Source organism: Flavobacterium sp. K77, from assembly GCF_021608205.1.
In the GTDB taxonomy this organism is placed as follows: Bacteria; Bacteroidota; Bacteroidia; order Flavobacteriales; family Flavobacteriaceae; genus Flavobacterium; species Flavobacterium turcicum.
On the sequence record NZ_JAKIHO010000004.1, the window covers coordinates 115,344 to 173,014 of the forward strand.

General features: G+C 36.0%; 47 protein-coding genes and 1 tRNA gene (1 of these 48 only partly in view). 15 read left to right on the forward strand and 33 right to left on the reverse strand.

From position 1 onward, the window contains the following. The first annotated feature begins 53 nt into the window (after window positions 1–53). From L1S34_RS09325 to L1S34_RS09335, 3 genes are read left to right on the forward strand one after another with little or no spacing between them, the layout of a single operon-like run. Window positions 54–668 (forward strand): hypothetical protein, encoded by a 615-nt coding sequence (locus L1S34_RS09325; RefSeq protein WP_236363795.1) that lies wholly within the window; start codon window positions 54–56, stop codon window positions 666–668. 2 nt (window positions 669–670) lie between these two features. Further along, window positions 671–964 (forward strand): winged helix-turn-helix domain-containing protein, encoded by a 294-nt coding sequence (locus tag L1S34_RS09330; protein ID WP_236363796.1) that lies wholly within the window; start codon window positions 671–673, stop codon window positions 962–964. Window positions 965–1,016: 52 nt separating this feature from the next. Beyond that, complete coding sequence (locus L1S34_RS09335) at window positions 1,017–2,402, forward strand: DUF4153 domain-containing protein (protein WP_236363797.1); 1,386 nt, start codon at window positions 1,017–1,019, stop codon at window positions 2,400–2,402. Between the two features lie 119 nt (window positions 2,403–2,521). On the opposite strand, the gene rluF is transcribed toward L1S34_RS09335, so the two are convergent. The 4 genes from rluF to L1S34_RS09355 all read right to left on the reverse strand — a co-directional run bounded on the left by rluF (window position 2,522) and on the right by L1S34_RS09355 (window position 6,275). Then, a complete protein-coding gene (rluF, locus tag L1S34_RS09340; RefSeq protein ID WP_236363798.1) occupies window positions 2,522–3,334 on the reverse strand; it encodes a 23S rRNA pseudouridine(2604) synthase RluF in 813 nt (270 codons plus the stop codon). 180 nt (window positions 3,335–3,514) lie between these two features. Beyond that, window positions 3,515–4,360 (reverse strand): alpha/beta fold hydrolase, encoded by an 846-nt coding sequence (locus tag L1S34_RS09345; protein WP_236363799.1) that lies wholly within the window; start codon window positions 4,358–4,360, stop codon window positions 3,515–3,517. 37 nt (window positions 4,361–4,397) lie between these two features. Continuing rightward, complete coding sequence (locus tag L1S34_RS09350; protein ID WP_166136557.1) at window positions 4,398–5,177, reverse strand: zinc ribbon domain-containing protein; 780 nt, start codon at window positions 5,175–5,177, stop codon at window positions 4,398–4,400. Window positions 5,178–5,180: 3 nt separating this feature from the next. Further along, window positions 5,181–6,275: a Nif3-like dinuclear metal center hexameric protein gene (locus L1S34_RS09355; protein ID WP_236363800.1), complete on the reverse strand. Its 1,095-nt coding sequence runs from the start codon at window positions 6,273–6,275 to the stop codon at window positions 5,181–5,183. A 92-nt stretch (window positions 6,276–6,367) separates the two neighbouring features. Here L1S34_RS09355 and lpxK point away from each other — a divergent pair, with 92 nt between their 5' ends. Next, the gene (gene lpxK / locus L1S34_RS09360) at window positions 6,368–7,405 is read left to right on the forward strand and encodes a tetraacyldisaccharide 4'-kinase (RefSeq protein WP_236363801.1); all 1,038 of its coding nucleotides are present in this window, start codon (window positions 6,368–6,370) and stop codon (window positions 7,403–7,405) included. Further along, window positions 7,377–8,189 (forward strand): purine-nucleoside phosphorylase, encoded by an 813-nt coding sequence (locus L1S34_RS09365; RefSeq protein WP_236363802.1) that lies wholly within the window; start codon window positions 7,377–7,379, stop codon window positions 8,187–8,189. Before lpxK ends, L1S34_RS09365 begins: the two co-directional genes overlap by 29 nt. A gap of 99 nt (window positions 8,190–8,288) precedes the next feature. Here the strand turns inward: L1S34_RS09365 and L1S34_RS09370 are convergent, their stop codons facing one another. Genes L1S34_RS09370 through lipA form a run of 3 tightly spaced genes read right to left on the reverse strand, consistent with a single transcriptional unit; the run spans window position 8,289 to window position 12,393 of the window. Then, window positions 8,289–10,454, reverse strand: a complete 2,166-nt coding sequence (locus tag L1S34_RS09370) for a tetratricopeptide repeat-containing hybrid sensor histidine kinase/response regulator (protein WP_236363803.1) — start codon at window positions 10,452–10,454, stop codon at window positions 8,289–8,291. Window positions 10,455–10,478: 24 nt separating this feature from the next. Continuing rightward, entirely contained in the window at window positions 10,479–11,471 is a 993-nt protein-coding gene (gene gap / locus L1S34_RS09375; protein ID WP_236363804.1) for a type I glyceraldehyde-3-phosphate dehydrogenase, read from the reverse strand. Window positions 11,472–11,523: 52 nt separating this feature from the next. Then, a complete protein-coding gene (gene lipA / locus L1S34_RS09380) occupies window positions 11,524–12,393 on the reverse strand; it encodes a lipoyl synthase (protein WP_166136576.1) in 870 nt (289 codons plus the stop codon). A gap of 254 nt (window positions 12,394–12,647) precedes the next feature. On the opposite strand from lipA, the gene L1S34_RS09385 reads away from it, so the two are divergent. Next, complete coding sequence (locus tag L1S34_RS09385; protein WP_236363805.1) at window positions 12,648–13,496, forward strand: M48 family metalloprotease; 849 nt, start codon at window positions 12,648–12,650, stop codon at window positions 13,494–13,496. A gap of 72 nt (window positions 13,497–13,568) precedes the next feature. Here the strand turns inward: L1S34_RS09385 and L1S34_RS09390 are convergent, their stop codons facing one another. From L1S34_RS09390 to recF, 10 genes are all read right to left on the reverse strand, one after another. Next, a complete protein-coding gene (locus L1S34_RS09390; RefSeq protein WP_236363806.1) occupies window positions 13,569–14,387 on the reverse strand; it encodes an energy transducer TonB in 819 nt (272 codons plus the stop codon). A 227-nt stretch (window positions 14,388–14,614) separates the two neighbouring features. Further along, the gene (locus L1S34_RS09395; RefSeq protein WP_236363807.1) at window positions 14,615–15,172 is read right to left on the reverse strand and encodes an RNA polymerase sigma factor; all 558 of its coding nucleotides are present in this window, start codon (window positions 15,170–15,172) and stop codon (window positions 14,615–14,617) included. After that, window positions 15,163–16,269, reverse strand: coding sequence for a glycosyltransferase (locus L1S34_RS09400; protein WP_236363808.1), 1,107 nt, complete (start codon window positions 16,267–16,269; stop codon window positions 15,163–15,165). Before L1S34_RS09400 ends, L1S34_RS09395 begins: the two co-directional genes overlap by 10 nt. A gap of 97 nt (window positions 16,270–16,366) precedes the next feature. Next, window positions 16,367–16,981 carry an FMN-binding negative transcriptional regulator gene (locus tag L1S34_RS09405; protein WP_236363809.1) on the reverse strand — a complete coding sequence of 205 codons (615 nt, stop codon included), beginning with the start codon at window positions 16,979–16,981 and terminating at the stop codon, window positions 16,367–16,369. Between the two features lie 41 nt (window positions 16,982–17,022). Next, entirely contained in the window at window positions 17,023–18,075 is a 1,053-nt protein-coding gene (murB, locus tag L1S34_RS09410; protein WP_255710770.1) for a UDP-N-acetylmuramate dehydrogenase, read from the reverse strand. Window positions 18,076–18,084: 9 nt separating this feature from the next. Beyond that, the gene (asnB, locus tag L1S34_RS09415) at window positions 18,085–19,932 is read right to left on the reverse strand and encodes an asparagine synthase (glutamine-hydrolyzing) (protein WP_236363811.1); all 1,848 of its coding nucleotides are present in this window, start codon (window positions 19,930–19,932) and stop codon (window positions 18,085–18,087) included. A 1-nt stretch (window position 19,933) separates the two neighbouring features. Beyond that, the gene (locus L1S34_RS09420; RefSeq protein ID WP_236363812.1) at window positions 19,934–21,001 is read right to left on the reverse strand and encodes a glycosyltransferase family 4 protein; all 1,068 of its coding nucleotides are present in this window, start codon (window positions 20,999–21,001) and stop codon (window positions 19,934–19,936) included. 6 nt (window positions 21,002–21,007) lie between these two features. Beyond that, window positions 21,008–21,679 (reverse strand): DUF2461 domain-containing protein, encoded by a 672-nt coding sequence (locus L1S34_RS09425; protein WP_236363813.1) that lies wholly within the window; start codon window positions 21,677–21,679, stop codon window positions 21,008–21,010. Between the two features lie 4 nt (window positions 21,680–21,683). After that, window positions 21,684–22,376: a thioredoxin domain-containing protein gene (locus L1S34_RS09430; RefSeq protein WP_236363814.1), complete on the reverse strand. Its 693-nt coding sequence runs from the start codon at window positions 22,374–22,376 to the stop codon at window positions 21,684–21,686. A 75-nt stretch (window positions 22,377–22,451) separates the two neighbouring features. Further along, complete coding sequence (gene recF, locus L1S34_RS09435) at window positions 22,452–23,531, reverse strand: DNA replication/repair protein RecF (RefSeq protein ID WP_236363815.1); 1,080 nt, start codon at window positions 23,529–23,531, stop codon at window positions 22,452–22,454. Window positions 23,532–23,767: 236 nt separating this feature from the next. Here recF and L1S34_RS09440 point away from each other — a divergent pair, with 236 nt between their 5' ends. The 6 genes from L1S34_RS09440 to L1S34_RS09465 all read left to right on the forward strand — a co-directional run bounded on the left by L1S34_RS09440 (window position 23,768) and on the right by L1S34_RS09465 (window position 30,018). Continuing rightward, the gene (locus L1S34_RS09440) at window positions 23,768–24,544 is read left to right on the forward strand and encodes a tetratricopeptide repeat protein (RefSeq protein ID WP_166136615.1); all 777 of its coding nucleotides are present in this window, start codon (window positions 23,768–23,770) and stop codon (window positions 24,542–24,544) included. A 128-nt stretch (window positions 24,545–24,672) separates the two neighbouring features. Then, entirely contained in the window at window positions 24,673–25,245 is a 573-nt protein-coding gene (gene ribH / locus L1S34_RS09445; protein WP_236363816.1) for a 6,7-dimethyl-8-ribityllumazine synthase, read from the forward strand. Window positions 25,246–25,407: 162 nt separating this feature from the next. Then, entirely contained in the window at window positions 25,408–27,249 is a 1,842-nt protein-coding gene (mutL, locus tag L1S34_RS09450) for a DNA mismatch repair endonuclease MutL (RefSeq protein ID WP_236363817.1), read from the forward strand. After that, entirely contained in the window at window positions 27,246–27,995 is a 750-nt protein-coding gene (locus L1S34_RS09455) for a rhomboid family intramembrane serine protease (protein ID WP_236363818.1), read from the forward strand. The genes mutL and L1S34_RS09455 overlap by 4 nt, the downstream gene beginning before the upstream one ends. A 62-nt stretch (window positions 27,996–28,057) precedes the next feature. Then, the gene (locus L1S34_RS09460) at window positions 28,058–28,927 is read left to right on the forward strand and encodes a rhomboid family intramembrane serine protease (RefSeq protein ID WP_236363819.1); all 870 of its coding nucleotides are present in this window, start codon (window positions 28,058–28,060) and stop codon (window positions 28,925–28,927) included. Between the two features lie 44 nt (window positions 28,928–28,971). Further along, window positions 28,972–30,018 (forward strand): endonuclease/exonuclease/phosphatase family protein, encoded by a 1,047-nt coding sequence (locus L1S34_RS09465; RefSeq protein WP_236363820.1) that lies wholly within the window; start codon window positions 28,972–28,974, stop codon window positions 30,016–30,018. A gap of 6 nt (window positions 30,019–30,024) precedes the next feature. Here L1S34_RS09465 and L1S34_RS09470 read toward each other — a convergent pair whose 3' ends face one another. The 7 genes from L1S34_RS09470 to L1S34_RS09500 form a co-directional block, all read right to left on the reverse strand. Continuing rightward, entirely contained in the window at window positions 30,025–30,651 is a 627-nt protein-coding gene (locus tag L1S34_RS09470) for a WbqC family protein (protein ID WP_236363821.1), read from the reverse strand. Window positions 30,652–30,743: 92 nt separating this feature from the next. Then, window positions 30,744–32,312 (reverse strand): signal peptidase I, encoded by a 1,569-nt coding sequence (lepB, locus tag L1S34_RS09475; RefSeq protein ID WP_236363822.1) that lies wholly within the window; start codon window positions 32,310–32,312, stop codon window positions 30,744–30,746. A 66-nt stretch (window positions 32,313–32,378) separates the two neighbouring features. Continuing rightward, the gene (gene dapB, locus L1S34_RS09480) at window positions 32,379–33,077 is read right to left on the reverse strand and encodes a 4-hydroxy-tetrahydrodipicolinate reductase (RefSeq protein ID WP_236363823.1); all 699 of its coding nucleotides are present in this window, start codon (window positions 33,075–33,077) and stop codon (window positions 32,379–32,381) included. A gap of 3 nt (window positions 33,078–33,080) precedes the next feature. Then, window positions 33,081–33,278, reverse strand: coding sequence for a hypothetical protein (locus L1S34_RS09485; protein ID WP_236363824.1), 198 nt, complete (start codon window positions 33,276–33,278; stop codon window positions 33,081–33,083). A 13-nt stretch (window positions 33,279–33,291) separates the two neighbouring features. Then, a complete protein-coding gene (locus tag L1S34_RS09490; protein ID WP_236363825.1) occupies window positions 33,292–33,852 on the reverse strand; it encodes a DUF5683 domain-containing protein in 561 nt (186 codons plus the stop codon). Further along, window positions 33,852–34,751, reverse strand: coding sequence for a ParB/RepB/Spo0J family partition protein (locus tag L1S34_RS09495; protein WP_166136647.1), 900 nt, complete (start codon window positions 34,749–34,751; stop codon window positions 33,852–33,854). Before L1S34_RS09495 ends, L1S34_RS09490 begins: the two co-directional genes overlap by 1 nt. Before the next feature lie 4 nt (window positions 34,752–34,755). Then, the gene (locus tag L1S34_RS09500) at window positions 34,756–35,523 is read right to left on the reverse strand and encodes a ParA family protein (RefSeq protein ID WP_166136650.1); all 768 of its coding nucleotides are present in this window, start codon (window positions 35,521–35,523) and stop codon (window positions 34,756–34,758) included. A 403-nt stretch (window positions 35,524–35,926) separates the two neighbouring features. On the opposite strand from L1S34_RS09500, the gene L1S34_RS09505 reads away from it, so the two are divergent. Next, window positions 35,927–36,001: transfer RNA gene (locus L1S34_RS09505), tRNA-Pro, on the forward strand. Between the two features lie 133 nt (window positions 36,002–36,134). Beyond that, window positions 36,135–37,082 carry a thioredoxin-disulfide reductase gene (trxB, locus tag L1S34_RS09510; protein WP_166136653.1) on the forward strand — a complete coding sequence of 316 codons (948 nt, stop codon included), beginning with the start codon at window positions 36,135–36,137 and terminating at the stop codon, window positions 37,080–37,082. Between the two features lie 80 nt (window positions 37,083–37,162). Here trxB and L1S34_RS09515 read toward each other — a convergent pair whose 3' ends face one another. From L1S34_RS09515 to L1S34_RS09535, 5 genes are all read right to left on the reverse strand, one after another. Next, window positions 37,163–37,993, reverse strand: coding sequence for a GIN domain-containing protein (locus tag L1S34_RS09515; RefSeq protein ID WP_236363826.1), 831 nt, complete (start codon window positions 37,991–37,993; stop codon window positions 37,163–37,165). An 81-nt stretch (window positions 37,994–38,074) separates the two neighbouring features. After that, on the reverse strand, window positions 38,075–38,818 hold the full coding sequence (locus tag L1S34_RS09520) for a head GIN domain-containing protein (RefSeq protein WP_236363827.1): 744 nt from the start codon (window positions 38,816–38,818) through the stop codon (window positions 38,075–38,077). A 2-nt stretch (window positions 38,819–38,820) separates the two neighbouring features. Next, window positions 38,821–40,584 carry a PspC domain-containing protein gene (locus L1S34_RS09525; RefSeq protein WP_236363828.1) on the reverse strand — a complete coding sequence of 588 codons (1,764 nt, stop codon included), beginning with the start codon at window positions 40,582–40,584 and terminating at the stop codon, window positions 38,821–38,823. 2 nt (window positions 40,585–40,586) lie between these two features. Then, a complete protein-coding gene (locus L1S34_RS09530; protein ID WP_166136665.1) occupies window positions 40,587–40,919 on the reverse strand; it encodes a PadR family transcriptional regulator in 333 nt (110 codons plus the stop codon). A gap of 219 nt (window positions 40,920–41,138) precedes the next feature. Continuing rightward, the gene (locus L1S34_RS09535; RefSeq protein WP_236363829.1) at window positions 41,139–41,594 is read right to left on the reverse strand and encodes a DUF4870 domain-containing protein; all 456 of its coding nucleotides are present in this window, start codon (window positions 41,592–41,594) and stop codon (window positions 41,139–41,141) included. A gap of 286 nt (window positions 41,595–41,880) precedes the next feature. On the opposite strand from L1S34_RS09535, the gene L1S34_RS09540 reads away from it, so the two are divergent. Beyond that, window positions 41,881–42,333: a DUF4442 domain-containing protein gene (locus L1S34_RS09540; RefSeq protein WP_166136670.1), complete on the forward strand. Its 453-nt coding sequence runs from the start codon at window positions 41,881–41,883 to the stop codon at window positions 42,331–42,333. An 87-nt stretch (window positions 42,334–42,420) separates the two neighbouring features. On the opposite strand, the gene L1S34_RS09545 is transcribed toward L1S34_RS09540, so the two are convergent. From L1S34_RS09545 to L1S34_RS09560, 4 genes are all read right to left on the reverse strand, one after another. Beyond that, the gene (locus L1S34_RS09545) at window positions 42,421–48,084 is read right to left on the reverse strand and encodes a choice-of-anchor D domain-containing protein (protein WP_236363830.1); all 5,664 of its coding nucleotides are present in this window, start codon (window positions 48,082–48,084) and stop codon (window positions 42,421–42,423) included. A 299-nt stretch (window positions 48,085–48,383) separates the two neighbouring features. Continuing rightward, window positions 48,384–53,033, reverse strand: coding sequence for a LamG-like jellyroll fold domain-containing protein (locus tag L1S34_RS09550; RefSeq protein ID WP_236363831.1), 4,650 nt, complete (start codon window positions 53,031–53,033; stop codon window positions 48,384–48,386). A 455-nt stretch (window positions 53,034–53,488) separates the two neighbouring features. Further along, window positions 53,489–53,710 (reverse strand): hypothetical protein, encoded by a 222-nt coding sequence (locus tag L1S34_RS09555; protein WP_236363832.1) that lies wholly within the window; start codon window positions 53,708–53,710, stop codon window positions 53,489–53,491. Between the two features lie 49 nt (window positions 53,711–53,759). Then, on the reverse strand, window positions 53,760–57,671 hold the 3' portion of the coding sequence (locus L1S34_RS09560) for a reprolysin-like metallopeptidase (RefSeq protein WP_236363833.1). Its footprint extends 1,413 nt past the window's final position; the window shows 3,912 of its 5,325 coding nt (coding positions 1,414–5,325); the start codon falls outside the window, past its right edge; its stop codon occupies window positions 53,760–53,762.

Below are 57,671 nucleotides of genomic sequence, written 5' to 3' on the forward strand. Positions count from 1 at the left end.
TTCTTGGATTATTCATTAAATCTAATAACTTTGTATTTCAAAGTACTTTTATTATGAGTCAAAAAATACAAGAAGATTTAGTTCACATTCGTTCTATGATGGAACGTTCTTCAAGGTTTATTTCCTTAAGCGGATTGTCAGGTGTCTTTGCAGGAATCTTTGCGTTACTTGGTGCAAGTTTTGCAGCTTTTTTGTTTGAGTCAAATGAGATGTCTTATTTTGATGGATTCGAGAAAGTGTATAGTGATGAGTTTATTTACAATCTTATTGTGTTGGCGATTATAGTTTTAGTACTAGCCCTTTTTTCAGGATTTCTATTCACTTATAAAAAGAGTAAGAAAAACAATTTACCAATTTGGACTTCTACCACAAAAGTGATGCTTTTGCAATTGGCAATTCCTTTAGTAGTTGGAGGCGTGTTTTGTTTGGCATTAGTTTATCATGGTCTTTTTGTCTTTTTAGCGCCTGCTACTTTACTTTTTTACGGATTAGCATTGGTCAATGCTGGTAAGTATACGTATTCAGATATTCAGTATTTAGGTTACTTTCAACTTTTTCTGGGCAGTGTTTCTTTATTTTTTCTAGGATATGGATTGATTTTTTGGGCCCTTGGTTTTGGAATTCTACATATAGTTTACGGAACTATTATGTTTAAAAAGTACGACTAATCATGGGCATAATCGACCAGTTAAATAAAAATTTCGAAAGCAGAATCCGTTTGGGATTAATGTCTGTATTGATGGTAAACGATTGGATCGATTTTACAGAGATGAAAGCATTACTAAATACTACTGATGGAAATCTGGCCAGCCATTCTACAGCATTAGAAAAAGTAGGTTATATCGAAATCAAGAAAGAATTTGTGGGCAAAAAACCAAAAACGTCCTATAGAGTCACCAACATTGGGCGTGCTGCATTTACGGCGCACCTGAGTAGTTTAGAAAAATTATGGAATCCTAAATAAACTTTTTTTTAACCAAATACTTTGAAATACAAAGTACTTTATATTTATTACTATGAAAAAACACCATTTAATTTTTGTGAGTTCTGCCATTTTTACAATCTTTTTTTATGACCAAAATTTAGGTCTTAATTTGGCACTTTTTGGGCTCTTACTTATTTCTTTATTAGTGTACAATTATCTGGAGTCATTGAATTCATTGACTACTAAAGCTTTACTAATTACATCAATATTATCGTGTTTGGCATTTGCGTGGTATGGTGATTTTCCTTCTTTTTTGGCACTTTTACTTTCATTATTGTCTTTGCAGTATAAAACGCAACATGCAAAACTTAAAATCATTCAAGTTTTTGTGGTCATTATTGTCAATAGTTTTGCTTCGCTAGGACGTATTTTGATGTTTAGTCAATGGCTTCCTAAACAAGAGGTGCAAGGTGATTTTGCCAAGAAATTGGTAGCATTTGTTTTAATTCCACTTCTTTTTATCGGATTGTTTTTTGGAGTATATGCTTTTGGTAGTGATCTATTTTCTTCTGTTTTTAGTGACTATACGCTAGATGTTAATTTATTTCAATTGATTGTTATTGCTGTGCTCGGGCTTTATGTGTCATTTAGTTTTTGGAATTTTTGGGTTCCAGATTTTTGCATCAGTTTTAATTCCCAATTAGAAAATGAATTTGAAAGCAACTCGTACGATGAAAATGATAGTAAATTATCATGGCTTGATTTTGACTTTCAAAGGAAAAGCGGTGAAATTACTTTTGTTTTGTTGAATATTTTATTGCTGTTTTTTATCGTGACGTACAATTACGAACAGTTTTTTGAAATTCAAAATCGTGCACAATTAAGTGCTGCAACTCACGAACGTGTTAACGCCGTTATTGTTTCGGTTTTAATGGCTGTGGGACTTATTTTGCTCTATTTGCGAGCTAGGTTTACTTTTGATGAAACAACGAATAGACTGAAAATACTAGCTAAAATTTGGATGGTATTGAATGGAGTACTTGTTTTGTCTGCCGCTTTAAAAAATATGGAATATGTACAGCAGTTTGGTTTAACCTATAAGCGATTGGGCGTTTTTGCCTTTCTTATTTTAGTGTTTATCAGTTTATTATATACGTGGTTGAAAATTAGCTTGCAAAAAACCAATGCGTACTTGTTTAATCACATGGTTTGGTACGTGTATGGAGTACTTTTATTGTGCAGTTTTGTGAACTGGGGACAATTAATAACTAGTTATAATTTAGCCGTAAATAAAGGAGTAGATCCGGTTTTTATCACTACGTTAGAATTTAATGATGCTACAAGAAGGCAATACTTGTTACAGTATAATTTAGATGGTCAATATCCCGAACAATGCCGAGAGGAAGATATTAAAGAGTATCAAGATCAGTCATTTCTGTCGAAAGTGTTGTATTACGAAACATTGCAGTCTAAGTAACAAAAAAAGCCAAATCTTATTTAAACAAGATTTGGCTTTTTGGTTTTAAAAAAATGATCTGTTTAAAAAGCACTATTTTGTTACGGGTAATCAATTGAGGCTTTTTGAAAAAAAGTTATTTAATAATCCCCACGTTTCTTAAACTTAGGATCGTCTCTTTTTATAAACTCAGTTCTTTTTCTTGGTGTTTCTACTTTTGGTAAACTAGCTTCTTCTGTTTTGCTGGATGGCTCGATAAGGGCGCTGAGTTCTTTTATTTCGGCATCAGTCAAATCACGGTAGCGGCCTACAGGAACATCGAGTGAAATATTGATAATTCGAATGCGTTTTAAGGCAGTTACGTCATAGCCAAGATATTCGGTCATTCTTCGGATTTGACGGTTCAAACCTTGGGTAAGGATGATCTTAAATGTGAATTTACTGATTTGTTCTACCTTACATTTTCTGGTAACAGTGTCTAAAATAGGTACACCATTTCCCATTCTTTCTATAAAACGGTCGGTGATGGGTTTGTTGACAGTAACGGTATACTCTTTTTCGTGATTGTTGCGCGCACGCAATATTTTATTGACAATGTCGCCGTCATTTGTCATGAAAATTAATCCTTCACTGGCTTTGTCTAAACGCCCAATTGGAAAGATGCGCTTTGGATAATTGATGTAATCGACAATGTTATTGCGCACATCAAGATTTGTGGTACACTCGATTCCTACTGGTTTGTTGAAGGCGAGGTAAACAGGTTTTTCTGTTTTCTCACGAATTAATTTGCCGTCAATACGTACTTCGTCATGAGGGCCTACTTTGGTGCCTAATTCGGGTACAACACCATTGATTGTTACTCGTCCTTCTTCGATGATTTTATCCGCTTCGCGGCGGCTGCAAAAACCGGTTTCTCCTATGAATTTATTGAGGCGTTTTAATTGATCTTCCATGCTGCAAAAGTAATGAATTTGCAATTTATAATAGCTATCGATTTTGAGATTGGTTGTTGAACGAACTTATCAGCTTTAGGACGGATTTGCGTGAAGGATAGCAGCGGAAATCCTTTTTTAGGGCTTTTTTTTGCCCAAAAAAGATTGCAGCGAATAGCCTGGTCGCCGCGGCGGCACGCCCTAATTTTGAATGAAGTGACTAATTTTTTCGTATAAATTGTGGTCGTGCATACTGTGTCCGAGACCAGTTGTGGTAATAAAAGTAGCGTTTTTCCAAGACGTAGCGATTTTTTTTCCTTCGTGAATAAGCACTACTTGGTCTTGCTCATCGTGGGCTAGAAGTCCTTGGGTTAAAATATTTTTTGCAAAATGTTGTCCTGCAAACTCATCTGTATTGAGTTGAAAAACATCTTGGTAATATTTTTTTAGGCCGGTTAAAACTCTAAAATTGAGACTTAACAGTGCGATGTAATTGTCTAAAATTATCTTGAAATCGCTTGGTGCGCCAAGGATTACCATTTTTTTTAAGTTGTCGCTTTGGTAAACGGACTGGTAGTACAAGCAGGTTTTGCCACCTAGCGAGTGTCCGATTAAAGTTTGTGGTTGAAAATGCTGTACCACTTGGTGTAAAAATTCGGCGTAATGCGGAATATTGAAGGTTGTTCCGCTAGAGAGTCCGTGCGCAGGTCCGTCAAGAGCTACAACGGTGCTGCCGGTTTTAGTGAGGTAAGGCAAGAGTTTTTCCCAGCGCGAGGCGTTGCTCTCCCAACCGTGTACCAATAAAATCACATGACTGTTGCCTGGCCAGGTATAGGTTTGTATTTTTTGATCTTGAAACGAAAGTGTTTGCGTTTGGGCTTGTTGCAGTACGGTGGGTAATTGGTCAAACTGTAACTTTCCATCACGAGGTTTGCTAAACAAGTTGTAGGCGAGTTGCACGGCTTTTGTTGGAGCAAGGTAACTGAGTAGGTTAATGTAGGCACCTACTGACTTGGTAAATATTTTATAGACTATCTGCTTGATCATAAAAAAAAGTCCCGATATCATCGGGACTTTAAAGGTATTATATTTTAGCGAACATTTGTTCCATTTTTTCTTTTTCTTCTTCAGCAAGAACGCTGTCAACAAGAATTCTTCCAGAATGTTCATCAGTGATGATTTTTTTTCTTGAAGCAATTTCTACTTGAGTTTGCGGTGGAATGGTAAAGAAAGATCCTGCAGATGCGCCTCTTTCAATTGAAACTACTGCTAAACCGTTGCGAACGCTGCTTCTAATTCTTTTGTAAGCATTTAATAAACGCTCTTCAATTTGTCCTTGGAACTCAATTGATTTTTGAGATAAGAATTCTTCTTCCTTTGCAGTTTCGGCCATGATAGCGTCCAACTCTGATTTTTTGTGTTTTAAGTGGTTGCTTTTTGCTTCTAATTTTTCTTTAGAATTAGCAATCACTTCTTTTTTGTGCTCGATAGAAGCTTTCATTTCTTTAATTTGCTTTTCAGCCAATTGAATTTCAAGTTCTTGAAACTCTACTTCTTTAGTTAAAGAGTTGAATTCTCTATTGTTACGAACAGTTTCCTGTTGTTTTGTATATTTTTTGATGGACTCTTTGTGCTCCTCAATTGCAATTTTTTTAGCTTTAATAAGGTCTTCAATTACTTCAAGTTCCCCTTTTAATTTTTCTGAACGTGTGCTTAAACCGGCCACTTCATCTTCTAAATCTTCAACTTCTAAAGGCAATTCACCTCTTACGTTTCTGATTTCGTCAATTCTCGAGTCAATTAGCTGTAAATCGTAAATTGCTCTTAACTTGTCCTCAACACTTAATTCTTTCGTATTCGCCATATTCTATAAGTACTTAACTGGATTTGAATTTTCTTCTGATAAAATAACGGCAAAATTAAGGATTTTTTTTCGAAGATACTCTACAATATAATTTTTTGTATAGCGTTCGCTTTCAAAATGTCCAATATCGGCTAAAAGAAGTTGGTTTTCGGCTTCATAAAACTGATGGTACTTTAAATCAGCGGTTAAATACGCATCGGCTCCTGCTCGAATCGCGTTTGCAATCGCGAAACTTCCTGCACCTCCCAAAACAGCTACTTTTTTGATCGGTTTTCCTGTAAAGGCTGAATGTCTGATGCCACCGCATTGCATTTTGTCTTTTACAAAAAGTAAAAAATCGGTTTCGCTCATCGGTTCAGGTAATTCTCCTATTTGACCCAAACCTATATTTTGATGCTTGTTTTGTAGTGTGTATATTTCGTGAGCAACTTCTTCGTAAGGATGACTTTCTAGCAAAGCTTTTAAAATTTTGCCTTCAAGATGTTTTTCGTAGGTTACTTCGATTTTAATTTCGTTAGCTTTTACCAATTCAAAACGCTCGCCAAGAACCGGATTGCTTTTTGCATTTCCTCTAAATGTTCCGATGCCATTGGAACTAAAACTACAATTTTCATAATTGCCAATAGTTCCTGCGCCTGCGGCAAATAGTGCTTCGAGTACTACATTTGCATTTTCGGTTGGTACAAAACTGGTGAGTTTGCGAATGTATTGCTCTTTCGGAATTAGTATTTTGGTATTGATTAATTGCAAAGCATCACAAAATATTTTGTTTACCCCGTCTTGGTGGTTATCGAGAGCGGTGTGTACTGCATAAATAGCAATATCATTTTTTATGGCTTTGATGATGGCGCGCTCTACGTATGTTTTTCCGGTTATTTTTTTTAATCCTGCAAATAATATAGGATGAAAACACACAATCATGTTGCATTTTTTAGTGATGGCTTCCTCAATAATATGTTCTAGCGCATCATGACACACTAGTACGCCCGTGGCCTCAACATTTTGGTCGCCCACAAGTAAACCTACGTTGTCAAAATCTTCGGCATAGGCTAGTGGTGCCATTTCTTCGAGAACACGGATAATATCTTTGATTTTCATAAATGTTTCAATTGAAAGGTAGAGCGTTTTGTGAAGAACAAAATAACGAATAAAGAAAAGAACATTAAAATAAAATATTCTACTTTCGTAAAATGAATTTACTTCGAAAACTACTTTTTCCGTTAGCTGTTTTGTACGGCGCTGTTACGGGTATTCGGAATTTTCTTTTTGACAAAGGAATTTTACAATCGCATTCATTTAAGTTGCCAGTGATTGCTGTTGGGAACTTAAGCGTAGGCGGAACCGGTAAATCTCCGCAGATTGAATATTTAATACGGTTACTATCTTCAAAATATAAAGTGGCAACGTTGAGTCGCGGATACAAACGGGAGTCTCAAGGTTTTGTTTTGGCAAAAGCAAATGCGACAGCCAGTTTGTTAGGAGATGAACCGTATCAGTTTTTTAGAAAATTTAAAAACATACAAGTTGCAGTAGATAGTGATCGAAATAATGGAATAAATCAATTACTTTCGCAGGCCGAAATTCCGGAGGTCATTTTGTTAGACGATGCTTACCAACACCGCAAAGTAAAAGCAGGTATGTATGTGCTGCTCACAGCTTATGGCGATTTGTATGCGACAGATTGGATGTTACCAACTGGAAACTTACGCGAAAGTAGGGGTGGAGCAGACCGAGCGGCAGTGGTAGTGGTAACCAAATGTCCTCCTGATTTGAGTTCTCAGGAACAAAAGGAGATAGAAAAGAAATTAAAATTAGGAGATAATCAACAATTGTATTTTACTGCAATTGGTTACGATGATGAAGTCTATGGTGAAGCAAGTACTTATTCAGTTGCTGCAATTTTAAAAACTGAAAAAGTATTAATAGCTGGTATTGCCAAGCCAGAACCTTTTTTTAATCATTTAAAAAACACCAATGATGTCTGTTTGACGTTTCCGGACCATCATAATTTTAGTGAAAAAGAAATAGAAGAAATTAAAAAAATAGCTCAAAACAAAATCATTATTACTACTGAAAAAGATTATGTGCGTTTGCAAGGTAGGTTGGTAGTTGACCAATTATTTTATCTGCCGATTCAAACTGTATTTTTACCAAATGCAACCTTATCAGGAAATGATTTTGATCAAACAATTTTAAATTATGTGGGAACAAGTACAAGAAACAGTTAGTTACATTCAAGATAAAATCAATTTTACGCCAGAATACGGTGTTATTTTAGGTTCTGGTTTGGGCAGTTTTACAACTGATATGGAGGTTTTGCATACTTTGCCTTATCATGAAATACCTAATTTTCCCGTTTCTACTGTCGAAGGGCATCAAGGAGCTTTGGTGTTTGGTACAATTGGCACCAAAAAAGTGGTAGCCATGCAAGGTCGTTTTCATTATTATGAGGGCTACTCAATGACCGAAGTTACGTTTCCGGTACGCGTGATGAAGTTTTTAGGAATTGATAAATTAGTCGTGTCTAACGCATCAGGCGGAGTAAATCCGAATTATCAAGTAGGATCTATTGTTATGATTACAGATCATATCAACATGACGCCTGAACATCCGCTAAGAGGGAAAAATGATGAGCGATTCGGTCCTCGATTTGTAAATATGAGTGAGCCGTATTCTCGAAAAATGATTGCAAAAGCTACGGAAATTGCTGAAAATTTAAATATTGACGTTCAGAGAGGAATTTATCTTGGTTTACAAGGTCCTACATTTGAAACCTTGGCAGAATATAAAATGGTTCAGATTCTTGGTGCTGATTGTGTAGGGATGTCCACTGTGCCAGAGGTGATAGTAGCCCGCCATATGGATGTAGAAACTTTTGGAATTTCTGTAATTACAGATATGGGAAATGCGGAAAGTATTGATACCATCTCTCATGACGAAGTATTAGAAGCAGCTAAAGCAGCTGAACCTAAAGTGCGTAGTTTAATTAAAGAATTGATCTTGAATTATTAATACTAGATCGTATTGCAATAAATATTGTTATTTTGAGTATTGCCAGGATGGTCAAAAAACAACTTTAAATTCTTTGTGATTTAAAAGTACACCACTGCTTTAAATATGTTGAGCAATTATTTTGTAAAATTCATCAGGAATAAATGGTTTTGTAATCACATCATTCATACCAAAAGAAAGAAGCATGTCACGATTTTCGTGAAGAGAAATGGCAGTTAAAGCAATTATTGGTGTGGTTTTGTCAAAATTTCTAATAGTTTGAGTAGCAATAGTGCCGTTTATTCCCGGTAAATGCACATCCATTAAAACCATATCAAAGCTTGATTTGCGCATCCTCTCAATAGCTTCTTCACCATTATCGATAACCTCGCAAACAATTTTCTTGTTGTGGAGCATCTTTTTTGTGATCATCTGATTGATTTTATTATCCTCGACCAATAAGATTTTTTTGTTGGCCAAAAATTTATTGTCAACAGCATTGTCCATGAGTATTACGGTAGCCGGTTTTTCGCCAATTTGAAATCCGAGAGTAAAAGAAAACGTAGACCCTTTGTTTACAATACTGCTTAATTGAATTTCTCCTCCAAGAATTTTGATCAACTTTTTTACAATGGTTAATCCCAAACCAGTTCCACCATATTTGCGATTTACTTCAATTGATCCTTGAGAAAAACTATCAAAAACACTTTCTAACTTATCAGCAGGAATGCCAATTCCGGTATCTGTGATTTCAAAGTATATGAAAGCAGTTTCATTTTCGTTTTTTTCTAATTTTGCACGTACGTAAACCACTCCATTTTTGGTAAATTTTAATGCGTTGTTGATCAAGTTCAAAACAATTTGAGACAACTTTGTAGGGTCGCCAACAAGGTAATCCGGAATAGTATCGTCAATTTCTAGGCTGAATTCGTTGTTGTTTACGATTGCTAATTCCTTCAAGGAATGTTTGATGTTGATTAAGAGTTGTTTGAGGTGAAAAGGAATCTGCTCAATTTCCAGCTTTTGTGATTCAATTTTGTTGATTTCTAAAATTTCATTAATAAATTTCGTGAGGTAATCTCCAGAAAACTTTAATGAACTCAGGTAGTCAATTTGTGATTTTTTTGGATTTTCCTGTAAAAGTAAATGCGTTATTCCATTGATGGCATTCAGAGGTGTACGAAGTTCATGACTAACTGTGGATAAGAATTCTGCTCTGGCTTGCGATGCTTTTTCAGCTTTGTTTTTGGCGAACTCTAATTCGTTGTTTTTTTCTTTCAACAATAAATTAGATTGGTTTCTAATGATGTTGTTTTTGTAAAGAGAAAGACTCAATAATGATAAAATAGAAATTAAGGCTATTGCCAAAATGCTAATGAGTTTTGAAAATTTATTGGCTTTTTGTTGCTCGCGAGTCTCGTTGTTGAGAGCCTTAATTTCTTTAAGTTTTTCAGATTCTTTGAATTGAGTATAATCGTCAATGCCTAATCTTTCATTTGTAATTATTGCCAATCGTTCTTTTAGGTTGAGGTGCAACTTCAAATAGGTGTAGGCATTGTTCTTGTCTAAAATTTGATCGTGAGCAATACTTAAAGCAAGTAAAACCGCTGTTTTTAGTTCTAAATCATCTGTTTTTTGAGTTAGTTCTAACGCTTTCTCTAAATAATTAATCGCTAAATTATAGTGCTTTTGCTCGATTTCAAAATTTCCTACTTGGTATAAGGCAGCAGCTTTTGCAGGTAATAATTCTGTGGCATCATTTTGTGCTATGATTTTACCAAAAATAATTGCTGCCTCTGCGTTTTTCTTTTCGGCTGCCAAGAGTAAACCTTTTTGAAGTAGTACTTTCTCGCTCTTATCGGTATATTTTAAAGTTTGATGTAGCTTATTTGCTTTATCTAAATGGGCAGCAGCATTTTTATAGTCGGATAATTCTTGATAAGTTGTAGCTAAATAAAAATGCATTTTGGCAGCAGCCAAAGTAGGTGGGATCGCATTAAAGAACCGGTAACTTCTCTCTAACGACTCTTGTGCATCTTTATATTTTTTTAGGTCAAAAAAAAGCTTTCCTAAATTAAAATGTTGTAATGCTAATGAAGAAACGTCATTAGCGTTGCTGGCCAATTGGATGGCTTTTTGAGTAAGATTTAAGGCGTTCTTGTAGTTGTTTTTTTGAACTGCGGCTTCAGATTGCTGACTGTATAGCAATATGCTATCTTTCTGCTCTTTCTTTTGAGAGAAAAGCAATTGCGTTAGCATTAAAATAAACAAAAAAGAGTATTTCATGCGCAGTTTAATAGGGTTAATTTTTTATTGAGATGTCAATAGGATCAAATCAATTATTCGAGATGAATATCCAATTTCATTGTCATACCAACCTACAACTTTTACCATTTTATCAATAACCGAAGTAAGTTGAGCGTCAAATATACATGAATTTTTGTTTCCTATAACATCAACTGATACAATTGGATCTTCCGTGTAATCTAAAATTCCTTTTAAACTGGTTGCTGCTGCATTTTTAAAGGCCATGTTTATGTCCTCAATACTCACTGCTTTTTTAACATTAAATGTAATGTCTGTAAGTGATCCGTCAGGAACAGGAACGCGAATTCCACACCCTCCAATTTTGCCTTCAAATTCTGGAAAAATTTTTGTTAAAGCCTTTGCAGCTCCCGTGGTAGTAGGAACTATTGATTGACTAGCGCCACGTGCTCTGCGTAAATCCTTGTGTGGTTGGTCGTGTAAACTTTGATCAGTAGTGTACGAATGTATGGTCGTAATGTAGGCTTGTTCAATACCACAAAGCTCATTGATAACCTGTATCATTGGAGCGGCATTATTCGTGGTACAACTCGCATTTGATATTATGATTTCAGAACCATCTAAAATGTGTTCATTTACTCCTAGTACTACAGTTTTGATGGTGTCAACTTCTGATGGAGCAGAAAGAATCACCTTTTTTGCACCTGCTTCAATGTGTTGGAATAGTTCTTCGTAGGTTTTGAACTTACCAGTTGATTCAATAACGTAATCGATGTTACAATCTTTCCAATTTAAGTTCGCTATGTTTTTTTCGTGAAAAAAAAGTACTTTTTTACCTCCAACAGATATACCTGTTTCATCATGGCTAACAGTTTCGGATAAAACACCGTGTATACTATCGTATTTAACAAGGTGTGCCATTGTTTTTTTGTCGGCAATATCATTGATAGCCACAACTTCAATGGTTGGGTGATTAAGGAGTAATCGGAATAAATTTCTACCGATTCTTCCAAAACCGTTTATAGCAATTCTTATCATAAGTGTAAAATTCTAAAGATGCCGCACACATTTTGTATTTGTGTTTTGCGGTTTACAAAATGTGTTTTTGTGCTTTGTATGACGAACGAACTAATGGGCCGCTCTCTACATGACGAAAACCAAGTTCCAATCCGTATTGCTCATATTTTGCAAATTGTTCTGGCGTGATGAACTCTTTTACCGGAAGGTGTTTTTTACTAGGTTGTAAATATTGACCAATTGTTACCACGTCTACATTGGCAGCTCTAAGGTCTCGCAAGGTTTGAAAAACCTCTTCTTCTTGTTCTCCTAAACCAAGCATTATACCTGACTTGGTACGATTGATTCCTTTTTCTTTTAGGTAGCGTAATACTTCAAGGGTACGATCGTATTTTGCTTGAATTCGAACTTCGCGCGTAAGTCGACGAACTGTTTCAACATTGTGTGAAACTACTTCAGGGTTAGCTTCTACAATTCTATCGATATTTCTTTCTATACCTTGAAAATCTGGAATCAAAGTCTCAAGTGTTGTGTTTGGGTTCATTCTACGGATTGCTTTTACCGTTTCAATCCAAATGATTGATCCTCCATCCTTTAAATCATCTCGATCTACACTTGTAATTACTGCGTGTTTGATATTCATGATTTTGATAGAACGAGCAACTTTTTCTGGTTCATCCCAATCTACGGTTTCTGGTCGGCCAGTTTTAACACCACAAAATCCGCAAGAACGTGTGCATACATTTCCTAAAATCATAAAAGTAGCGGTGCCTTCGCCCCAACATTCACCCATATTTGGGCAACTTCCTGATGTACAAATTGTATTTAAGCTATATTTATCAACTAAACCTCTTAGTTCAGTATATTTTTGACCTATTGGTAGTTTTACTTTTAACCATTTCGGTTTTCCAGTTGGCAAAGCAGTATCTAAAACAGTTTCCATATTTTATTTTTTCAAAGTACAAAGATAGCGAATCTTGTTTGAAGATATCCTAATCTAAAATGCCTTTTAGTGGTCGTTCTACCTCGTATTAACCTTCCTAAAGATAGATTTAACAATTGTTCGTTTCCTTGGTATTGGAAATATTCCTTTCAAAGGTAAAAATGATTTGAAAGTTAGACTTATTGCAGAGCATTTTGTTTGTGATTTGGATAAAAATGTATCTTTGAAGTCACAATCAACAATAAATTTAGCAAATGAAAAATAATTTGAAAACTAGTTTAGTTTTAGGAACTTTCATGATGTGTCTATCTTCTCAGGCGCAAATTAATTTAAAAGAAGGAGCTTTAGGAGCCTTGAGTAAAGGTGCAGCAAGTCTTACTTTTAGCGATGCTGATGCGGCACAATTATCAAAAGCTGCAGTAACTAAAATGGACGCTGAAAATACTGTGGCTGGACCTACGGATCCTTATACTGTGCGCTTGAATAGGGTTTTTGGTAAACACACTAAAAGCGAAGGGTATACTTTAAACTACAAGGTGTACAAGTTGAATGAAGTAAATGCATTTGCAACAGCCGATGGTAGTGTTCGTGTATATTCTGGTTTAATGGATATTATGGATGATAATGAACTTTTGGCTGTAATTGGTCATGAAATTGGTCACGTTGCCAATAGTGACACAAAAGATGCAATTAAGGCTTCATACAGAAAAGAGGCTTTAATAGGTTTGGCCGCTTCACAATCAGAAAAGGTTGCCGCTATCACCGATAGTCAATTGGGTAAAATTGGAAGCAGCATGATTGATAGTAAACACAGTCGTAAGCAAGAGTCTGAGGCGGATGAGTTTTCATATAACTTTATGAAAAGTAACGGTTACAATGTGAATGCAGTAGCTTCTGCTTTTTCGATTTTAGCTAAAATGAGCGAAGGATCGCAAGCATCATTTCTAGATAAAATGATGAGTTCGCATCCAGATCCCAAAGAGCGTGCTGAAAATGCTAGACTTAGAGCTGAGAAAGATGGTTTGTTCAAGCCTTATGTGCAGCAAAAACCAGTTGTCAAAAAGACTGTGGTGAAAAAGCCGGTAGCAAAAAAGAAAAAATAGTTTTCTGGTATATAATCATAAAAAAAAGCAGAACTTTTGTTCTGCTTTTTTTATGTCAAGACTATAGATTTTTTAATTTAATTGCACTACAATAGGCAAGCTATATGCGGTTCGTACCGGTTTGCCATCTATCATTCCTGGTGCCCATTTGGTGCGTAATGATTTAAGTACTCTGATAGCCTCGCGACCTAAACCGTGTCCAGGATCTTTTTTAACTGTAATGTCGGTCATGCTACCATCTCGTTCGATAACAAATGCAACATATATTTTAATGATACCGCTACCGTCAATTTCTTGTTTTTCGAAATTATTTCCCACATAGGTGTAAAATTTATTAATTCCTCCCGGAAATTCTGGTAGTTTATCTAATGCAGCGCTTACTACTGCCGTGTTTCCCGGGTCAGTACTTGGAGCTGTTCCCGTAGTTGAACCAGTACTTGTGCTTGAATTTATACCAATTGTTCCTGAGCCTTCACTTGTGGTAGGAGTATTTGCAATAATAGCTGCTGTAGTAGGAACATCTTGAGTAGCTTGATCTGTAGCTACTACCACAGGGTTTACAAATGGAACATTCTCTACCGGATTTGCTAATCGATTTTTAACAGGAGGCAAAGCGCGTTGTACTGGTTTTTCTATTTGAACAATATCAGTTAGTTTGACCGTAGTTTCAATAATTTCTGGAAGTGATGGTTTTACTATTTCACTAGGGTTAATAGCTCGAACAATAGCAGGAATGCTTATTGCGGTTACCAAAACGCTTACTCCAAAAAATAATGCTCTCAAAGTTGTTTTTGTACTCTCTTGACGCAATTGATAGGCGCCATACTCTTTGTTTCTGTCTTGAAAAACAAAATCAATCCAACCGGTTTCGTAAATGCTTAGTTTTGACATGATAATTAGATTTAGTGGTTAGGTACAATTAAATCATAAGCCAAGTATTTTTATTATCAATAACGTAGGGATAGGAATTTTATTATCTAAATTTAATAATTTATTTTCAAATAGTGTATTAAAATCTTAATTATTTAACTTTTTTGTTGTGATGTATTTTATGCGAAAAAAAACGCATCTTGGAAGATACGCTTATAGATTTTAATTAATTGCCTAATAGGAATTGTTTACTTTGTAGATTTACCTTGAATGATAGCCGCCAGCAGTTTTTTAGCTCGCAGTAGCCTAATTTTTACATTGGGCAAAGGATCACCAGTTTTATCAGCTATTTCTTGGTAGCTCAATTCTTGAAAGTAGCGCAATTGAATTACTTCTTGATAAATGGGTTTTAACTCTTTGATGAATTGCAACAATTGCGATAAGTTCTGCTCGGTGATTAACTCGTCTTCGGCTGATGGTGTAGTATCGGCAATATTATATGCTTGCTGGTCTTCCTCGTCAGTAATTTCAATAAATAGATTGGTTCTTTTTTTGCGCAGTAAATCAATATGTACATTTTTGGCGATAGCAATTAGCCAGGTGTTGAATTGAAATTCAGGATTATAACTACTTAATTTATCGAATGCTTTTGAGAACGTTTCGATGGTAATATCCTCAGCAGTAGTTTCGTTCTCGGTGCGCTTGAGCATAAAACCATATACCTCATTCCAGTAATAATCCAATAGAAAGGTGAAGGCTGTTTGGTCGCCTAATTTTGCTTTTTCTATTTGATGTATTATTTCCACGAGGCCGGTTTTGAGAATAGGTTAACAATGAAAATATTGAATTGTGTAAAAACCAACACCAATTCAACAATAGGAAACCATAATTTAATATCTTTTTCTTGAAGTTTTCCTGCTGAATAACCAATCATAATCCATGCCACAAGATAACGAACTGCAATTAAACTTACTACTGCAATCCATTGAAATTGAAATGCTAAAAGCGGAATAGGAAGAATAAAAAACAACAATTGTGAGCTGTAAAAAGTGCCTAGTTGCAACTGATCTGTGAATTTATAATAACTTGCTGTAGCAATGTGTCGGCGTTTTTGGGATAACCAATCCGAAAATGTTGTTTTTGCAATTGATTGTGTGAAACTTTCAGGTGCAAATACAATAGTTGTATTTTTTTTGGTAGCCGCTTGATTAACAAAAAGATCATCATCTCCTGAACGTATTTTCATATGCTCGATGAAACCGTTTACATTAAAAAATTCTTCGCGTTTGTAGGCTAAGTTGCGACCAACTCCCATGTACGGGCGACCCATTTTTGCCCATGAAAAATATTGTACTGCAGTCAATAAGGTTTCAAATCGAATCAGTTTGTTTAAAAATGATCCTGAAATTCGTTCGTATTTTCCATAACCCAAAACAATTGTTTTTTGCATGGTAAACTGCGAGCTCATTGCGGTAATCCAATCTTTCGAGGTTGGGAAACAATCAGCATCGGTAAATAATAAGTATTCTTTTTTAGCTGCTTTTATACCCAACGTAAGAGCGTATTTTTTATTCCCCCAAAATGCTTCGTTATTGGCTACTTTTACTAATCGAATGTTAGAGTATTGTTTTTCGTATTCCTCAAAAATATCTAGTGTACGGTCGCTGGAAGCATCATCAATCAGTACAATTTCAAAATCAGGATAATCCTGTGCAGCCAAAATAGGGATGAATTTGGATACATTTTCTTCTTCGTTTTTGGCGCAAACAATTACCGAAATTGGGATGCGCTTAGATGTGATTTTTTGCGCTTTCGCAAAAGCAAAGGTTCTAAAAACACCCAAATAGTAAGCAATTTGAACGAAAACAATAAAAATAAAAAAGTAAAATAGGATAATAAGCATTTGAATTTAGTGAATTTTAAAACCGATGTTTTGTGGGCTGCAAAGGTATGAATTCAATTGCGAAATGTTAAGTACTATTTTAAAATTTCGAAAGATTTTAAATCGGACATTTTTTCATTTCCTGTGCTGTATCTATTGATTGGTGCGAATTGATTTTTTCTAATTCTGAAATGATATTTTGATAGTTTTTTTGATCTCTGTTTTGCGACATTTTTCGTGTAGCATTTAGTTCAGTGATTTCAATTTCAAAAGCTATTATTCCGTTGGCTTGCTGCATGGTTTCATCTGATAAATCCTCGATACGAACCGGATTTTGCTGGTCTTTTTCGTATTTGTCAACTAATTTTTTTAGGGAATCAATTACAGCATCGCCCGTTACTATTTTTACCTTACCATGAATTTGTACCGCAATATAGTTCCAAGTAGGTACGTTTTCGTGATCGTACCAGGATGAAGAAATGTAGCTATGCGGCCCTGAAAACACAGCCAAAACTTGATCGTTCTCCAAAAAACCTTGCCATTGCGGGTTGGCTTTTGATAAGTGACCGTATAAAATTTCGGTACCATCTGGTCTTGTTTCTAACTCTAACGGAATGTGAGTAGCGCACAAACGACCTTGCGTTTGATTTATTAAAATACCAAAACTATTTTCTTTTAGAAATTTTTGAATTTCGGCTTTATTCTCGTTTTTGTAAATTTCAGGTATGTACATATTAGGTGGTATTTAAAGCGCCATTTTTACGAATCACAATTTTAAATAATATTGACTTCGGCCTCTATGGCAATGCCAAAGGTTTTAAAAACGGTATCTTGAACAATTTGAGAAACTTCTAGAATTTCTTTACCAGTAGCCGAGCCGTAATTTACTAAAACCAATGCTTGATTTTTGTGAATTCCAGCATCGCCAAAGCGTTTTCCTTTTAAACCAGCTTGTTCTATAAGCCATCCAGCAGGAACTTTTACCTCCGTAGCGGAAATATCAAAATATTTCATTTCTGGAAACTTTTGATGAATGGGTTCAAAATCAGTTTTCTTTAAAATCGGATTTTTAAAAAAGCTACCACTATTTCCTAACTCTTTAGGGTCAGGTAATTTACTTTGACGAATGGCAATTACAGCCTCACTTACCTCTTTTAACGATGGAGTTTCAATGTTTTTTTTGGCCAATTCCGCTTTAATATCTCCGTATGATATGTTGATATTGTGTTTGTTTTTCGTCAATTTAAAAACTACTGAGGTAATGATGTACTGGTTTTTTGCCTCATTTTTAAATATGCTTTCACGGTAACCAAACTGGCATTCTTCTTTCGTGAATGTCCTCATTTCTTGGGTAGCAATTGTCATTGCAGTACAAGACTCAAAAGTATCTTTGATCTCGGTACCATAAGCGCCAATGTTTTGTACTGGAGTTGTGCCTACATTTCCGGGTATGAGCGACATGTTTTCTAAGCCTCCAAAATTGTGTTCGATTGTCCAAAGTACAAATTCGTGCCAATTTTCACCTGCTTGACTTTCAACCCAAACAAAATCGTCGTTTTCCTGAATGATTTTTTTTCCTTTTATATCAATATGAAGTACAAGTGCATCGATGTCTTTTGTAAGTAACATATTGCTGCCACCTCCTAAAATAAATTTCGGTTTATCGCTATATGATTGTAAAACCTGCTGTAAAGTACTGATGTTTTGAATAGCAACAAACTCTTTGGCATGAGCGTCAATGCCAAAGGTGTTGTGTTTTTTTAATGAAAAATTAGACTGTATTTCCATGAATAGGACTGCGTTTTTGTATCGTTTTGTATGGTTCAAAAGTAAGGATTAAAATTTACTTGGATACGTTTTCAACCAGATATGCATCATAAACAACGGCATAATGTAAGGCGTCATGTTAGTATTGCCATTTTCTAGTTGTTGAACTAATTTTTCAATTTTAATATTTTCAAAATAGGGCATTTGAAATAAATCACTTTTTGAAAATATCTGTAATTCCTCTCTAAAAGCGGGACTTTTAGTAATGTAATCGCCCCAAGGAGCGCTTAATCCTACTTTTTTAAAATCAAGAATATCACTTGGTAACCGCTGCTGCATTGATTTTTTGAGAATGTATTTCCATTTTTTACCAGTAAAAAGCCATTTATCGTCTAAGGTTCCGAGCCCTACAATTAATCGTGGGTCTAAAAATGGTTCTCTACATTCAATCGAGGCGCCCATTGTACAGCGATCGTTGCGGTCTAGCAAACTACATAAATAAGTGTGTTGGTCAAAATATAAAGCTTGACGGCGTAGGTTACCGGGATAAAGTTCCTTTGCTTCTTTGTAAACAAGGTTACGGTACTCGTTTTTGGGTTGGTTGTTAATGCCATACGTGTCAGCAATGTCGTCAGGATAAATATTTGATCCGTTGAATAAAATTAAATCCGACTTTTTTTCGATTTTAGAGTAGCGCGCCAATTTGTCGTAACGCGGATTTTTTGAAAAAACATCAAATGAAATAATGGTACTAATTGATTGTAAAATAGTAGGATATTGTAATGCTTTATACCGCACATAGCCTCCCATTAATTCGTCTGCACCTTCACCTGATAATAATACTTTTACTTTTGGTTTTGCCATTTGCGATACTGCCAGGAGGTGAGGTTCACTCAAGTGCATCAACGGCTCATCTTGGTAGTAAGTGGCCTGAATCATTTGATCGTATAAGTTTTGATCTTCGAGTTGTCTGCTGTGAAAACCATATTCTAATTGGGCCGCAAATGCTTTGGCAAGATGTGATTCATTATGTTCTTTTTCTTTGAATCCGATGTTAAAGGTTTGAATGTCTTTAAACCCTTGGTGGTGTAACGAGGCCAAAATGGAGGACGAATCTAATCCGCCACTAAGCATCACGCCCACAGGCACGTCACTTACCATACGCAGTTTTACAGCATCATCAAAAGTGTTTGTAAACCATTCTTCAGGATTTTTAATTGGCGATTGATTTTCTATTTCTGATTTTAAATTCCACCAGCGCTCAACAGTTGTTTTGCCACCTTCATCAAAAGTCAGAACATGACCAGGTAGCACTTTGTGTACATTTTGATACAAAGTATTTTCGCCAGCTACAAATCGATTGAAAACATATTCTTCTAAACCATCTTGAGCCAATTTTAAGGGTACGCCAGCTACAAATAACGCTTTTTGCTCTGAAGCAAAATAAACAGTATCATTGAATTGACTGTAGTACAAAGGTTTAACGCCCATTCGGTCACGAATAAGGGTTAGTTTTTTTAAATGATTGTCCCAAATGGCAATAGCAAACATCCCGTTCAGTTTGGGTAACATTTGTAGGCCGTACAATTCGAATAATTTCAATAAAACTTCGGTATCAGAACTGGTTTTTATCGAGATTCCGTTGGCTTTTAGTTCTGGATAAAAGCTTTTAAAATTATAAATTTCACCATTATAAACCATGCTATAACGGCCGTCATCAGATCGAAAAGGTTGGTGACCGGCAACAGAAGTGTCAAGAATAGAGAGGCGTCTGTGAGCTAATCCTATGTTTTGATTGATATATAATCCTTTGTCGTCAGGGCCTCTATGTTCGAGAGCATCTCGCATTTTTGTAAGGACATGTTCATCTACTTTTTTTTGTGGATGTAAATGATAAATTCCGTTAATTCCGCACATTTTACTTGGGGCTATTTGTGTTTATTAGTTCGTGGTATTTTTTTGCAATAATTTTCATGTTCGTGGCATAATTTGCATTTTGTTCCAAAAACAATCTGTTTTGCAAAACCGCCTGCGAACGATATTCAGGCTGTTCAAAGGCCCAAATGAGTTCGTTGGCGAGACTTATATAATCATCAACAGGTATTAATTGTCCGTTTTTTCGATGTGTAATCCAACTTTGATTGCCTGGTAAATCAGTCACAATTGGATAACATTGACTGGCCATTGCTTCAAATAATGAGGCCGAAACGCCCTCTGTAATGGGCATGCTGATATAAAAATTTGACTGTTGCAACAGTTGTGGCAATTGTGAATTGTGAATGCGTCCTGTAAAATGAACTTTAGTATCTATATTTAATTGTTTAGCTAGATTTTTTAATTTTTCGAGCTGGGTACCATCTCCTATAATGGTAAGTACGAAATCGAAACCCTTTTGGTTGATAATAGCAAAAGCTTTTAAGATAATATCATGACGGTATTCTGGCAACAGTGAGCGCGTAACAATGGCTTGTATTTTTTGTGGATTGGCGGTGTTGTTATTGCTAAAATTTTGTAAATCGATTCCTTTAGGTAGTACCAGCACCTTGTTCATATCAACCTTTGCAGCTATCATAGAATGTGTCATTACGGGACCCCACGCATGAATTAAATCTGCTTTTTGAAAAGCATAGTTTTGGATCACTTTTTTTAAGGGCAAAAGGATTGAGTTTTCTGGCCACAAATCAGTTCTACCTTGTTGCGCAATAGCTATTGGTTTTAAGTTGGATAGCGCAGCTAGAAATCCATAACTTGTAGTGCGTTCAGCAATGATCATATCAGGCTGTTCCGCTCGAATTAATTTTTTAATTTTAAAAATAGCTAATTTGTATTCTAAAATTCGTAAAACTCTGTTGCGCATGGTATCGCTTGGGGTTTTTAGCTCCCAAGTAATCATTTCAAAATCTCCAAATTCTTCTAGCCCCTTGATCCAAGTTATAGCATCGGCTCTGTAAGATTCTCCAAGAAAAAGTATTTTTCTTTTAGCCATTTCGCACTATTCGGAGGTTAAAGCTCTGTTTATAAAATCGTTCAATGGTTTTAAAAGAATTAATTTTTGAGCCACAGTTGTCACAAAGTCAGGTTTTGCAGCTGCTTGAAAATCTATTTTTTGTGAGGTTTCAAAACTTTTTAATTTTAAAAATTCAATGGCTGGATGCTCTTTTTCGTAACCGCGAGGTGGATTTTTCAAGGTGTTTTTTTCGTCGCGATCAAAATCTCCAAATTCTTTTTTGAAGTTTTTTTCTTGTAATATAGATTCAAGATCGTCATAGAAAAAAGCGATTTCCTTGCGCATTTTTTTTAAATCTTCGGCTTCAGGACAATACAAGCCGCCAGCAATAAAACTAGCACCGTTTTCTAAGTGAATGTAATATCCGGAACGGGTGATGCCTTTTCCTCCAGATGAAAGCCAAATGCCTAAATGCGATTTGTATGGTGTTTTATCTTTTGAAAATCGGATGTCACGATTGATGCGGAATGTACAATTTTTAACCTCCAGCATTTCTAAAGTAGGATCCAGAGGTTTCATGACATCCAGCAAAGTGGCTACCATGTTTTGATAATCTTTTTTGAAAGCTTCGTATTGTTTTTTATGGTCTAAAAACCAATCTCTGTTGTTGTTGGCTTTTAAATCATCTAAAAAAGCAAGAGTGTTTTTTGAAAGCATTGCCTTACTGTATTTGTTTTCTTAAATCTTCTTCACTTACAAAACCTGATTGTCTCCAAACTAAAGCTTGGTTGTCATACAATAATAAAGTAGGTAATTCGCTAATTTTAAGTTCGGTCATAAGTGTTTTGTTTGCATCGGCATCAAGTCTTATGATAGTTGTGGCTCCTTTTTCTTTTTGCATGGCCGTAACATAGGGTGCCATTTTTTTGCATGGCGCGCACCACTCTGCGTAAAAATTGATTAATACTTTTGGGTTAGATTGCAAAAGTTGCTTGTATTGGTCTTGGGTCATCCCCATTATTTTACCAGAAGGTTTTGATAGTCCTGCGGCATCCCATTTTAAAATACCTCCTTGAAGTTCGTATATGGTGGTAAATCCTAATTGCTCTAATTTTTTAGCTGCGCTTTCGCTTCGGCCTCCGCTTTTGCAATACACAAAAACAGGTTTTGACTTGTCAAGTGTTGCTACTTTAGATGTAAAATCAGTTCCCATCCAGTTGATATTTTTGGCATTGTCAAGATGGTCGGCAGCGAATTCAGAAGGTGTACGAACATCTATGAGCTGTGCATTTGGAGTTGCAGCTAATTTTTCTGAAAATTCTGTCGCGGTAACCTTAATATTGTTTTTAGAAGTTTGACCGGTGCAAGAAATAAATGTGAAAACTAATAGTAAAAGGAATGACTTGTATTTCATGGTTGCTATTTATTTAGGCTAAAATACGGAATTTCTAAATTATCTTATAGGTCTGTTAGGTTTAATTGTGAAGTATTATAAATTAAAAATCGAATATGATTGCAAGGTCGATTTTACAATTGCCTCTGTGCGTTCCGGATGTGTATCTGAAATAAATAATTGGCCAAATGTGTCGCTGTTGACCATTTCTATTATTTTTCCAACACGAGTTTCATCTAATTTATCAAAAATATCATCAAACAAGAGCAGTGGTTTTACGCCGCTTTGCTTTTTTAAAAATTCAAATTGAGCCAGTTTTAAAGCAATCAGGTAGGATTTTTGCTGGCCCTGTGACCCAAATTTTTTAATTGGAAACTCGTCAATACAAAATGACAAATCGTCCTTATGAATACCAACAGAGGTATACTGTAACGCACGGTCTTTACCAAGGTTATCAGCCAAAAGTTGCAATAAGTTTTTAGTTTCTAAATGGCTTTCGTACTTTAACTGAACGGTTTCTTGTGATCCTGTTATTGCTTGGTGGTGTTTGTTGAAAATAGGAACAAACTGTTCTATGAAAGCTTTTCTTTTTTCGAAAATAAAACTACCATACTGCTCTAGTTGCTCATTATATATAGATAAGGTATCCGCATCAAAGACGTGATTCAAAGCAAAATATTTCAACAAAGCATTGCGCTGGCTAATTACTTTTTGATAATGAATTAATTGCTGCAAGTACTGCGCATCCAATTGAGAGATCACGCTATCCATAAACTTGCGACGGGTTTCACTGCCCTCAACAATCAAATCGCGGTCTGCTGGAGAAATAATCACAAGCGGAATAAAACCGATATGATCCGAAAATTTGTCATAAGCCTTGCCATTGCGTTTTAAAACTTTTTTTTGACCTTTTTTTAAACTGCAAACAATTTGCTCGGTGCGATCGTTTTTCTCAAATTCGGCATCAATCACAAAAAAGTCCTCACCATGTTTGATATTTTGTACCGCGAGCGGATTAAAATAACTCTTGCCATAGGCCAAATGGTAAATAGCATCTAATACATTGGTTTTGCCAATTCCGTTTTTACCCACAAAACAATTGATTTTATGGTCGAAACTAAAACTGACTTCAGAGAAATTTTTATAATTGAATAAGGAAATCTTTTTTAAATACATGAGTGGTGCTTGTGCTGGTATTGTTTGCTTTCAAGAGCATTTTTGTGGCTTTGAAAACGGGTGCAAATTATCGAAAATTATCCATATAACTTTCTTTTTGTTGGTCTTTGAAGCGGAAATAATGCAAGGTTTTGAGGCTGTTTCAGTGCATTCTAAAATTTTTTAATATAAAACCTATTTTTTTGTGTGGGTTTGAATAAAAATTTTATTTTTGCCACTCACTAAATTAAATTGAAATGGCAACTTACAATAAGAGAGGATATAAAGTACCAAAAGAAAAAGAAGTTAAGGAAGAAGCAGTAGAAGCAGTGGTTATTGATGACAAAGACAGTACAACTGCCGAAGTATTTTCTAAATTAGACGAGACTGCATCCAAAACGGAAGATTTTGTTGCTAAAAATCAGAAAGTTATTCTAGGATTTGTTGCTGCCGCAGCTATTGTAACTATTGGTTACTTGGCTTACCAACGATTTATTGCTGCTCCAAAAGAGGATGAAGCTGCTAACGAAATGTTTGTTGCACAACAAAATTTTCAAAAAGCTACTGATGGTGTAGCGAGCGATTCATTATACAAATTGGCTTTGAACGGATCTGAAGGGAAATTTGGATTTGTAAAATTAGCGGATGAGTATTCTGGTACAGCTGCCGGAAATTTAGCGAACTACTACGCAGGTATCGCTTACCTAAACACTGGAAAGTACACAGAAGCTATTGATTATTTAAACAAATTTTCATCAGAAGATATTGTACTTTCAGCTTTGGCTAAAGGAGCAATTGGAGATGCTTATTCACAAAAGAACCAACAAAAAGAGGCTTTAGAGTATTATATCAAAGCAGCTGAAATGAATAAAAACGACTTTACTACACCACGCTTTTTGCTAAAAGCTGGTAAAGTAGCATTGGCTCTTGGTAACAAAGCGGATGCCTTGAAGTATTTTACAGATATTAAAGAAAACTACGAAGCAACTCCAGAAGCAGCATCTGTTGATGTATTGATCGGATTGTCTCAGTAAGTTTAACTTACAATACATAGCGAAGGTTAGTGGTTGCATTGGCTTTAAGATTTTCTTCTTAATCCTTGTAACTTCTAACCTTCTCTCGTATCTTTAACTTTTAAAATCATACAATAAAATTAACCTTTATGGCTACTGAAAATAAAAATTTATCTGATTACGACAAAAGTGCAATTCCTGATGCGAGCAATTTTCGATTCGGAATTGTCGTTGCAGAATGGAATGAAATAATTACCGAGGGTTTGTTCAACGGTGCATATCAAGCATTGATCGAAAATGAAGTTCCTCAGGCGAATATTGTGCGTTGGAATGTTCCTGGAAGTTTTGAACTTATTTATGGTTCGAAAAAAATGTTGCAAACTCAAAATATTGATGCGGTTATCGCTATTGGTTGCGTAATCCAAGGTCAAACAAAACACTTTGATTTTGTTTGCGAAGGCGTTACTCAAGGTATTAAAGATTTGAATATTCAAACGGATATTCCGGTTATATTTTGTGTTTTGACAGACAATACCATGCAGCAGTCTCTTGATAGAAGTGGTGGTGTACATGGCAACAAAGGTACCGAAGCAGCTATTGCAGCGATTAAAATGGCCTACATTCGTCAACAAGCTAGTTTACAACACCAATTCAATCATCAGCCAAAATTAGCCGCTGCCGCTTTGCAAATTGAAGATGGAACGCTAAATCTAGAAGAATAAAATTATTTTATAAGTTCCCAGAAACCCATATTGTTGCAAAAACAGTATGGGTTTTTTGTTTTATTTAAGAGTGCAAAGTAGTCCTTTGCAGCTATAATTTCCTTAAATTTGTGCCTCTTGGTTTAAAAAAATAAACCACCAACTTTTAAATCTATTTTTTTAATGTCGAGTATTATTCAATTGCTTCCTGATCATGTTGCTAACCAGATTGCTGCCGGTGAAGTTGTTCAAAGACCAGCATCAGTAGTGAAGGAATTACTGGAAAATGCGGTTGATGCGAAGGCCACTGATATCAAATTAATTATTAAAGATGCCGGTAAAGCGCTTGTGCAAGTTATTGATAACGGGCAAGGAATGAGTGTAACAGATGCGCGCCTGTGTTTTGAGCGCCATGCTACTTCAAAAATTCGTTTGGCCGAAGATTTATTTTCGCTACATACAAAAGGATTCCGCGGTGAGGCTTTAGCTTCAATCGCTGCAATTGCACACGTAGAGCTGAAAACCAAACAAGATCAAGAGGAGTTAGGACATCATATTATAATTGAAGGCAGTAAATTTGTTTCACAAGAAATGGCGGTGCTTCCAAAAGGGACGTCGTTTGCTATCAAAAACTTATTTTTTAATATTCCGGCGCGTCGAAATTTTTTAAAATCGGATGTGGTCGAATTTCGTCATGTGGTCGATGAATTTCAGCGCGTAGCATTGGCACACCCGTCTATTTATTTTACTTTTTACCACAACGGTAGCGAGATGTTTAATTTGCCTCCAGCAAGTTTTAGGCAACGTATTGTTGGTGTTTTTTCCGGAAAAACAAACGAGAAATTGGTTCCGGTACAGGAAGAAACAGATATTGTAACCATTCAAGGTTTTGTGAGCAAACCCGAATTTGCTAAAAAAAGCCGAGGGGAACAATTTTTCTTCGTAAACGATCGCTACATCAAAAGCGGTTACTTGCATCATGCAGTCATGTCTGCTTACGACGGGATTTTAAAAGACGGTGCGCAACCGAGCTATTTTTTATACCTGCAAGTGCCACCGAATACGATAGATATCAATATTCATCCTACCAAAACTGAAATTAAGTTTGATGATGAACATGCTTTGTATGCTATTCTTCGTGCGGCTATCAAACACAGTTTGGGTCAGTTTAATGTTGCTCCAGTTTTAGATTTTGACAGAGATGCCAATTTAGATACGCCTTATCATTACAAGGATTTGACAGGCGAAACACCAACTATTCAGGTAGATGGTAATTTTAATCCTTTTGCAGAACAAAAACCAAAAGCGTCTTTTTCTTCGTATAAAAAAACAGAGCCTACTGCTAGTTGGGAAAGTTTGTATGTGGGTCTTAAGCAAGATACTTTTGAGGTTGGGCAGATGAATTTTGAAAATGAAGAGGTAACATCGTCATTGTTTGGTGATGATGAGGTGGAGCAAGCCGTTCATAAAACGTATCAAATTCATAAAAAATATATTGTATCGTCCATAAAATCCGGAATGGTGATTGTAGATCAGCAGCGTGCGCACCAAAGAGTTTTGTACGAACAATTTTTGGTTAACATGACAGTAAATCAAGCGGCTAGTCAACAATTGCTTTTTCCTCTCAATTTATTTTATTCGACAACTGAGATGGAGTTAATCAAAGAGTTGCAACAAGCATTGGTTCACACAGGTTTTGTATTTGATGACAATGCTACTGATCATATTGTTATTTCGGGGATTCCCGTTAATGTGACTGAGAGTGAGGTTTCGATGGTTTTAGAGCAATTGTTAAGTGATTTACAAGACGGAATTCCTGATAGTAGTTTCAGTCAAAATGATACTATTGCCAAGTCAATGGCCAAAAGTCTAGCCGTTAAAACAGGCACACATCTCTCTGAAAAAGAGCAAGAAAATTTAGTAAACGGCTTGTTTGCTTGCAAGGAGCCTAATGTGTCCCCATTTCAAAAACCGACCTTTATTACCATGCGTGTAGAGGATCTTGATAAAAAATTTGCAGTATGAGAAATATGACCGAAACCGTAAAGCAACTAATTATTATTAATTTTTTGTTTTTTGCAGGAACGTATCTACTTGGCGAGCCTGTATATAAAATATTGTCTTTATATTTTCCTGAAAACACCCATTTTAAAGTGTGGCAACCGTTGTCGCACATGTTTATGCATGGTGGTTTTATGCATATTTTTTTCAATATGTTTGCGCTGTATTCTTTTGGATCGACTCTTGAACAACGTTGGGGCAGTAGCAAGTTTTTATTTTTTTATATTTCTTGTGGTTTAGGTGCCGCTTTGCTGCATACAGGAGTAAATTATTATTTCTTCCAATCTGGGATTGACGCTTTGGCTTCGAATGGTTTTACAAAAGCAGAGGTGATGCAATTGTTGCAGCAAGGGCAGGTTAATCCAAAATGGCAAGAGGCAATGTCTCCAACTGCTTTCTATAATTTTGTTTCGGCTTATGGTGGTACTGCTGTTGGTGCATCTGGTGCTATTTATGGGGTTATGGTGGCTTTTGCTTTTATGTTCCCAAATGTCGAAATGTTTATGATGTTTGTGCCAATTCCTATCAAAGCCAAGTATTTTGTTCCCGCAGTTTTACTTTTGGATTTGTATTCAGGAATAGTTGGGAAATCAGTTTTGGGTGGTGGCAGCGGAATTGGGCATTTTGCGCACATAGGCGGAGCGCTTGTTGGTTTTTTAATGATGTGGTATTGGAAAAAAAATCAATTCAATAAAAATCGTTGGAACTAACTTTTCATTTTGCCTCAAATTAATTATTTTTAAATGCCGATTTATTTAATAGCTGAAATCGTATGGGGATTATTGATGATTTAAAATTACAATACAAAATGGGTGGCATCGTGATCCGACTCATTTTTTGGAATATCGCTTGTTTTGTTTTGCCTTGGCTTTTGTTTTCAATCCTTTCTTTGGCTGGAGTACAAATTGATTACTTGCAGTATGTAAGTTTGTCTTCAGATCCTGTTGATTTACTTTGGAAGCCGTGGTCATTGCTTACGTATGCCTTCTTCCATAATGATTTCATGCACATTTTGTTCAATTTATTGGTGCTTAACTTTTCAGGACGATTATTTTTAACCTATTTTACAGGCAAACAATTATTTGGTTTGTACGTTCTCAGTGCCATTTTTGCTGGCTTGGTGTACTGCTTGGTGTTTTATTTGTTGGGTGTGAGTATGCCTATCATTGGCGCTTCAGCTGCTATCATGGCTATTTTAGTAGCAGTAACTACTTATAATCCTTTGATGGATTTGCGATTATTAATCATTGGTAATGTAAAATTATGGCATATTACAGCTGTAATTTTGATTATGGACTTGATGCAATTGCGCTCTGCTAATATGGGAGGCCATTTGTCTCATTTAGGAGGAGCATTGTTTGGTTACATTTTTATAAAGTGTTTACAAAATGGTACTGATTTATCAAAAGGTGTTACTCAATTAATAAACTTTTTTGTAAACGGATTGAAGAGGAAACAAGGAACACCGTTCAAGGCAGTTCATAAAACGTATCAAAAACCTGTTTCAAACACAAGTTCACGAATTGTAATAAAAGATGAATCTCAGCAACAAATTGATGCTATTTTAGATAAAATTAGTCAATCAGGTTATGATAGTTTGTCTAAAGAAGAAAAAGAATTTTTGTTCAAAGTAGGGAAGTAGTTCATTTGTTTGCAAAGTGCAAATGATGTTTTAAATTAGTTGGCATGAAAAATCTTTCTTGGTTCAATAAAGGAATGTTCTTGTTGAATATCCTCTTAACTCTAGTTACATTTATCGCGTATTTGTTGCCTTTTTTGGCTCCAAAATCGTTCCCGATACTTTCGGTGCTAACGCTTTTTATGCCTGTGTTTTTTATTTTCAATGCGTTGTTTTTTGTTTATTGGACCCTTCAATTTAAAAAACAATTGGTGGTATCGGGTTTGGTTTTATTAATCGGAATCACTTTTATCAATAAATTTTACAAATTTTCGCATCCAAATTTTCCAGTTGAAGAGAAAGATTTTACGGTAATGAGTTACAATGTGCGTTTGCTCAACGTTTTTAAATGGATTGATCGCGATGATGTTCCTACTGATATCCTCGGTTTCGTCAACGAAAAAAATCCAGATATTCTGTGTATTCAAGAGTATTCTGCTAGTGCTGGAATCGATTTAAAAGTATATCCGCACCGTTATATTCATACTTCAGGAGATCAAATCAAATCGGGACAGGCTATTTTTTCTAAATTTCCTATTATTGATCGCGGTCATATTGTTTTTCCAAACTCAAGTAATAATGTGATTTATGCTGATATTAAGCGAGGAAAAGATATTATCAGAGTGTACAACATGCACTTGCAATCGATCAAAATTTCGCCCGACGTAAATGAAATTGATGAAAATATTGATGCCATCAACCAGAGCAAATCGCAAAAACTATTTTTTAGAATAAGCAAAGCTTTCAAACAACAACAGCAACAAGCAGCTTTATTTAGCGAGCACAAAGCGCAATGCACGTATCCGATCATCATTTGTGGTGATATGAACAACAGTGCATTTTCGTATGTGTATCGCAATATAAAGGGTAAAATGAAGGACAGTTTTGAAGAAGCAGGTACAGGTTTCGGAGAAACGTATAAATTCAGATACTATCCGGCACGTATTGATTACATTTTTGCCGATGAAAAAATGAAGGTGAAAGACTTCGAGAGTTTTCCAAAATTCATCAATTCGGATCATTTTCCAATTATGGCGCGCCTTTCCTACGAATAAAATTTATTAAAGGTGCAGTAGCGGTTGTTTCTTAAGATAATCCAACGCAAATTTCCCTTCGTTAAAAAGTAAATCTAAAGTACTTAAGTTGTTTATGAATCCAAACTTATCATCAAATACTTGTGTGTAGGGTTCAAAAACGGATGTGTCTTTTTTGCCGTTGGCTAAATGTCTAAAATCTATAGATTTACCATCAGTAATTTCAGGTGAATAGACTGTTGTTTTGGTATAATCGAGTTTCAATCGCAGGCATTTCAAAACGATTTCTAGCGCTTCAAAATTTAAGTCTAATAAAAACTCGTGCTGTTTTTCAAATAAAGGTCTGATATCGTCTTCAAAAAATTCAAAGAATGGTGAACTTCTATAAGCAGCTTCCAAAGATTTAAAATGCTGTTTTTGCCATCCAAAATCGTTCTCAATGCGAATGTCTTTTGTTTTCTGGCGGTTCTCTTTTGAATGTTTTATAGGGATATTTAAAAGCTGAATTCCGTTTGGACTGTAAATATAGGTACGGTTACGGCTAGTTTGTTTTTGGAAATTATCTTCTACTTCAAAGCTTACTTGATCCGCTTGTGCAATAGCAGCAAATTGACTTATGGATGGGAAGTAGGTAGGGTGTAAAATAATATTCATGATCGTTTGAAATAAAATGAGTAATAAAAAACAAAAATTCATAAAGGAAATCGACTGCTTTCCTTTATGAATTTTATTTGAGTATTTGAGTTTTAAACTTTTGAAGCTTTTCTCTTTTTCCAGAAATAATCTCCTACGAAAAATACGACTAATCCAATCAAAAATAATTGTAGATACGATTGTGGTTGTCCTTCGCCACTTACGGTGGTAAACACGCGTTCCCAACGAATTTTATTCAATCCTTTTCCATTTGGATCAATGCTCAACCAAATGAAAATTGGTTTTCCTACAATATGATTTTCAGGTACAAAGCCCCAATAACGGCTATCTTCAGAGTTGTGGCGGTTGTCACCCATCATCCAATAGTAATTTTGTTTAAAAGTGTAAGTAGTAGCTACTTTTCCGTTGATGCGGATTTCATTTCCCGTAACTTTTAAATCATTTTGATCATAATCGCTAATAATAGTTTTGTAGAAAGGCAACGTAGCGCTGTTCAAAGCTACCGTTTTCCCAGCTTCAGGAATGTAAATTGGTCCGTAGTTATCACTATTCCACTTTTGTAAATGAGGGAAAACACCTTTACCAAAGTTAGCCTGATCAACATCTTTAGCAATTTGTCTAACTACTGCTGTTACTCCTGGAGTATTTTTTAAAACCTCTGCAGATGCTTCGGTTAAAGCGCTCATGAAGATGGTATCTTTCGTTGTTTCATTGGTATAAAAAGCGCGATCAGTAATATCAAGTTCTTTAAAAAGATATTCTAAATCAATAGGCGTTTTACCATCAAGTGCAACTTTGTATGAGAATTGCGGTTTTGCGCGTTCAGGCAACGTTAATAATTTGCCATCAATATAAACGTAACCGTCTTTAATCGATAATGAATCACCAGGGATACCAACGCATCTTTTTACATAATTCGATTTTTTGTCAATTGGTTTGTCGGCTCTTCTTTTTGACGTGTCAAAAAATTTATAAACCGTATCTACAGGCCAGTTGAAAACCACGATGTCGGTACGATCTATTTTTTGAGTGCCAGGCATGCGCATGTAAGGCAATTGAGGCCATTTTAAGTATGATTTTTTGTGCGTTAATGGGATAGAATCATGTACCATTGGTAATGCAACGGTGGTCATAGGTACTCTTGCGCCATAATTCACCTTACTTACAAACAAAAAGTCACCAACTAACAATGATTTTTCAAGTGATGATGTCGGGATTGTGTAAGGTTGAATAAAATACGTATGAACGATTGTTGCCACCACAATGGCAAACAATAATGAACTAATTGTATCAGCAGCTTTGGTTTGTGGTGTCAAATTTCTATCCGCTATGTACGTCAATTTTTGATTGTAATTGATGTAGTAGATGTACAATCCTAAAGTTACGATTCCTAAAAAGGTATCTAAAGAACTTCTTTTTCCAAAACTTCGCAAGGTTTCAACCCAAATTACTGGAAACAAAATTAAATTGATAATTGGTATAAAAAGCAATACGGTCCACCAAGTTGGTCGGCCAATTATTTTCATTAAAACAATGGCATTGTAAACAGGAATAGCTGCTTCCCAGCTTTTGCGCCCAGCGGCAACATACAATTTCCAAGTTCCTAAAAAGTGGATCAACTGTACTATCAAGAAAAAAACGAACCATTGATATGCTGTCATGATATATTTATTTTAGTAATAGAGCCGCATTTTATGATACTACTCTACTTAAAGTTATTTGTTTGATTATAATTCTAGAACGTCGCGCATCGTAAATATTCCTGTTTTACCTACAATCCATTCCGCGGCAATAACTGCGCCTAACGCAAAACCTTCACGATTGTGTGCCGTGTGTTTTATTTCGATAGCATCAACAGTAGAGTCGTACGTCACAGTATGCGTCCCAGGAACTGTTCCTCTACGTTTGGCTTCAATGTGGATTTCATTTGCAGAAGCATTTTCCAATGTCCAATTGTTGTAATTGCTGTTTTCAATGATGCCTTTGGCTAATGAAATGGCAGTACCACTTGGGGCATCTAATTTTTGAGTATGGTGAATTTCTTCCATGCTTACGCCATAACTATTAAATTTAGCCATCATTTTAGCTAGGTATTCATTCAACTCAAAAAAGATATTTACTCCTAAACTGAAATTAGAGCTCGATATAAAAGCACCTTTTTTCTCTGTGCAAAGTGCAGCAACAGCTTCGTATTGGTCTAGCCAACCTGTCGTGCCTGATATAACAGGTACATTAGCATGAAAACAACTACTGATGTTGTTGGCTGCAGCGCTTGGTACACTAAAATCAATTGCTACATCAGCTTGTTCTAGTCCATCAAAGCTATTATTTTGATCTTTTTTTAAAACGATTTCATGGCCCCTTTCAAGAGCAATTCGCTCTATAACTTGACCCATTTTTCCGTATCCTAAAAGCGCAATTTTCATTTTTTATTTTTTAAATTTTTTATAATAGAGACCAATTGGAGCCAAGCTTATCAACGCTCCCAAGAAAAACCCTGAGAAAAAATCATTCATTTTAATCGGTGCAAAAAGACTGATTTCAGAATAATTTACTACTGTTATTACCAGTAAAGCGGTTATTAGTAGCAGATATTGGTTTCGAGTTGTGTTTGCTAGTAATGCCATAGCGATGTAATTTTTAAAAGCGATAATTTAATGTTAGTCCAACATTAGTACGCATTGTTACATCATTTGGATAAAGAACTGGTTTTAGCGATAAGTTTTCATCAACATTAAACTGTAATAAAGCCGCATCAACATTGGCATCTATGATGTTGAGAGCATAAAAAGCTGCAATAAATAAAGCAGATAAATCGCGGTTACGTTGGTAAAATTTTTGACCAGCAATCAAACGGTTGTTGTCTAAAAATGCTAAATCTTCGGTTACTACGCCTTCCAATCGCGCTTTGTACGCATTGCGATACTGACGGTACCTTTTGTTGCTGTCAACATAAAAGTAAACACTAGTTCCAATAGCCCCATAGACTAGCGGAATTTTCCAATATTTTTTGTTGTAGGCTTGCCCTAAACCAGGCAAAACAGCCGAATAAAAGGCTGCTTTGGCAGGGGTTAATGGGTCGATATTGTTAGATTGTACAGAATCTTTTGCAACTAAAATGGTAGCGTTTTCATCTTGGGCAAAAACAGAAACGCTGGTTAGCAAGCACAGAAGCAATACAAGGATTGACGATTTAAACACTAGGTTTTAATTAGTTTAATAATTCTATTAAAATCTTCCTCAGAGTGAAAAGGAATAGTAATTTTTCCTTTTCCGTTACCAGCCACTTTAACATCTACTTTGGTTCCAAAATAGGAGGCAAAATCATTTTTATGATCTTCGGCAATCTCAAATGAGGCTGCTTTTGGTTTACCGGCTGCTTTTGGTTTCAAACTTTCTTGGTAGTTTTTTACCAAAGTTTCTGTTTCGCGTACCGATAAATTTTGACTTACGATTTTTTGGTAAATATCAGCTTGAGCATCTTGGTTCTCAATATTAATGATAGCACGACCGTGACCCATGCTTATAAAACCATCACGTATTCCGGTTTGAATGATTGGATCTAATTTTAACAGACGTAAATAATTGGCAATCGTAGATCTTTTTTTACCCACACGCTCGCTCATTTGCTCCTGCGTCAACTGAATTTCATCCATCAAACGTTGGTATGAAAGTGCAATTTCGATAGGATCAAGGTCATGGCGCTGAATGTTTTCTACCAAGGCCATTACCAGCGACTCGTTATCGTTAGCAATTCGGATGTAAGCAGGTACAGTAGTTAAGCCTACAAGGGTAGAGGCACGCAAACGACGTTCCCCTGATATTAATTGAAATTTATTGAAATCTAATTTACGTACAGTAATAGGTTGAATAACCCCGAGTTCTTTGATCGAAGTGGCCAATTCACGTAATGATTCCTCATTAAAATTACTTCTTGGCTGGAACGGGTTAATTTCAATTGCTGCAATTTCAAGCTCAATAATATTACCTACAACCTTATCGGCATTTTTATCATCAACGGATTTGATATCGTTTTCAGGATCTTTTAACAATGCTGATAATCCTCTTCCTAAGGCTTGTTTTTTAATTGCTTGTGCCATAAAATTATTTACTGTTTTTCTTTATTATCTCTTGTGCAAGGTGCAAGTAATTTACAGCTCCTTTACTTGTAGCATCATAGTTAATAATGCTTTCACCAAAACTTGGTGCTTCGCTTAGTTTTACATTGCGTTGAATGATGGTTTCAAAAACCATATCGTTAAAGTGTTTTTGAACTTCTTCAACAACTTGGTTAGACAAACGCAAGCGCGAGTCAAACATAGTCAGCAATAATCCTTCAATGTCTAAGTTTGGATTGTGAATTTTTTGGATACTTTTAATAGTATTCAATAATTTTCCCAGACCTTCTAACGCAAAGTATTCACATTGAATAGGAATAACTACTGAATCTGCCGCTGTCAAAGCATTCAAAGTTAATAAACCTAACGATGGTGCGCAGTCTATGATAATATAATCGTACTCTTCGCGAACACTTTCTAGCGCTTTTTTAAGCATGTATTCACGATTTTCCTTGTCAACCAACTCAATTTCTATAGCAACAAGGTCAATATGCGCAGGAATAACATCCACATTGGGAGCTGAACAGGTAACAACAGCTTCTTTTGGAGTGTGACTGTGCTCCAATATTTGATACGTACCTATTTCAACTGATTCTACATCAATACCCAATCCTGACGAAGCATTGGCCTGCGGATCAGCATCTATTAGTAATACTTTTTTTTCTAAAACGCCTAATGAAGCAGCAAGATTGACCGATGTAGTAGTCTTTCCAACGCCTCCTTTTTGATTAGCAATCGCGATGATTTTGCCCATTTATTTTTCTGAATTTTGAACCGTAAAAATACAATTTTTTATGGTTCATGAAAATCTATTTTGTTAACAATCGATTAACCACGATTTAAAAGTATTACATCAACTGTTCTTTTTTGTCTTTACTTTTTTTATTTTAAAGCTATTCCAGCTGTGCACTTCAAGGTTTCGCAGTCGTATTTACTTTTTTAAGTCCCAAAAGGAGCTTCCTTTGGTCGCTCTTTTAGGTCTAAAAAAGTAGCATACAACCTGCGCAACGCTTTTCGTTGCCATCTGGGCTAGGGAAGGCCTGCCCGATTCAAAAGTAATCAGGCCCAGCTGATTTATTACTTAAAAAATATTTCTAGTCGATATTAAACAAAATACTTGCGCAAGCCAAAAAGAGTTGTATATTTGCACCCGCTTTCGGGGTGTAGCGTAGCTCGGTTATCGCGCCTGCTTTGGGAGCAGGAGGCCGCAGGTTCGAATCCTGCCACCCCGACAAAAGCCGAACAATCTTGTTCGGCTTTTTTTTATTCCTCTATAATCAGATAATAAAAACTGATTCCAGCCTCTGTTTTTTACAATAATAAAAACTTACTTTTGTGCTGTTACAAAATTAAATCGCAAGTATTATGTCAGATTCAATCGAAAAAATAAAATGTCTTATCATAGGATCAGGACCAGCAGGTTACACAGCAGCTATTTATGCTGCTAGAGCTAATATGAATCCAGTGGTATATCAAGGAATGCAGCCTGGTGGACAATTGACCACTACAAATGAAGTAGAAAACTGGCCAGGAAATCCAGAAGGAATTACAGGACCAGAAATGATGGTGGGCCTTCAAGCGCAAGCACAACGTTTTGGTACTGATGTGCGTGACGGTTGGGCAACCAAAGTAGACTTTTCAGGACCAATTCATAAAGTTTGGATAAATGAAACCAAAGAGCTACACTGTGAAACTGTAATCATTTCAACAGGAGCATCTGCTAAATATTTAGGTTTGCCTTCAGAGCAGCATTATTTACAAATGGGCGGTGGCGTTTCGGCATGTGCTGTTTGTGATGGTTTTTTCTATAGAAATCAAGAGGTTGTAATTGTTGGTGCAGGAGATTCTGCTTGTGAAGAAGCGCATTATTTATCTAAACTTTGTAAAAAAGTAACTATGCTAGTTCGTAGCGAAAAATTTAGAGCCTCTAAAATTATGGAAGCTCGCGTTCGTAAAACGGAAAATATTGAAATTTTACTAAACCATGATACTGTTGAAGTATTAGGTGACGGTCAAGTGGTAGAGGCTATCAAGGTTTTGAATAAATCTACTAACGAAACATACGATATTCCTGCAACTGGATTTTTTGTAGCCATTGGTCACAAGCCAAATACAGATATCTTTAAGGAATATATCACTTTAGACGAAACGGGTTACATTGTTAACACTCCAGGAAGTTCTAAAACTAATGTGGAAGGTGTTTTTGTAGCAGGTGATGCCGCTGATCACGTTTACCGTCAAGCAATTACTGCTGCTGGAACAGGATGTATGGCTGCGCTAGATGCAGAGAGATATTTGGCTGCACAAGAGTAAAAGAGTTAATTTTAAATAAAAAAGTCCCATTTGCTGAAGCAAATGGGACTTTTTTGTAAAACTGCGTTTTAGCACTGAATTTATTTTAGTTTTTTAATCAATTTGGCTTCATCACTAAATTGTTTTAATTCAATTTTTGGATTGCCAATAAGTTGTACTTCAGCTTTTGTTGAGGCTGAAATTGTTATTGTGCTGCTAGCATTTACGGCACTTGTTGTGTAACCCTCAGCTACCAAAGTTACATTTTTTAAAGTAAGTTTGTTGGCTGTCAATGTAGCGTTGTTGTCAAGGCGAATAGTTGCTGTAGTTGCGTCTCCTTCAATTTTTGCTTCTGATTTTTGGTACTGATCAATTTGTAAATCAGTTGCATTTATTAATGCTTTGACAGTTGCATTTTTACTTAATTCCAAACGACAATTTTCAGATTTAATATTTAGTTCAGCCTTAACCTTGTCATTGGCTTTGTATTCAAAATTACTTGCGTTAATGTTCATGAAGAGGGCAACATTATCTGTAGCATCCAATTTTATTGAAGGCAACAACAATTCTTGTATTGCAGTAACTTTTGCTTCACCTTTAGCCGTAATTTGTCTTAAGGCTCCCGTATAGCTGAGGCGCACCAAAAGTTTTTTATACGAGGTGGCATTTTTGGTGGTGTAAATTCGTAAGGTTCCGTCGCGTTCTTCTACTTTAATTCCATCTTGTAAATTCTCATCAGCTTCAATTTTCAAATCTGCTTTTTCGCCACGTTCTAGGTTGATTTCTAGGTTGTCCTCAATTTCTAAACGTTCAAAATCAGCAATAGTTCTGTTTTCAACAGTGACTATTTTACTGCCTTTTATTTTTTCTTTTTTTTGAGCGGTTGCGATTGTAAAGCAAAGTAGTAAAAGCAGGGCGGCATATTTTTTCATAGTATAAACGAATTAGGTATGTAACAAATATAAAAAAATCATCCACTTGTGATGGATGATTTAATTTCTTTTTGTGATTTGTTACTCCTGACGGCTAATGCTTCCGCCGGAGCTTGTGTTTTTTTGAATACGCTTTGGAGTTTTGTGATACGTTATCGAACCACCGCTTGAAGCTTCTGCTGATAAGGATACAATTGGGTAAACACTGGTACTTGCACCGCTTGACACATCTGCTATTACCTCGTTGGCGAGTAATTCATTGGCTTTAATTTCGCTACCACTTGAGGCGCTAGTTTTTATTTGCAATGCTTTTCCTTGCACAGTAATGTTACTTCCGCTGCTACTATCACAAGATAACATATCCGATTCAATTTCGATATTGATACTGCCGGCACTCGAAGTGTTTAAGCGTACATTTTCGCCTATAAGTAAATTAGCACTTTCTATTGATGCTGTACTTGTAGCTTCTAATTCATCGATAGTTGGCATTTTAACTGTTACTTTTAACTTGCTAGCGTCGCTTACAGAAATTTTATCTAGTGTGATTACTAAAGTTCCATTCTCAACAGTTGTAGTCAAGTGTTCTTGTAAATTGTCATCGGTTTCAACCACAACTTCTATTTTATCAGCTTGCTCTAATACAACTTCAATTGAATTGTTTACCTCAATACTAGTAAAACTACTGCTGATGTTACGTTTTTGTGTAGTAATATTTCCGCTGCCTTCAATCGAGTTGAAGTTGATGCTGTGATTGCAGGAGCCTAGTAACAATGCTGTTAATACTACTGCAATAAATTTGGTTATTATGGTGATTAGTTTTAACATGATTAGTTTCTTTTTTCGATTATACCATCTTTACTTATTGTCAATCCTTTTCCAGTTGATTTTTGATTCCCTTTTTCGGTAACATTTATAATTTCTCCATTTACGCGAACAGTCGTAGTAGTAATGCTATCGTTTTCAGTTTCATTATTTGATACATCGATTGATATGTTTTCGGTATCCACATCGTTATATTCGTTCTCATCAGCTGGGCAATTCAAACATTTGGCTTGGTTTTCTCCAATTTTGTATACATAATTATCTGAACTGTAGTGCAGGTTAAAAAATTCATCATCAGAGCGATCGTAGTTTTGCATGCTTGCATCTGGCTTGATCATCGTGCCTTGAGGTACAAATAATGTGATTTCTACTTCTTGGTCGCGGTACTTATTTTTTAATTCTGTTAATAAGTAATTGTTAAACACCAAGCGATTACCATTAATAGTATAGTTGTATTTAATTGCCTCAGCTCTGTTTTTTGCTTCTGATAACGATTTACCTCTGGCTTCTTTTTCAATTTGTATGTAAGCCACCTTCTCGTTTGTTTTTTCAATTCGAATACTCACTTCTGTTGAGTAAATGATGTCTGTACCTGTAGAATCCTGTGTTACAATAAAATCATTGCGATCGTCTATATTTTTAGCAAAGTAATCATTGTGTTTGAATTGAATGAAAAGCGTATCGTTTGGTTGTAAAGCTAAATTTTCTTTTTTAACCACACGTCCGTCAACTGCAAACGCACTTGCTTGTTTAATACCAATCGAAATGGCCAATGAAACAGCAATAATCCACAAGGCTAGTAAGGTGTATTTGGCGATAGATCCAATCGATTTCATGTTTGGAGCCAACAATTTGAAACCTAGTAATGATAAGAAAAAGAACGGAATTCCTACTGCAAAAAACATTAATAATCCGAAAGACCAAACAGGATAATCTGTATAATTGCCCGCCTCTATAAAGTCTTGCCAAGGAAAATCAATAAAAGCTCCTGAACCTATTGTGAAAATCCCAATTAATAAAAAGATCAAGGTTGAAACACCAGTCATGATTAAAATGATACCTAAAAACTTAGCAAATATTTTAAAAATAGTCATTACAAATTCGCTAAAAGAGTTTCCTAGTTTTCCAGCACCATTTTTAATTTGATTGCCATATTTGTCGTAATCTACATTTTTAAATTTACCAGAAACGTTCTCAAATTCTTCTCTTACTTTTTTTTCGATGTTCGAAATATTAACTGGTTCACCAGTCATTTCAAGTTTTTCAGAGGTGGTAACAGCTTCTGGTGTCACAATCCAAAGAATAAGATAAGCCAAAATTCCAGTTCCAAAACCAGCAAAAACCAAAAGGATGAGTACAATTCTAATCCAAACTGCATCAATTCCAAAATAGTGACCAAGTCCAGCAGCCACACCACCAATCATACCTTTGTCTCTATCACGGTACAATTTTTTGCTTTTACGGTAGTCTCCGGTGTTATACGTAGTTCCAGTATTTGTATCGTCCTCAATAACATAGTCTTCCGGTTGACCCATTACAGCAATTACGGCATCTACATCTTTTAAACCAACCACGTGTTTGTCACTCACTTGTTTTTCATTCAACAACTCAGAAATACGCATTTCAATGTCTTTAATAATTTCATCATGTCCTGACGAATTTGATAAAGAGCGTTTAATTGCATCAAAATATCGAGTTAATTTTTGGTATGCATCTTCATCAATATGAAAAAACATTCCGCCTAAGTTAATATTTACTGTTTTGTTCATGACTATTGTTTTTGGTTGGTTATTAAGGTTACGGCATCTGAAAGTTCAGTCCAAGTGCCACTTAGTTCTTTTAAAAATGTGTGTCCTATTTCGGTTAAACCGTAATATTTTCGAGGTGGTCCTGAGGTTGATTCCTCCCAGCGATAGTTCAGTAAACCATCGTTTTTCAAGCGGGTCAATAGCGGATAAATGGTTCCTTCTACCACCAGTAATTTTGCGTTTTTCAAAGTGTCTAATATTTCCGATGTGTAGGCATCTTGCTCTTTTAAAACAGATAGGATGCAAAACTCGAGAACACCTTTACGCATCTGTGCTTTTGTGTTTTCAATGTTCATAAGTACTTTTTTTTGATTTTTTGTTGATTAAACGATTCATTTTTTGATTGATGATTGATGATTTATTTTTGATGTTTTTTATCAGGAGCTTTTTCCCGCTTTTCATTACAATCTTTTTTAAGTAGCTCGCTGCTTCGCGCTTTCTACTTTAAAAAAGGATTTTCATTGCAATCGGGGCTAGGGGCCAAATCCTTACTTTCTAAAATCCCGTTCTAAAACTTATTTTATAAACGGAATAGTAATTGGGTATTTGTATTTTTCTCCGCTAGATGCTTTGATAGAAGCGTATATAATTAAGAAAAACTCCGAAACTTTTAAAACTGCTAGCAAAGCAATACAAACAAATCCTGTTGTTAAGGCTACAATGTGATTTTCAAAATTGAAATTCTCAATAGTATAATGATGTTCGCGCACCAAAGTGCTCAAAGGCATATCTTGAAACACCGAAATGATAAAAGCAGGTACCGCAATTACAAGCAATAGCAACGAGTACAATAACAAACTCAATTGAAAATTAAGTACTTGTTTCCCGTGGTGATCTACAAAAGTCGATTCCTCTTTTTTTGTACTCCACAAAACGATCGGGAAAATATAATTCCCAAACGGAATAAAGTACTGAGTTAAACTACTCAAGTGAGTAAATGTGGCAATGTTTTTTTCTGATGATGTTTCCATGTTTTGATTTTTTTTGATGATGATTGAAACTCGGCTTTCGTTTTTAAATTAGGTTACCTAGTAATTTCTTATGCAAATATATGTTCAAAAGACAGTATCTTGTTTCGCATAGTACCTAAAATTAACATAAAATTAACAAATTAAAATAGTAGGCACGCATAGTAAATTGTTGTATATTAGCCAACAAACCAAGTAATACGCATCTTGCAGCTAATAAGAGTTCACTTTTTAAGTAAAGTAAAATGGCTGCAATATTTTCGATACAAATTTTTAAAAATTAGTTAATATGACTCTAACTGCCTCAAAACTGAATAAATTTTTGATGTTTAAATTGCCTTCTGCTTTTATATGCGGAGTGCGAGTACAAAGTATAAACGAATCTGCTTGTGTGGTATCAGTAAAACACCGTTGGATCAATCAAAATCCATTTAATTCGATGTATTTTGCTGTACAAGCCATGGCTGCTGAGCTTGCTACGGGTGCTTTAGTCATGTTTCAAATTCAAAAAAGCGGTCGCAAAATCTCCATGTTGGTAGCTAATAATAAGGGAAATTTTACCAAGAAAGCAACCGGTCGCATTACTTTTACTTGCCAAGATGGTCATTTAATTGCCAAAGCTATTTCAGAAACAATTGCAACAGGCGAGGGGCAAACCTTCTGGATGAAATCAATTGGCATTGACGAAAAAGGGGTTCAAGTATCCGAAATGGATTTTGAATGGAGCGTGCGCGTAAAATAAAATAAACCACAATGCTTATTACTAAATCCTCAAAAGATAGATTTAATAATAAGCATAGTGGTTAAAATTGGTGTTTATTTTTTCCTTTTACGGGATAATAATTTTTTTGTTTATTTGTCCTTTAGTTGTTTTTACTGAAACAATATAAACGCCTGAAGTCACTGATTTTATTGGTAAAATTCCCTGCTGTACTCCGTTGTCTTTAGCATCCCATTCTGCTATTATTTGACCCAAGATGGAATACATTTTTACAGTTTCTACACTATTATCTATTGTGGTATTCGTAATTTCAAGCTGACTTTTGCTTCGAGAATGAGTTACTGTAATTTGGTTGTTTTCAATTTCTTGGTCGTTGGTCCCTAAAGTTTTATCGGCGAATGTCAACGAAAAACGGTTTTCGATTTTCCCTAAAGGCAAATTAACCGTAAAACTTCCATTTTGAATGTTATGATAGGTATTGTTACTCATGTCATGAATAAACATCATTTGCTGATTATCAAAATTTTCAGTTCCATCAAGTAGAAAAGTCACTGGGCCTTCGCGATCTGTTTTTATACCCAAAGGATAACTTGCAGTGGTATCAAAACGTCCTACTCCTTGAATTACTAAAGGATTTGTTCCATGTAAAAAATACATATCCGCAGGTAAGTTATCCATTGTCATACCATCATAACCAAAATCAAATCCGTCTGTTGCTTTGTCTTCCATAAAAGCTAATAGTAATTGCCTGTGGTATCCACTTGCTGAATTGATACCCAAGCGCACTCTTTTAAAAGTGTCTGCGAGTACGCTATCATTGTCATTATTAGGTTTTGCGACAGCGTTTTTTGAGTCGTTTTTAGTCTTAAACAATGTAGTCGATACTGCAGCAGTTTCTTTTTGAAAAGCACGCTGCCCATTATTAAAATTGACACTTCCGCCACCGCCACTTTTGCCATAAACAAAAAATCCTTGACCCACCGGAATAAATTGTTTCGGTACTTTGTTACTTAAGCCTACGCCTGCAATTAACTCTGGTACTACTGGAGCTAAACCACCTGATAAATTAAAAACGGCATAGCCACCTTGATAGTCCTTTAAATAATGGGTGTTATTATTCGAGGCGTGTTCCCAAAAGTATAAAGTACCATTGATTCCGGTGTTTTCAAAATTGTCAATTGTAGCTAAATTATCTGTAATGAATTGAACGGCATTTAATGCAGATGGGTAAGGGTTTCCCGTAAGTAAAAGTTGATTGGCACTTACGGTATTGGTTGTGATAGTTCCGTTATTGGGTTTGCCTACAAAAGTATAATTTTGTAAAGCGGTACCTGCGCCAGATCCTTTTAGGGTAAAACCTTGTCCCACGCGTAGCGGACTGTTTTCAGTAATTTTAATCCAATTAGCATAGGCGCTGGCATTATTTTCAAATTTGTAAAGCCAATAGCGGGTTACACTAAGTGGAGCAGTAGCCGAACTATTTAATCCGTCTATCCAGTTAATGTCAACAGGGTTTGCGGGGTTAGTTCCATCTTTAAAAACACTTTTTACACTGTAATCTGTATTATTAGTCGTGGCATTTATTGGGCTTACAGGCGAACTCCAATAATTATAATTGAACAAGTTAGTTTGACCTTGTTGGTCACGCTCAATAAATCCGGTACTAGTAGGAGCAAGGTCGCTTTCGGCTGTTTGTACTAATTGCGACATGCCTACCAAATCAATTTTGCCGTTTAGGGCCAAGTACCAATCGTTTTGTAATTTAGAATCATTGGTAACTGTTACTGTTTTTCCCGCGTCAACAAACATTCCAAGGTCGATTGTATTGGCTGATTCTGTTATGTTGTGTCTAACATGTACAATAGACCAGTCTTGGTCCATAATATCTTGACCACGAACTTCTTTGGTTGGACTGTTGGCCGCAAGCGAAAAATCGCCATCACGTTCTGTGATAAAAGGCATTGGAGCTTCTTGCACATTCATGTTTTTAAAATTGAATAATTTAGCACCTATCAAATCAATACCAACTGTAGTAAGATCATCAAGAACATCATCTTTGTAGGTGTCCATTCTGAAATAATGAAGCATGTCAGTGATGGAAAGCAAATCAGATCCGCTGGCAATATTTTTTGGAATTACAGTTCCCTGAATTTGTGATCCAACAGACTGTATTTCTTGATAAACCATTCTTTGCAGTTGCGTATCCGTAAGTGCCTTACCAAAAACGCGTATTTCATCTATTTTACCTCTGAAGAACTGCGAGTTTAATAAAGGATTTTTACCGACAGTGAAGATGGATAAATCAGGAGCAATACTACCACTGATGGACAGTACACCAACTACATTTCCGTTTAGAAACAGCTTTAACGAGTTACCATTAAAAACAGCTCCTACATGGTACCATTGTGCAGTATTTAAACTTACGCTAGTTTGTATGCTTTGACCGTTTAGGGTTACTACAAGTTTACGACTCGCATCAATTTTGAGATGGAAGTTATCTTGACCCAATAGTATTCCTTCAGCTGAAAACGAGGGGTTGATGTCAATCCAACACATGAGTGTTGCACCACCCAATCCGCCAAGAAGCGAGCTACTTTGAATAAAATCATTTCGGCCGTCAAAGTTTAAAAATAGTTTGGTATTGATGTCTCTTGGAGAACCAAAAACAGTAGTATTAGTATCAAATGCATCTAGAATACCATCTTTGTCAATATCTGCTCCGCCATCAATAATTCCGTCATTATTAGCATCTAATATTTTATTTGGATATAAAGTTGCTGTGTGTGACAAATCGAAAGTAATTCCATTTGACTTTACGTCTAAATAATTAGGAATTCCATTTCCATTTGTATCTAATAAAAAGTCTAAAAATGGAGATAATAAACTGCCTTGACCCAAATTTCCGTATTGGTTAGCTCCGGTTCCATAGTCATAAATATCCAAAATTCCGTCCCCAAATCCTTCGGTATTTCCATCGCCGTTCATGTCTTTGTTTCTAAAAGATTCTGTCTCTAGACCGTCACCCACACCATCTCCGTTAATATCTCCATCGCCATTTTCGAAACCTAAAAGTGCATTGATATTACTAGCACCTGATTCATCTACATCAAATATACTGTCGTTGTCGCTATCCAGATCCAAATAATTAGGAACGCCATCGCCATCAGTGTCTAAGGTTGGTAAGGCTGCTATCGCCTCGGCCAAGTCATGTAAACCATTTGCATTGATATCTACCCAAGCGGCATCAATTTTACCTTTTCCATTACTCAAGCTACCCAATCCAATTTCAATTACATCTTCTATTCCGTCATTATCGGAATCCAAATCAAACAGATCAGCAACGCTATCGCCATCTCGATCGCATAATGTTTGCGATATCAAGATGTCATCCAAAGCCAAATCATTCCCTCCGCCGCCCGGCGCATTGTTTTTGAACCGAATGGTAAAAGCATTGACATTGCCGAGATTGACACTAGTAGAAAACTGCATCCATTGACCTTGTGTACAAGAATTGTCAAGTACATTGCTGGAACAACGACCAATATCTCCAGTATTAAACGTATTCAATAAATTGTTAGATAGGTCATAAAATTCAACCGTAATATTGGGTAAAATTGAACCGGGATAGGTATTAGCTGCCATGATATTGAGCGCCCAAAAACTGTAGGTTATAGGTAAATTAGACAATACTCCAGTTATAGTAGTTTCATAAAAAGTGCCTGGAGTAAAACTTGCATTAAATACAGCCATTCTTCCGTTTGTATCTCCTGGTGTATGATCTTCACCATTGTACCAAGCTAAATCTCCATGGATATTTTCAGGATCGCTAGCGGTTGTTCCTGTTATTTTTGACACAACGGTATATTCACCATCATCTAAAATCTTTGAAGTTTGAAACGGACAATCGGTTGTGTTGGTTCCTACAATTCCATCCTCATAGCAATAAGTAGTGGTTGCATTGTAAGTAGCTGTAAAGTTAGAGGTGCGCCCCCCAGTTCCAAATGTTTCGTTCAAAAATTTATAGTCAACCTTGCTACCGTTTGAACTGTTGCAATTATTTTCTTCGGTAATGTCGGTAATGCCATCGTTATCATCATCAATATCAAAATTGTCAAAAACACCATCACCATCACTATCAAAAAAACTTTGAATTCCTGTTCCTTGTATTGCGAAATCGAATGGGTTTTCGTTGCTATCATTGTTAGCTATAGAAAGTGTCGCATTTTTAAGTCCTACAGTACTCGGATTAAAACTTATAGAGAATGTGCTTGATGCACCAATAGCAATTATTAAACTAGGAGACGTATTTACACTAAAATCAGCAGCATTGGGTCCGCTAAAACTGATGGCTCCAATAAGTAGTGGTGCGTTTCCGGTATTTAAAATTGTAAACGTTTTTGTGATAATTCCTGTGCTGATTTCCATAGATCCAAAGCTGGTCCAATCGGCTGTTGTTGGGGTTAGGTCACCATCACTAATTGCTAAGGAATTACCTGTTATTGAAATTTCGGGTTCAGCAACTGTTGCAGTCACAGCCACTCGGGTGGGTGAAGTACAAGATAAAGTGCTTGTTTCAACATAATAGGTGGTTGTTGTGTTGATAAGTGGTGTAATAAAAGTTGGGCCTGCACCTAGGGCTAAGCCGCCACTAGGAGCGCTAAACCACGAGATAGTGCCTGCTGATGCAATTGCTGAAAGCGTTACTAAGCCAGGTCCTATTGTGCTGCCGGCAGTTGTGCCAGAAATGGTCGGTACTGCATTCACAGTAATGTTTGCAACGTTGTTTAATGAAAGAGTTGCACTGCAAATAGTTGGTGACACCCCACTTGAAAGGTTTGTAATGGTTAAAGTAGTAGCTCCCGCATTGTTTAGTGCCGTAGTAGAAAAACTTCCGCTGCCTAGTAGGTTAACTGCCATAGTGGCCGTAAGTCCTGTAGCCGTGTTGGCTCCTGATAAGTTATAAGTTACTGTGTAGTTACCCGAAGGTAAGTTTAATGCGAGACCGAGTACGTTAATTGTGCTGCTTGCTCCTGCGCAAATTGGAGCCCCTGCTGTGGTAGAAAGTAGTAAATAGGTAGGACAAAGCCATGTTAAAGCTACTTTTCCTGAAGCACCAAAAGCGCCGTTATCATTGTTTTTTCCTCCGCCGCCTCCGCCACCCGGATTAACTCCCGCCGTCGCGATTCCGGCTGCAGCACCGTTACCACCATTGCCGCCACCACTTGGGGCGATTGCTCCAGATTGTAAAAGCGCGGTTGTGCCCTGAAGTAAGGTTCCTGCTGATGAACCTCCACCGCCACCATTAGTTCCACCATTGGCTCCATTTCCGCCCGAAAGAGTTAAGTCACCAATACTGGTTGCACTGCTGCCTCCAGTTGCTCCGGTCGTTCCATTATTAGGAACTGTATTTCCTCCTTTAGCTAAAAGCGTACTGTTATTAATTACCCACGAATCTCCGCCCGGTGACGTAGCACTGCTGCTTCCAGCTCCTACCGATAAGTTGTAAGTAGTACCATTTGAAACGGCTATGGTTTTGCTGGCATAAGCTCCTCCGCCGCCTCCACCATAAGTGCTGTTGCCTGAGGTTTTACTGCCGCCTTTACCTCCGCCGCCCCATGCTTCTGCCTGTATAGTAGTTACTCCTGATGGAACAGAAAAAGTATGAAGTCCTGCTGTAGTAAAGGAAAACGTTTGTGCTAAAGCAGTATATTGTAAGGTTACAAATAGACAAATAGTACTTATAAACGTGAATAGAGGTAGAGTTTTATTCATAATTTAATATTGTTTAATTATTAATTTATGGTATTTAGTTTCTTTCTCTTGTTCTGGTGTTTTTTAGAGAAGTTTTTTATCTAATAAAAATACTTACTTTTATATAAAAAAACGTTTAAAAGTATAAAATAATCGTTGAAATGCACTTTTATTTTTATTTTGTAAGAATAATTTTTAAATTTTATTTTTTGTTTATTAATATTTTTAATGGTTTGATTTTTAATGCGATAATTAAATTGTAAAAAAAAAGAGACCTCTCTGGTGGAGAAGTCTCTTTTTTTAAGTGTAAAAAATTAAAGTTACTTAACAATAATTTTTTGTGTCATAATGCCTTTTGAAGTTTTAATTTTTACAATGTAAAACTCAGAGCTGTTTTCAGTGATTGGCAATTTATGATAAAATTGTGTTTTATCTTTTATGTCCCAAGTTTTGATACATGCCCCTTGAATATTATACAATTGTACTGTTTCGATAGTGGCATCTTTAACACCGTTTGTAATGTTTAAGGTGTTGTTGTATCTTGTGAATACCGCTTCAATACTGTTATTGTCAGTGGTTGGTTGCTCAATAGCAGTTACTGCTTTTTTATCTGTAAAGTGTAATGCGAAACGAGTTTTGTCTTCACCTTTGGCAACAAGTACTTCAAACGGTCCTTTTTTGATGCTATTATAGGTATCGGTTTGAGCATCGTAAATAAAGTAGTTTTGATCAGCATCAAAGTTTTCAAGGTTATCAATTACAAATGATACTTTACCTTCCTCAGCCATTTTTACTGCAATCGGGTACGAGGCTTCTTTATTAAAGTATCCTTCACCTTGAATGCTCAACATTTGATCTTTGTTCAATAAATACATATCGCTCGGTGACCCATCAATGTTTGGTGCATCATAACCTGGATTAATTTCGCTATCGGCTTTTTCATCCATAAATCCTAAAAGAACTTGACGGTGGAAATTGTTACTCAATATATTAAATCCGATATGGATTTTTTTATTAGAACCAGCCTCTATTTTTGTATCGCTATTATCTGTCCAATGGTCTTTTACTGGTGATTTACTTGCGGTTGTACGATACATTGTTTGTGATTGTGCATTATCTTCTTTAACAAAGTCTCTTTGACTATTATTGAATTGTAAAGCGGTACTAGCACCACTCGCGTTACCAATAACAAAGAAACCTTGCCCTACTGGAATAAATTGCTTTGGAGCAGCTTTACTTGTATTTCCAAATACAGAAATAGTCGATAATCCCGTAGAGCTAGGAGGTGTTCCTCCTGTCAAATTACGAATACCGTACCCTCCTTGATAATCTTTCAAAAAGTGGGTATTGTTGGTTTGGTAATGTTCCCAGAAATACAAACTTCCTGTTATTACATCGTTGCTTCCGCCCATATTATCATTGATAAATTTAACCGCATCTAAGGCTGATGGATATGGATTACCAACTAATAACAGTTGACTTTTCCCTACAGTGTTGGTAATTGTTCCGTTATTTGGTTTACCTACAAATACTAAGTTCTGTGTGGCTGTGGCTGCGCCTGTACCTTTTAAGGTAAATCCTTGGCCCGCACGTAAAGGTGCTGTTTCACCTATTCTGCTCCAGTTTGCATAATTGTTGGATAAATTATCAAATTTATTAATCCAGTAACGAGACAAAGTTCTTGGGGTAGTAGAAGTGCTTGCAAACAATCCTGAAGTCCACTGGAATGCTGTAGGACTAGCTGGACTGGTTCCGTCACGAAGTACTGTTGCTACTGTATAATTAGAGTTGTTAGTTGTTGTATTCACTGTTCCAACAGGCGATCCCCAATAGTTGTAGTTGTAAAAATTTGATTGTCCCTGTTGGTCTCTTTCCAATGAACCACTACTCAAAATATCTAAATCACTACCAGTTTTTTGAACCAATTGAGAACGACCTACTAAGTCAATTTTCCCATCTAACCTTAAATAATGGGTTACTTCCATTTTTGTTCCATCAGTTTGTGAGCCAGAAGCAGAAGTTGCTGTCAAGATATTGCTGTTTACAAACAAGCCTAGTACTGTTTTGTTACCTACAGAGGTAATATTGTGGTTGGTTCGCACAATATTCCAGTCTATAGGAGTTGTTCCATTAATTATTGATAGGCTGTAAGGTCTATCCTGTATAGCACTGTTGGTCCAAGTGGCAGAAGTTTCCCAATTTCCATTCGAAGCCGATTCATAAGGCAAAGGGGCTGTTTGCGCACTGATGGATATTTTGTCAGGAATTACTAAACTTCCTCGGTTTACATTTTTAGAATCATCGTCAAGGTGAGTTCCTATGTAAGAGTTCATTGAGTAGTATGCAAATAAATTATTCCAAAGCAATGCACTAACATCATTTTTAGTAATTGTTGATGGAATTATTGTGCCTATCGTACCGGTACCGCTCTCTTGTATTTCTTGATTCATGATGAATTGAATTTCAGTAACTGTTAGCACACGATCCCACATTCTAAGTTCGTCTATATCCCCTTTGAATAAGTTATTTATAGAAGTTTTACTTAGGTATTGACCACCAATACTAAATGTTCCCGTTGATACACTAGGAACTCCAATCATCGAGGCCGTTCTCTCAAATACACCATCAATATAAATTGATAATATATTAGAAGCATACGTAAATGCTATATTGTGCCATACAGCATTCGGAAATATAGTATTTGTGATAGCACTTCGTAATGTAGTACCATTATAATATTCAAAGCGAACTTTATTATCGTTTTGTAAAACTATTTGATAGCCATTTCCAGCTGCAGATTTTTTAGATAAAATAGTTCTTTCGGTACCTGACGTATTAGCGCCATTTGGACGGATCCAAGTCATTACCGTAAATGTGGCAGGTAAATCATTCGTAGCATCTACTCGAACATAATCATCAAAGCCGTCTAAGGTAATGTGTAGCGGGTTTGTAGCTCTGTGTGCAACACCAAAAGTGATGTACTTAGTACCATCAAAATCATACAAGCAGGTTTGATTGCCTCCTGTTGTTGACATGAATACGGTCTCTAAACCGGTCGTAAATGCAGCATTGGTTGATACTACCATTACATAGGCATCTGTAGGACCGAGTGCAGGCAAACCACTAACAAATGATGCAGTTGGAATAGCAACCCTAGTTGTAGGTACATCACCGTTTACTTCATTAACTTTCCATTTGCGGTTAACAACTTCTGTAATTGTTGTTATTGTAGTTGGTCCGAGCGAGATTGGTAAATCAACGCCAGAATCTACCATGCTACCATTGTTAGAACCCCACATTAAATAATTTCTATCCGAAGGAAAGACTGCAGTATTTGCAGAGTTGGTAGTAGCAATATCAGTTAATCCTATTGTCAATACTTCAGTGGAATTGATACTTTTTGATTGTTTTTGACTCAATTGCGACGCATCATCTCTTCCAATTCCTGCAATATCAAAGTTAAAACCTGTGTTACCAGCGATATCCCATATAACTGCTCCACTTGAATTTTGGTAATTTAATGAGGTACCATTTATTCCTAACGTAATTCCATACTTAACTGCTAAATAACTTTCTATTCTTCTTCTTTCGGTTGCATCATTTTTTCGGGCTGAATAAGAAATAACCTCTGCGATACGTCCACCAAAACTACCGTTGAAGGCTTGGCTTCTGCCTAGCCAATATCTATTATTTACAGAATTCTCAAATTTTGGAACTCCAACCTCTGTATTGTCAATGCGTAGACCGTCTTTGTATAATTCCATACCATTAACAGTTGGAACAGTCACTAGATTTCGTGCATTTAAAATAGTAGTTAGGTTATTATAGGTTATTGAGGTTCCTGCTTGTGTAATACCGTATCCTCTTAAATTTACGTCAGCAGGAGTTGGACTGGGACTACCCCCAAAGCAATAACTGATTACTTCATCATTAAATCGGTTCGAGTAATCACCTAATCCAAATCCTGTTACATCAGTTGTATATGGTGTTCCAGTTTCCGTTTGTGAGGTATAAATGTCAGATGCTGTTACCAAACTACTTGTTATACTTGGTGTGTCATTCATTATTACGATAAACTGCTCATGCGAGTAAAAACCACCTGTGCCATTCATTTCAGCTCTATTTGTTAGTCCGCTTAAATCTGACACTGTTGTGGAGGTATTGTTATTAAAAAAAACGACAGGATTAAAGTTTAAATTGTTTGTACTGTTGTCTTTATACACTGGTCGATTGGTTATACTTGCATTTGTAGCATCAATTACATTAGCATCATTCCCTTTTCCAATATCCTCCCAAGTATTTACCACTGCATTGTCAGCAATAGGCCCTGTACCATTTATTTTATCGGCCCGCAACCAGGTTTCAAGATTAGCAGTAATTCCTCCTGGTCCATTGGTAATCGTGTTATAGGTAGTCCCGATAATAGAGATATTATCTAAATAAACTCCTCTTGTATTACTACCGATATTTCCAACAAAACGAAATTGAGAAGTTAAAGAAAACGTAAAGTCTGTGTCAAATAAAGTTGCATAAAATGCATGATACTGATTGTCCACGTTTATGTCCCTGCCTGTAGCTGAACCAGGAGCACCGCTACCTTTAACAACAACTTTTACATCTTGCCATGTGGCTAGTGCACCAGTTCGATATTGTAAAGTAATCGATTCATTGCTGTTTAAAACTGTTCGTAAAAAAAATTTAACATCTATTTTATTGTAGGGCAAAATGTTTAGACCAAGCGCTGAACTTGTAAGTGTCATTCCGGAATTACCTCTTATTAGTACAGAGTTTGATCCTTGATATGGCGCTGTTGTACTACGAGTTACATTTGAGCTTCCAGAGGCCCAAATACCAAATCCTGAATCAAAAGTTTCTGAGTTTATAACTGTTTGACAATAATTTGTAATTGATGTTAATAATAAAGTTAGAATATATATTGTCCTTTTTGAGTAAAGTAAAGTTTTCATCATAGTTTCAAAAATAGGTGTATTTCAATCTCTGTTAATTTTTCTTATTTACGTTACTTTTTAAGTAACGGTTTTTTTTAAAGACTTTTTCTTAAGTAATTTAACCGCCCAAAGATAGAATTTTTTAGGATTCGTTAACATTTTTTCATCGATAAAATGCAATTATCATCGCTTAAGTACGTTTTTTCTGTTGATTTTTGTAATGATTTAGGGTTTGTTACAGCACTATTCAAACCTTGTTTAATAGTCGTAACACTTGGTTGATATTTGTGATCACTTAGTGTTGTTTATTTTTTGACTTGTTAGCTCTTATTGCTCTTTATTGCATGATTGTACTTGATATTTATTTGATTGATCATTTAAAGTAATATTTAGTTACAAAAAAAAGCTAGAATCTAGATGTTTTGTCTTTAGATCCTAGCTTTTGGTCTTTTGTAAATATTACAATTTCATTGCTTCTACTTACAATGTGCTTGATTTTCTTTTTTACTAAAATGAAAAAAGGCATATACAATCCCAGCTATGATCAATATAAATAATTTGCTATTAATTGGAGCCGCAGCGGGTTCAGGCCCTTCTAAATCTCCAGTATCATTTTCGTCTCCAGGCACTGCAAACATAAGCATGCTAGTAAGAAGAAAAAAAATAGTACAATAGGTTCTTAGTAATTTGTATTTCATTTTGATTTTTTTTTAAACCTGCTAGCTAGTAGCAGGTTTATTGGTGCAATTAGTAGATTATTTTTTTGCTAACTGTTTCGTTGTTGTTCGAAATAATTTTGACAATTAGCGCTTGATTGGCAGCCGTAAAACTAGTCAGGCTAACCGAGTTGCTATTTACGTTATCTTTCTCAAATAATAAGCGTCCTCGAATATCGTAAATACGTACTATTTTCATTGTAGTTTTTCCGCTATTTACATGAATTACTCCGTTTTGATTGTAAACAATTACAGTGTTTTCATCAAAGTTGGAAGGAAGTCCAAGTGTAGCATCTGTTTTATAAACTATTGCAAAGCGGTCGTTAAATGTTCCTGACGTTGAAGTAAATGTATAATCAGATTTTTTTAGATCATGCTCTATTGCAGTTTGCTTGTCTTTAATGAAAATGTTTTGCTGTCCAGAAAATAAACCATCAACATGATCAATTCCAATTGTAAAGCTTCCGGCCGAATTAGTTTTGAACGTTAACGGCACTGAATCGGTATTTTCAAAAGGCAAACTTCTTCCTTGGATAACAAATTCTTCATTATCAATCAAAGAGTTTAATGAAATAGCATTGTCATTAATATACCTACCATCAATCGTAGCATCAATTCCAGCCGTAGCCTTTGACATATAGGCAATCATCATTTGGTTCGCAGGCTCTGAATCTTTGCTTAAATTAAGCCAAATACGGTGCATGTCTGATTCTCCTGTTCTTAAAAATTGGTTATCGTTGTTTGCAACACGCATTGTATTGTTAAAAGTTACTGAGGCTGTAGTTGGCTTTACAAGAAAACCTTGACCTACTTGGATGAAACCATTTGGCGCTATGCTACTACCTCCACCTGCATTTGCAGTACCACCTGCGGTAGTGTAGGTTGCGTAGGAGGTTGAAGTAGTATTGTTCGTTTTTCTCCAAAAATATAGCGGTTCTGTAATGTTATTGGTACTGATAAATGCATTTGCATTAATAGTAGAAGGATAAGGATTTCCTACGCCGTTAAATTTATTAGCAGTTGTAGCAATATTGTATGTGCCGTTATTTGGAACTCCTTGAAATCTACCTTCCCAAACAGTTGGCGTAGTTGGATGATTATTTGGTAAGCGAATTAAAAATCCTTTTGCCAAAGTGAAATTAGAAGTTGCAGCTACTGCACTGTATAAATCAGTAGCAGAGGTATACGTGTAAAAACGATTACTCAAAGTTGCTGGTGAAAATGCTTGTAATTGCTGTCCTGCAACAGGAGAAGACCATAATACATAATCTAATAACATCAGTGGCGAAGTTCTACGCTTTACAATTATAGATCCGCTGTTGCCATTGCTAGTTTTGGTTTGTAATAAATTAGTATTGTTTTCAAATGTTAATGATGATCCTGCAGCTACAGTGATATCGTTTGCAATTGTAAAGTTAAATCCACTTGGTACTGTAACAACGGCATTGTTGTTTACAGTTAAACTGCAAGCAGCTAGATTTGCATTTGCAGTAAAGTTACCTGTAATAACTACTCCTTTTGTTGCAGCTGGTAATCCGTTAGACCATGCAGAACCATTCCAGGTAGTACTCTCGATGGTAACTGTTGTTGCGGCAGAAGGTGTAGGATTACATGAACCATTTTTAACTACAGCTCTAAAACGAGTGGTTGCAGTTAATGGTCCTGATGTATAGGTGTTTGTCGTATTGGTAATAGTTGTCCATGCAGTGAATGGGCTTACGGCACTTTCCCAATTTATAATGTTCCCAGTAAAACCTGTTAAAGTCAATAGGCCACTATTCGAATTAGAACAAATTGTAGTACCACCAGCAACTGTTCCGCCAACTGATACAGGATCAACAGTAATTGCTAATGTGGTTGTAGTACCACATTGTCCCGAATTTGGTGTAAATGTATAAGTCGTTGTAGCAGTATTATTTAGGGCAGGTGACCATGTTCCCGTTATACCATTTAAAGATGTTGTTGGTAATGCAGGGATTGTACTACCTGAACAAACTGGCCCAACAGCTGAAAAAGTTGGTGTAACTGGAGAGCAAATGTTCAATGTAGCTGTATTACCACCTGAATAAGCGTTGTTAATTCCAGTAATGGTATATGTGAAATTATCAGGTGCTAAGTTCGCTCCGTTGTGCGTGTAAGTCAATAAATTGTTATTGATATCCAATTGTGTAAAAGTACTACCTACAGCTAACGCATTCCCATTTAATCTTAAAATTCCATTAGTTGGTAATTTAGTCAAATTGTAAATTAGCTGTGATGGAGTAGTTGCAGGCTGACTTGCAAGTAAAGTGCTTTGGCCAATTACAATGTTAGTTCCTGTAAGTACGTTAGGAGTGGTGTATGCTATTGTAATATTGTTAACTACTTGTAATTTACCACAAATGGTTATTGAAAAATTGCTAAAAGTACCACCATTGCTAGCTCCAACACGATCTGTAGCTAATAAGGTCCACTTGCCTAAAGAGCTTGTTCCATTAAATTTAGCCAAAGGTTGACTCGCTTGTTGTACACCCTCTAAAGCTGCATTAGTAGCTCCTGTAATGTTTCCGCATGATAATGGTACTCCAGCATCATCAAAGGTTACATCAAAATTTGCTCCCGAGCAATCCCTGTTAAAAACCTCGACGAAAACTCCAGTTGGGCCACTAAATTGCATTTTAATATTATTTATTTCAGTATGGCTAGCTTTCATATAAAAGCTAGTCTTTGTAATATTGATATTGTCTGGAATATCAATTGTAGCGCTTACAGCATTTGTTGGACCAATTTCCCAATTTGCATTTGGAGCAAATGAGGCATTCGCGTAAGTGTTACAAAAATCACTAGCAATTTGAAATACAAAACTATCAGAGAAGTTACCAGGGTTGCAGGCATTAATCGGTTGAACTCTCCAGTAGTTAATGGTACCTGAAATCAAATTGGTTGTTTGATAGGTGTTTGTCGCTACTGTTGCTGTTTCGCGAATGCTTGCAAAAGTTGGGCTATCTGAAATTTGTACCAAATATGAGGACGCATTAGCTAAATTACTCCATTGTAAAAGCACTGAAGTAGCTTGATTTTGTGCACCATTAGTTGGACTATTCAAAGTCACATTACTAATTGTAGCATCAAATACTCGTAAAGTTAAAGGCAAATCGATAGCTGAGGTGGTCGATGTACCTCTAACTACAAAATTGTAAGTTCCTATTGCTAAATTTGTAATACCTGAAATTGTAATTCCCAAATTACCAGCTGTTGTTCTTGTGGTTGGAGAGAATGTTGCAGAAGCTCCAGCTGGTAATCCTACGGCTGAAAACGTAACCGTTTCTGAGAAACCTGGCGCAGGAGTGAATGTAGCAGTGTAAGTCGCATTATTTGGTTTACATACTGAAGCTGTAGCGTTTGCTGTAGTTAAATCAAATTTATTCGATTTTATTTCAAAGTTTACATTTGAAATATCAAAAAAGATATTTCCAACCGCTTCAATTAATATACGATTTGTTGTTCCAATATTAGCTGGTACAGTTATAGGTTCAGAACCATCATTAGCAGTATTTCCAGCTAACAAAATTGGATAGGTCAAACCGCCGTCTGTAGACATTTTAATATTTACTGAGGTAGCATAAGTACCTGTATTGGTACCAGTCATGTTCCAAGTTACAGTTTTGCTTTCGCCCACGTACCAAGTTTGGGCTGTGTTTGGTGCTGTAACAGCAAACGGTCCTACATTTCCTATTGTTATTGTAGTATTGGCTTGGTTTGTTTGTCCCCCTATAGAATTGTTATCTCGTACAGTAACTCTAAAATTAATCGTACGAGCTACACTTGGTAAAACCTCCCATATTGGAGTAACGTTATCAATCAGAGACTGCATGTTTGGAAAAGTACGTGAAGGTGAAGAGGTAGGAATAAACGATCTAAAGTTTGGTCCTAATGTTCTATTCGCTTGAGGGGTTCCTGTTAC

Bases quoted from the DNA above. Each gene is read 5' to 3' on its own strand.
- L1S34_RS09350 (WP_166136557.1), bottom strand. From the start codon at position 5,177: ATGGCGAATACGAAAGAATTAAGTGTTGAGGACAAGTTAAGAGCAATT.
- L1S34_RS09355 (WP_236363800.1), bottom strand. From the start codon at position 6,275: ATGAAAATCAAAGATATTATCCGTGTTCTCGAAGAAATGGCACCACTA.
- L1S34_RS09330 (WP_236363796.1), top strand. From the start codon at position 671: ATGGGCATAATCGACCAGTTAAATAAAAATTTCGAAAGCAGAATCCGT.
- recF (WP_236363815.1), bottom strand. From the start codon at position 23,531: ATGTATTTAAAAAAGATTTCCTTATTCAATTATAAAAATTTCTCTGAA.
- L1S34_RS09555 (WP_236363832.1), bottom strand. From the start codon at position 53,710: ATGAAATACAAATTACTAAGAACCTATTGTACTATTTTTTTTCTTCTT.
- L1S34_RS09455 (WP_236363818.1), top strand. From the start codon at position 27,246: ATGAGAAATATGACCGAAACCGTAAAGCAACTAATTATTATTAATTTT.
- L1S34_RS09325 (WP_236363795.1), top strand. From the start codon at position 54: ATGAGTCAAAAAATACAAGAAGATTTAGTTCACATTCGTTCTATGATG.
- asnB (WP_236363811.1), bottom strand. From the start codon at position 19,932: ATGTGCGGAATTAACGGAATTTATCATTTACATCCACAAAAAAAAGTA.
- L1S34_RS09465 (WP_236363820.1), top strand. From the start codon at position 28,972: ATGAAAAATCTTTCTTGGTTCAATAAAGGAATGTTCTTGTTGAATATC.
- L1S34_RS09335 (WP_236363797.1), top strand. From the start codon at position 1,017: ATGAAAAAACACCATTTAATTTTTGTGAGTTCTGCCATTTTTACAATC.
- lipA (WP_166136576.1), bottom strand. From the start codon at position 12,393: ATGGAAACTGTTTTAGATACTGCTTTGCCAACTGGAAAACCGAAATGG.
- L1S34_RS09460 (WP_236363819.1), top strand. From the start codon at position 28,058: ATGGGGATTATTGATGATTTAAAATTACAATACAAAATGGGTGGCATC.
- L1S34_RS09520 (WP_236363827.1), bottom strand. From the start codon at position 38,818: ATGTTAAAACTAATCACCATAATAACCAAATTTATTGCAGTAGTATTA.
- L1S34_RS09420 (WP_236363812.1), bottom strand. From the start codon at position 21,001: ATGGCTAAAAGAAAAATACTTTTTCTTGGAGAATCTTACAGAGCCGAT.
- L1S34_RS09430 (WP_236363814.1), bottom strand. From the start codon at position 22,376: ATGAAATACAAGTCATTCCTTTTACTATTAGTTTTCACATTTATTTCT.
- L1S34_RS09545 (WP_236363830.1), bottom strand. From the start codon at position 48,084: ATGAATAAAACTCTACCTCTATTCACGTTTATAAGTACTATTTGTCTA.
- lpxK (WP_236363801.1), top strand. From the start codon at position 6,368: ATGAATTTACTTCGAAAACTACTTTTTCCGTTAGCTGTTTTGTACGGC.
- L1S34_RS09530 (WP_166136665.1), bottom strand. From the start codon at position 40,919: ATGAACATTGAAAACACAAAAGCACAGATGCGTAAAGGTGTTCTCGAG.
- L1S34_RS09500 (WP_166136650.1), bottom strand. From the start codon at position 35,523: ATGGGCAAAATCATCGCGATTGCTAATCAAAAAGGAGGCGTTGGAAAG.
- L1S34_RS09385 (WP_236363805.1), top strand. From the start codon at position 12,648: ATGAAAAATAATTTGAAAACTAGTTTAGTTTTAGGAACTTTCATGATG.
- L1S34_RS09370 (WP_236363803.1), bottom strand. From the start codon at position 10,454: ATGAAATACTCTTTTTTGTTTATTTTAATGCTAACGCAATTGCTTTTC.
- L1S34_RS09495 (WP_166136647.1), bottom strand. From the start codon at position 34,751: ATGGCACAAGCAATTAAAAAACAAGCCTTAGGAAGAGGATTATCAGCA.
- dapB (WP_236363823.1), bottom strand. From the start codon at position 33,077: ATGAAAATTGCGCTTTTAGGATACGGAAAAATGGGTCAAGTTATAGAG.
- L1S34_RS09485 (WP_236363824.1), bottom strand. From the start codon at position 33,278: ATGGCATTACTAGCAAACACAACTCGAAACCAATATCTGCTACTAATA.
- mutL (WP_236363817.1), top strand. From the start codon at position 25,408: ATGTCGAGTATTATTCAATTGCTTCCTGATCATGTTGCTAACCAGATT.
- L1S34_RS09400 (WP_236363808.1), bottom strand. From the start codon at position 16,269: ATGCTTATTATCCTATTTTACTTTTTTATTTTTATTGTTTTCGTTCAA.
- L1S34_RS09515 (WP_236363826.1), bottom strand. From the start codon at position 37,993: ATGAAAAAATATGCCGCCCTGCTTTTACTACTTTGCTTTACAATCGCA.
- L1S34_RS09390 (WP_236363806.1), bottom strand. From the start codon at position 14,387: ATGTCAAAACTAAGCATTTACGAAACCGGTTGGATTGATTTTGTTTTT.
- rluF (WP_236363798.1), bottom strand. From the start codon at position 3,334: ATGGAAGATCAATTAAAACGCCTCAATAAATTCATAGGAGAAACCGGT.
- L1S34_RS09365 (WP_236363802.1), top strand. From the start codon at position 7,377: ATGTGGGAACAAGTACAAGAAACAGTTAGTTACATTCAAGATAAAATC.
- L1S34_RS09550 (WP_236363831.1), bottom strand. From the start codon at position 53,033: ATGATGAAAACTTTACTTTACTCAAAAAGGACAATATATATTCTAACT.
- lepB (WP_236363822.1), bottom strand. From the start codon at position 32,312: ATGACAGCATATCAATGGTTCGTTTTTTTCTTGATAGTACAGTTGATC.
- gap (WP_236363804.1), bottom strand. From the start codon at position 11,471: ATGATAAGAATTGCTATAAACGGTTTTGGAAGAATCGGTAGAAATTTA.
- L1S34_RS09425 (WP_236363813.1), bottom strand. From the start codon at position 21,679: ATGCTTTCAAAAAACACTCTTGCTTTTTTAGATGATTTAAAAGCCAAC.
- L1S34_RS09345 (WP_236363799.1), bottom strand. From the start codon at position 4,360: ATGATCAAGCAGATAGTCTATAAAATATTTACCAAGTCAGTAGGTGCC.
- L1S34_RS09440 (WP_166136615.1), top strand. From the start codon at position 23,768: ATGGCAACTTACAATAAGAGAGGATATAAAGTACCAAAAGAAAAAGAA.
- L1S34_RS09535 (WP_236363829.1), bottom strand. From the start codon at position 41,594: ATGGAAACATCATCAGAAAAAAACATTGCCACATTTACTCACTTGAGT.
- L1S34_RS09525 (WP_236363828.1), bottom strand. From the start codon at position 40,584: ATGAACAAAACAGTAAATATTAACTTAGGCGGAATGTTTTTTCATATT.
- ribH (WP_236363816.1), top strand. From the start codon at position 24,673: ATGGCTACTGAAAATAAAAATTTATCTGATTACGACAAAAGTGCAATT.
- L1S34_RS09470 (WP_236363821.1), bottom strand. From the start codon at position 30,651: ATGAATATTATTTTACACCCTACCTACTTCCCATCCATAAGTCAATTT.
- L1S34_RS09540 (WP_166136670.1), top strand. From the start codon at position 41,881: ATGACTCTAACTGCCTCAAAACTGAATAAATTTTTGATGTTTAAATTG.
- trxB (WP_166136653.1), top strand. From the start codon at position 36,135: ATGTCAGATTCAATCGAAAAAATAAAATGTCTTATCATAGGATCAGGA.
- L1S34_RS09405 (WP_236363809.1), bottom strand. From the start codon at position 16,981: ATGTACATACCTGAAATTTACAAAAACGAGAATAAAGCCGAAATTCAA.